At 47.3% G+C, this 57,671-nt stretch carries 31 protein-coding genes and 1 pseudogene (1 of these 32 cut by a window edge); 21 read left to right on the top strand and 11 right to left on the bottom strand.

Features of this window, described 5'->3' with window-relative positions; all coding sequences use genetic code 11:
• Positions 1–240: 240 nt before the first annotated feature.
• Together bfr (ACFI32_RS02680) and bfr (ACFI32_RS02675) are read left to right on the top strand one after the other, a co-directional pair.
• The gene (gene bfr / locus ACFI32_RS02680) at positions 241–729 is read left to right on the top strand and encodes a bacterioferritin (protein WP_462624958.1); all 489 of its coding nucleotides are present in this window, start codon (positions 241–243) and stop codon (positions 727–729) included.
• Positions 730–775: 46 nt separating this feature from the next.
• Positions 776–1,252, top strand: coding sequence for a bacterioferritin (gene bfr / locus ACFI32_RS02675; RefSeq protein ID WP_462624957.1), 477 nt, complete (start codon positions 776–778; stop codon positions 1,250–1,252).
• Between the two features lie 135 nt (positions 1,253–1,387).
• On the opposite strand, the gene ACFI32_RS02670 is transcribed toward bfr (ACFI32_RS02675), so the two are convergent.
• Positions 1,388–2,764 (bottom strand): DHA2 family efflux MFS transporter permease subunit, encoded by a 1,377-nt coding sequence (locus ACFI32_RS02670; RefSeq protein ID WP_462624956.1) that lies wholly within the window; start codon positions 2,762–2,764, stop codon positions 1,388–1,390.
• 230 nt (positions 2,765–2,994) lie between these two features.
• Between ACFI32_RS02670 and yghU the strand changes: the two genes are divergently transcribed.
• The 4 genes from yghU (at position 2,995) to ACFI32_RS02650 (ending at position 8,947) form a co-directional block, all read left to right on the top strand.
• Positions 2,995–3,825: a glutathione-dependent disulfide-bond oxidoreductase gene (gene yghU / locus ACFI32_RS02665; protein WP_462624955.1), complete on the top strand. Its 831-nt coding sequence runs from the start codon at positions 2,995–2,997 to the stop codon at positions 3,823–3,825.
• Positions 3,826–4,078: 253 nt separating this feature from the next.
• Positions 4,079–5,200 carry a DUF1176 domain-containing protein gene (locus ACFI32_RS02660; RefSeq protein ID WP_462624954.1) on the top strand — a complete coding sequence of 374 codons (1,122 nt, stop codon included), beginning with the start codon at positions 4,079–4,081 and terminating at the stop codon, positions 5,198–5,200.
• A 596-nt stretch (positions 5,201–5,796) separates the two neighbouring features.
• Positions 5,797–7,434, top strand: a complete 1,638-nt coding sequence (locus ACFI32_RS02655; protein ID WP_462624953.1) for a DEAD/DEAH box helicase — start codon at positions 5,797–5,799, stop codon at positions 7,432–7,434.
• Positions 7,435–7,702: 268 nt separating this feature from the next.
• Positions 7,703–8,947: a DUF819 family protein gene (locus ACFI32_RS02650; RefSeq protein WP_462624952.1), complete on the top strand. Its 1,245-nt coding sequence runs from the start codon at positions 7,703–7,705 to the stop codon at positions 8,945–8,947.
• On the opposite strand, the gene ACFI32_RS02645 is transcribed toward ACFI32_RS02650, so the two are convergent.
• On the bottom strand, positions 8,913–9,092 hold the full coding sequence (locus ACFI32_RS02645) for a helix-turn-helix domain-containing protein (RefSeq protein ID WP_462624951.1): 180 nt from the start codon (positions 9,090–9,092) through the stop codon (positions 8,913–8,915). The two genes, ACFI32_RS02650 and ACFI32_RS02645, sit on opposite strands and share 35 nt — an antisense overlap.
• Before the next feature lie 96 nt (positions 9,093–9,188).
• Complete coding sequence (locus ACFI32_RS02640) at positions 9,189–9,962, bottom strand: sulfite exporter TauE/SafE family protein (protein ID WP_462624950.1); 774 nt, start codon at positions 9,960–9,962, stop codon at positions 9,189–9,191.
• A 427-nt stretch (positions 9,963–10,389) separates the two neighbouring features.
• Between ACFI32_RS02640 and ACFI32_RS02635 the strand changes: the two genes are divergently transcribed.
• From ACFI32_RS02635 to ACFI32_RS02620, 4 genes are all read left to right on the top strand, one after another.
• Positions 10,390–11,760: an aminotransferase-like domain-containing protein gene (locus tag ACFI32_RS02635; RefSeq protein ID WP_462624949.1), complete on the top strand. Its 1,371-nt coding sequence runs from the start codon at positions 10,390–10,392 to the stop codon at positions 11,758–11,760.
• A 375-nt stretch (positions 11,761–12,135) separates the two neighbouring features.
• Positions 12,136–13,425, top strand: a complete 1,290-nt coding sequence (locus ACFI32_RS02630; RefSeq protein WP_462624948.1) for a CitMHS family transporter — start codon at positions 12,136–12,138, stop codon at positions 13,423–13,425.
• Positions 13,426–13,446: 21 nt separating this feature from the next.
• Positions 13,447–14,787 (top strand): acyclic terpene utilization AtuA family protein, encoded by a 1,341-nt coding sequence (locus ACFI32_RS02625; protein ID WP_462624947.1) that lies wholly within the window; start codon positions 13,447–13,449, stop codon positions 14,785–14,787.
• Positions 14,788–14,790: 3 nt separating this feature from the next.
• A complete protein-coding gene (locus ACFI32_RS02620) occupies positions 14,791–15,090 on the top strand; it encodes an AtuA-related protein (protein ID WP_462624946.1) in 300 nt (99 codons plus the stop codon).
• Positions 15,091–15,265: 175 nt separating this feature from the next.
• Here ACFI32_RS02620 and ACFI32_RS02615 read toward each other — a convergent pair whose 3' ends face one another.
• The 3 genes and pseudogenes from ACFI32_RS02615 to ACFI32_RS02605 all read right to left on the bottom strand — a co-directional run.
• Complete coding sequence (locus ACFI32_RS02615) at positions 15,266–16,006, bottom strand: peptidase (RefSeq protein ID WP_462624945.1); 741 nt, start codon at positions 16,004–16,006, stop codon at positions 15,266–15,268.
• Between the two features lie 42 nt (positions 16,007–16,048).
• Positions 16,049–16,834, bottom strand: a complete 786-nt coding sequence (locus tag ACFI32_RS02610; protein WP_462624944.1) for a transglutaminase family protein — start codon at positions 16,832–16,834, stop codon at positions 16,049–16,051.
• A gap of 845 nt (positions 16,835–17,679) precedes the next feature.
• Positions 17,680–19,212, bottom strand: a pseudogene (locus ACFI32_RS02605) (circularly permuted type 2 ATP-grasp protein); the annotation flags it as partial.
• A gap of 358 nt (positions 19,213–19,570) precedes the next feature.
• On the opposite strand from ACFI32_RS02605, the gene ACFI32_RS02600 reads away from it, so the two are divergent.
• On the top strand, positions 19,571–20,209 hold the full coding sequence (locus ACFI32_RS02600) for a GDSL-type esterase/lipase family protein (protein WP_462624943.1): 639 nt from the start codon (positions 19,571–19,573) through the stop codon (positions 20,207–20,209).
• 59 nt (positions 20,210–20,268) lie between these two features.
• Here the strand turns inward: ACFI32_RS02600 and ACFI32_RS02595 are convergent, their stop codons facing one another.
• From ACFI32_RS02595 to ACFI32_RS02580, 4 genes are all read right to left on the bottom strand, one after another.
• A complete protein-coding gene (locus ACFI32_RS02595; protein WP_462624942.1) occupies positions 20,269–21,693 on the bottom strand; it encodes a reverse transcriptase family protein in 1,425 nt (474 codons plus the stop codon).
• A gap of 3 nt (positions 21,694–21,696) precedes the next feature.
• The gene (locus ACFI32_RS02590) at positions 21,697–23,907 is read right to left on the bottom strand and encodes a hypothetical protein (protein WP_462624941.1); all 2,211 of its coding nucleotides are present in this window, start codon (positions 23,905–23,907) and stop codon (positions 21,697–21,699) included.
• A gap of 4 nt (positions 23,908–23,911) precedes the next feature.
• Complete coding sequence (locus ACFI32_RS02585; RefSeq protein ID WP_462624940.1) at positions 23,912–31,639, bottom strand: HEAT repeat domain-containing protein; 7,728 nt, start codon at positions 31,637–31,639, stop codon at positions 23,912–23,914.
• A 127-nt stretch (positions 31,640–31,766) separates the two neighbouring features.
• Positions 31,767–35,159: a BRCT domain-containing protein gene (locus ACFI32_RS02580; protein WP_462624939.1), complete on the bottom strand. Its 3,393-nt coding sequence runs from the start codon at positions 35,157–35,159 to the stop codon at positions 31,767–31,769.
• A 793-nt stretch (positions 35,160–35,952) separates the two neighbouring features.
• Here ACFI32_RS02580 and ACFI32_RS02575 point away from each other — a divergent pair.
• Positions 35,953–36,705 (top strand): M90 family metallopeptidase, encoded by a 753-nt coding sequence (locus tag ACFI32_RS02575; protein WP_462624938.1) that lies wholly within the window; start codon positions 35,953–35,955, stop codon positions 36,703–36,705.
• A 113-nt stretch (positions 36,706–36,818) separates the two neighbouring features.
• Here ACFI32_RS02575 and ACFI32_RS02570 read toward each other — a convergent pair whose 3' ends face one another.
• On the bottom strand, positions 36,819–37,481 hold the full coding sequence (locus ACFI32_RS02570; protein WP_462624937.1) for a hypothetical protein: 663 nt from the start codon (positions 37,479–37,481) through the stop codon (positions 36,819–36,821).
• A gap of 167 nt (positions 37,482–37,648) precedes the next feature.
• Between ACFI32_RS02570 and ACFI32_RS02565 the strand changes: the two genes are divergently transcribed.
• The 9 genes from ACFI32_RS02565 to ACFI32_RS02525 all read left to right on the top strand — a co-directional run.
• Positions 37,649–38,137 carry a hypothetical protein gene (locus ACFI32_RS02565; protein WP_462624935.1) on the top strand — a complete coding sequence of 163 codons (489 nt, stop codon included), beginning with the start codon at positions 37,649–37,651 and terminating at the stop codon, positions 38,135–38,137.
• 403 nt (positions 38,138–38,540) lie between these two features.
• A complete protein-coding gene (locus tag ACFI32_RS02560; RefSeq protein WP_462624934.1) occupies positions 38,541–41,561 on the top strand; it encodes a DUF4132 domain-containing protein in 3,021 nt (1,006 codons plus the stop codon).
• 59 nt (positions 41,562–41,620) lie between these two features.
• Complete coding sequence (locus ACFI32_RS02555; protein WP_462624933.1) at positions 41,621–44,323, top strand: DUF4132 domain-containing protein; 2,703 nt, start codon at positions 41,621–41,623, stop codon at positions 44,321–44,323.
• A gap of 54 nt (positions 44,324–44,377) precedes the next feature.
• Entirely contained in the window at positions 44,378–47,080 is a 2,703-nt protein-coding gene (locus ACFI32_RS02550) for a DUF4132 domain-containing protein (protein ID WP_462624932.1), read from the top strand.
• A 66-nt stretch (positions 47,081–47,146) separates the two neighbouring features.
• Entirely contained in the window at positions 47,147–49,888 is a 2,742-nt protein-coding gene (locus tag ACFI32_RS02545) for a DUF4132 domain-containing protein (RefSeq protein WP_462624931.1), read from the top strand.
• Positions 49,889–49,936: 48 nt separating this feature from the next.
• Positions 49,937–51,103 (top strand): ATP-binding protein, encoded by a 1,167-nt coding sequence (locus tag ACFI32_RS02540; protein ID WP_462624930.1) that lies wholly within the window; start codon positions 49,937–49,939, stop codon positions 51,101–51,103.
• 84 nt (positions 51,104–51,187) lie between these two features.
• On the top strand, positions 51,188–54,274 hold the full coding sequence (locus ACFI32_RS02535; protein WP_462624929.1) for a DUF5682 family protein: 3,087 nt from the start codon (positions 51,188–51,190) through the stop codon (positions 54,272–54,274).
• 32 nt (positions 54,275–54,306) lie between these two features.
• Positions 54,307–55,506, top strand: a complete 1,200-nt coding sequence (locus tag ACFI32_RS02530) for a VWA domain-containing protein (RefSeq protein WP_462624928.1) — start codon at positions 54,307–54,309, stop codon at positions 55,504–55,506.
• Positions 55,503–57,671 carry the 5' portion of a hypothetical protein gene (locus ACFI32_RS02525; RefSeq protein WP_462624927.1) on the top strand. 309 nt of this gene lie beyond the right edge of the window, so only the first 2,169 of its 2,478 coding nucleotides appear in the window; it begins with the start codon at positions 55,503–55,505; its stop codon lies off the right edge, out of view. Before ACFI32_RS02530 ends, ACFI32_RS02525 begins: the two co-directional genes overlap by 4 nt.

Raw genomic sequence — 57,671 nt, 5'->3', positions numbered from 1 at the left:
CTATTGGTCTATCTAACGACTTTAGAATAACGCGACTGACTTTGGCCAGTATCTGATGATACCGTAACAATGTCGAGTTAATTATAGTTCTCAATTTGCATCTTATTCTTAGTTCACAACATTACATGCCTTTTCGCCTGTATGTGTTATCCTATATACCTTACATTATAAACAAACGTTTTTATTTTAGTCATAGTTGATGCAGATGCGCACTATGATGTGAGCTTAGGAGTATACATTATGATAGGCAACCAAAAGGTTATTGATTACCTAAACTTTTTACTCGGCGGTGAGCTTGCTGCTCGTGACCAGTATTTTATTCATTCTGAGATGTATGCAGAGTGGCATTATGGTAAATTATACGATCGTATTCACCACGAAATGCAAGACGAGACGATGCATGCGCAGGCCATCATTCGTCGTATATTAATGCTTGGTGGTACGCCTAAAATGAGTGTTGATGCGCTTAACATCGGTACTGCCGTACCAGAGATGTTACAGCTTGATTTGGATTTGGAATACCAAGTACAGCAGCACCTAAAAGACGGTATTGCGCTGTGTGAAGAGGTTCATGACTATGTCACACGCGATATGCTGGTTGAACAGCTTAAAGATACTGAAGAAGATCATGCTCATTGGCTTGAGCAGCAGCTTCGCTTGATCGATATGATTGGTTTGCCCAATTACTTACAAAGCCAAATGGCGGAAGTATCGCCCAATTTGGTGTGATATCAAGTAAATATGGATCAGACAAACAATCATAAGGAGAGAGCAGATGAAAGGTGATAAAGACGTTATCCGTGCATTAAACAAGGTACTTGGACAGTCGCTAATAGCCATTAACCAGTATTTTTTACATGCCCGTGTGGCCCGTCATTGGGGTCTTGAAGCCCTTAATGAAGGCTTCTACAAGCAGTCTATTGCTGAAATGAAGTGGTCAGATGAGCTGATTGCCCGTATTTTGTTACTTGGCGGCCTGCCAAACCTACAAGAGCTGGGCAAATTATATATTGGTGAAGACGTTCCTGAGATCATCGACTGTAACTTGCGTTTGGAAAAGCAAAAGTTCGACATCATCACTGACGCCATTACGCTGTGTGAAGAGCGTCGCGACTACGTGTCTCGCGCGTTATTGACCAGTCTAAAAGATGGCAACGAAGAGTATGATGATTGGCTGGATACTCAGAATGACTTGATCAAAGCGCTTGGCGTGGAGAACTATATTCAGTCGCAAATGGATGATGACCAGTAAGCGATTGCAATCACATCTTGACCTATCCATACTTGCCAGCCGCGATTTATCATAAGTCGCGGCTGGTTTTTTTAGGTTTGGCTAATTGATGATACGCCCTAAATGAGTGCGGCTATATGCGCTATGATCAGCAGATCAGTATAAACCGCGACCATCTTCAGGCTTGAGGCGTAAAAACCCTAGACCTGACAAGATAGTCAAGCCGCCCAGCACCCAATAAGTCATTTGAAAGGCCAGCAGTGTATCGACTTGAAAGCGGTCGCGCAGCACGTTGAGCAATGCCGCCCCAAACGCAATACCCAGTCCAATTGCCATTTGCTGATTAACTGCCATTAAGCTATTGCCACTACTGGTCTGCGCCCCTTGTAAGTCACCAATGGTAATGGTATTCATAGCACTAAACTGGATCGAGTTACAAATGCCAATAAATATCAACACAGGGATAAACCACAACCACTGCGTGGCCGCCGAGTATTGACCCAACACAATAATCATCAGTCCCAAAAACAAGGTGTTATATACCAGCACCGTACGATAACTATAGCGCTGAATAATCTTGCTGACAAAGGGTTTTATCCCAAGTGCGCCAACTGCAATAGGCGCGAGCAGCCAGCCTGCCTGCGAAGGCGAGTACTCAAACACCACCTGCAACAACAAGGGCAGCAAAAAAGGCACTGCACTGATACCAATGCGAGTAAACAGGTTGCCTGTGATACCAATGCGAAAGGTCGGCACTTTAAACAACGATAACGAAAATAGTGGCGCGATATGGCGTTTGGCATGCCAAACATAAGCGGCTAAGAACCCAAAAGAAGCCGCGACCAGTAGCAGCGCCATTTGACCATGCTCAGCTTTTGAACCCATCTCAACCGCCAGCGTCAAAGCACAGGCGCCTAGGGCAAACAATAAAAAGCCAAGCCAATCTAGTGACTGCTTATCGCCAAAGAGCGAAGGGATCAGCTTTTTGCCCAATACAAAGCCCGCTATACCCATGGGAATATTGATCAAAAAGATCCAGTGCCAACTGGCATACTCAACCAAATAACCACCGAGCAGTGGGCCAACCAGCGGCGCGATCAATGCTGGAATGACGGCAAAATTCATCACAGTCAGCAGTTGATTGCGCGGGTAAGACTTAACCAAAATCAAACGACCCACGGGTGTCATCATCGCCCCGCCAATACCTTGTATCACGCGTGCGCCTACCAAAAAGTTCAACGTAGATGCCAGCGCACAAAGCAGCGAGCCAATACAAAAAACAATGACAGCGGTCAAAAACACCCGGCGCGTGCCATATTTGTCCGCTAAAAAGCCGCTAATCGGGATAAAAATGGCTAGCGTCAGCGCATAGCTAATCACAGCCCATTGCATTTTTAGGGGCGATTCACCCAGTGCCAACGCCATCTGTGGTAAAGCGGTATTTAAGATAGTGGCATCCAAAATCTGCATAAATAGCGCCACAGCTAAAATATAAGGCAAATATTTTCGTTGTGCTTCAGTTAATGTCACCATACTCAGCTTACTCTAGCCATAAAACATCGCTTTATGATAAAGAGCCTGCCTTGAAAAGGATAGCGCGGTTATGAATGAACAACACGAAGCGTATAAAAATCGATACATTAATTACAGGTTAGGGCTATATAGCAGAGAGACAATTTGGTTATAGTGAAAGGAATCGTATTAAAAATACACTTTTTTGATGGACGCTATTCATCCACAGGACGTTACCTATAGGATTTTTTATGAGCAATACCAGCGATCATGACCATTACACACCGCCTAAAGTGTGGACTCAAGATAAAGAAAATGGTGGCAAATTTGCCAGTACCAACCGTCCAACGGCTGGCGCACGACATGAACAAACGTTGCCTGTTGGTGATGCGCCTCTGCAGCTGTACTCGCTTAACACGCCTAACGGTATCAAAGTCAATATGATACTAGAAGAGCTGGCTGAGCTTGGGATCGAAAAAGCGGCTTATGACGCGTACAAGATTGATATCGGTAAAGGCGATCAGTTTGGCAGCGATTTTGTCGCCATCAATCCCAACTCCAAAATCCCTGCTTTGGTCGATCACGACGCGGTCGATGAAGATGGCGATCCCATCAATGTCTTTGAGTCTGGGGCCATACTGCTGTATTTGGCAGAAAAATTTGGCAAATTTGTACCTATGCAGCAAGGTGCAGCGCGTACTGAATGCTTATCTTGGTTGATGTGGCAGATGGGTAGCGCGCCTTATCTGGGCGGCGGGTTTGGTCATTTTTATGCTTATGCACCAAAACCTATGGAATACCCAATCAATCGCTACACCATGGAAACCAAACGTCAGCTTGATGTACTCGATACTCATCTAAAAAATAGCGAATATATGTGCGGCAATAACGAATTGGACTATAGTATTGCTGATATCATCATTTGGCCATGGTATGGACAGCTGGTACTGGGTAAGCTCTATGATGCGGCAGAATTTTTAAAGGTAGACGATTATCCACACCTAATGCGCTGGGCCAAAAAAATCGCAGAACGCCCTGCAACCAAGCGCGCAGTCGACCTCACACTCAAGCCTATCGGTTGATGCTTTTGGGCAGCAGATAAGTAGGGGGTTGTGCACTTGTCTGCTGCTGTCTTAATATGTCATTCCTGAAAAATATAACTTTTGTTGACTTTAATGGCTGAATTATATTATTTTATAGCCTATGAGTGGCTCGCGGCTATTATTACATAATGATACATTGGTACAACAGATAGAAACACTGTTCGGTTACCATAGCGACAGGCTTACCATCATATGGCTGGCATTTACTTTCTCTTGCTAACGAGTGACAATCATGACGAAGACTATAATAAGATGTACGGCGCAGCATATCAGCAACCCATCAAGACTTAAACGCCATGTTTTGCTGCCACTACTGGTCATCACAGGTATGGTAGCAACGGCGCTGCCTGCCTCTGCGCATGCTGAGGTTGATTTTACTCACAATGATTGGCAAGTAGCTTGTGACAATACGTTGACCTGCCGCTTGGCTGGTTACCAATCAGAGGATAATACCGACATGCCAGTATCAGTATTGCTGACGCGGCGTGCGGGCAGCAGTGCAAAAGTCACGGGTAAGGTGAAGATTGGCGGGGCAAAAGAAAGCTCCACAAAAGCATTGATGCAGCTGGGTAACCGCCACCGCATCTCTTTATTTATCAACGGCAAAGATTTGGGCGAGACCAAACCTTATGCCAATGCTTCAGGCGATAGCGAACTGACATCGGCTCAAGTGGAGGCGCTGGTCAATGCACTCAGCACCTCAAGCAACATTGAGCTGGTATTTCGCAACACCCGATTTCAACTCTCAGACAAAGGCTCAACGGCCGTAATGCTCAAGGCCGATGAAGCCCAAGGCCGAGTGGGAACCCCCAGCGCCTTTGTCAAAACTGGTAGCGCCAGCCGGCCAAACAGCAGTGTACTGCCTGCCAAACCTGCACCACAACTGCGCTTGGTAAAGCCTGATGGCAAAAGTAATAATAAAAAGTTTACGATGAAATCCTCACAGCTTTTAGAATTGGCCAAAAGTACTATAGATGATGCTGAATACTGTCCCAATTTATCTAACGATAGCGGCTGGCGCGTGTATCGCCTTAACCAGACGCAGCTGCTGGCACAGCACAGTTGCTGGCTGGGTGCTTACAATGCAGGCAGTGGAATGTGGGTCATCAATGATAGCAAACCCTATAACCCTGTACTGGTAACCACCCGCGCAACCGATTATGCCAAAGGTCGCATCTCATCAGCACAAAAAGGCCGTGGCCTCGGTGATTGTATGTCGCAAGCCGACTGGATCTGGACGGGGAACCGCTTTGTCAAGAGTCATGAATCAACCACAGGCTTGTGCCGCTTGATAGAGGCGGGGGGTGCTTGGCAATTGCCTACTTATGTCTCTAATGTCAAAATTGCCCAGTAGTTAACCCTGAGCCAGTAGCGCTAAAATGGTACTGCTGGCGTTATATTTTTCTGCAGGACACTCCCAACGCCTTATTACTTAACGATTTTTTTAAAATGTAATAATAAAATCGAAAATAAATATGGATTATGGGTTTGCTGTGCTATACTGCGTCGCCACGTTAGCTCATAGCCATCTTTTATAAAAAAAGAGGCTCGAGCATGGCGTGAATTATGAGATTGATAACATCGCCTGCGATTTTGGGTCTAGGATGACCATGAGTAATTGTTGCCGATGATTTTGTGTACTTAAATAATCCTATTATTTTTGACTCATATCTTATCTACTGGCCTGCGCCAGATTGGTTGTTGTTCGTATTTGTCTGCTTTGGATACAAGCATTGATGAATAAGGAAGAGCAGGCAAGGATAAGACACTCGGCACTACCACCAAAATACGTCAGACAGCACATAACATCCCAGATGAGCAAAAGCCCTACGGCTTGACGCTTTTAATTGTCATTGATGACAGTTTATATTGGATGAGGTGATGAACGGTTATCAGTGGTAGGCATCAGGTTGCTGAATGTACAGCAGCTTATACTACCAAGGATTATTCATGACTGACATCTTATCTACTATCGCTGCTGAAAACGGCATCATCGAAAGCAACGACACCACGACAAATACTCAAGCGGCTGATACTAACGCTACTGAAGACAATAAAGTTACCTTTACTGATCTTGGCATTGCCAAACCAATCTTGACGGCACTTGATCGCAGTGGCTATACCAACCCAACCCCTATTCAAGAACAAGCCATTCCGTTTGCCCTAGAAGGCCGTGACCTTTTATTGTCAGCACAAACGGGTAGTGGTAAAACTGCCGCATTCGTGATCCCTGTACTTGATCGCCTAAGCCGTGCGACCAGCTTTGACAAACTGACCAAAGCCTTGATCCTAACGCCAACACGCGAACTGGCTCAGCAAGTCCATGACAGCGTCCGTACCTATTCTAAAGATATGCGTGGCTTGTTCTGCGTGCCACTCGTTGGCGGCGCACCTTATAACGGTCAGATTACGGCGCTCAGAAAGGGTGTACAGGTTATCGTTGCCACCCCAGGTCGTTTGCTTGACCATATCAATGCAGGCCGCGTTGATCTATCAAACCTTGAGGTATTGGTACTTGATGAAGCCGATCGCATGCTCGACATGGGTTTTGCTGACGATATCAGCGACATCCTAAAAGCGGCACCAACGGATCGTCAAACCATCATGTGTTCTGCCACGTGGGATGGCCCTGTTGGCAAAATCGCTGCCAGTTTCACTAGAAACCCTGAGCGCGTGTCTATCAAAGTTGAGTCAGCGCATATTGACGAAACCGCTTACTATTGTGACGACTTCGATCATAAAAACAAAATTTTAGACAAGATCGTTTGTGCTCCTGACGTTGACCAAGTCATTATCTTTGCCGCCACTAAGCGCAGCACGGAAAAATTGGCTAAGTCACTTGCGGACGACGGTCACAAAGCCAGCTTCTTGCATGGCGACTTGCCACAAAGCAAGCGTAACCGCATCGTGCAAGACTTGCGTAACGGCAAATGCAAAATCTTGGTCGCAACCGACGTTGCCGCCCGTGGTCTTGACGTGCCTGCCTTGTCACACGTTATCAACTACGATCTACCGCGCCAAACTGAAGATTATGTTCACCGTATCGGTCGTTGTGGCCGTGCTGGTCGTAGCGGCGTAGCGGTCAACCTATGTAGCATGGATGATCGTCCACAATTGGCGGCAATCAATCGCTATCTTGATCGCAAAATGGAAATCTCAGTGATCGAAGGTCTAGAGCCGAAAAAGACATATGTGCCCAGTGACAATAAAGGCAAAGGTCGCGGTCGTGGCCGTGGTCGCTCAAACGGTGGTGGCCAAGGCCGTGGCCGTTCAGGCGGCGGTTATCAAGGCAAAGCGAGTGGCGGTGCTCAGGGTCGTGGTCGCTCAAGTGATAGCGCACCAGCCGGTCAACGTGCCAGCAATGACAGCGGTTATCAAGGCAAGCCACGTGACAACTCTGGCAAGCCAAACGATCGCTTTGGTGGTAAGCCTTATCAAGGCAAACGCGGTAGCCGTGACGGTGCCAGCGCCCCACGTGGTGATCGCGCAGCAACAGGTCGCGGTCGTCCAAGTGGTAGCCAGGGTCGTCCAGCCAGCCGCTCAGGTGGTCAAGGCCGCGCTGCAGGCAATCGCGGTAAAAACTCATAATATCGCTATCATTGATGACTAATTCTATTTGTTAATCGTCTAAAATAGTAAAAAGGCCAGATACTTGTTATCTGGCCTTTTTTGTGCGTGATGTCTGACAATAGACGCTATCATTGGTGCTCTGAATCTTCCCATATGCGAAATGCACAGAAAAAACCGCACCCACCAAACGCACTGGAGATCAAGCCAAAAAATGGCTGCTTGCTTGCGTTTTTCGCCTTGTCTATACTGACTCACTTTTGCCCGATGTCAGCCTTGGAGCACCTCGATGCCTAGCACTTCCTCTTTAGCAATTGATAACTTGCCACTGGCGTTTGGCATTATTATGGCCATTATTGGCATGGTTTTTTATACGCAAGGGCTACCGGGTAAGTTTTGGCGACGGTTTTATGCGGTATTACCGGGCATTGTGCTGTGCTGCTTTATTCCCGCCACGCTCAATAGCTTAGGGGTGTTCGCTGACGGAGTAGGGTCACAGATTTACGGTTTTACCGCCACCTATTTGCTGCCAGCCAGTTTGCTGTTGATGACTTTATCCATGGATGTGCCCAAAATATTAGGCTTAGGCTGGAAGGCGATTGCGATGTTCCTTGCCGCCAGTATCGCCATTATCATCAGTGGGCCGATTAGCTTAGGAATTGCCAAATGGGTGTCACCCAGTATGTTTACTGATGATACGCTATGGCGCGGGTTCTCTGCTGTGGCGGGCAGCTGGATCGGCGGTGCGGCCAATCAAGCGGCCATGAAGGAGCTGTTTGGGGTCAGTGATGATCTCTTTGGTATGATGATATTGGTCGATGCCACCAACGCGTCATTGTGGTTACTTGCAATCTTGGTAATGGCAAAGCACAGTGCAAAAATTGATCGATTGTTAAAAGCGGATACTGGTAGTATTGATAACGTGATCAAGGCAGTTGAAAGCTATGAGCGTGATCATGCCCGCCCAGCAACCATCAATGACTTGATGGTGATGTTTGGCTTGTGCTTTGCCATGGTGGGGGTCGCGCACTTTGTTGGTGGACAAATTGCCGCCTTTTTTGCGCCTTATCAATGGGCAGTACAATATAGCTTTGCCAGCTCATTTTTTTGGATGGTGGTCATTATTACCTTGATAGGCGTCGTTTTTTCGTTCACCAAAGTACGCCGCCTTGATCATGTGGGTGCGTCCAAAATCGGAACGGTATTTATCTTTGTGTTAATCGCCGCGATCGGTATGCAGATTAACTTGGCAGGTATTGTCTCGCAGTGGCGGCTCTTACTGATTGGCCTGCTGTGGATGAGTATCCACGTGATGATCATTTTTGCGGTTGCCCGATTGATCCGTGCGCCGTTTTTCTTTTTGGCGGTGGGCTCTAATGCCAACACAGGCGGTGCATCTTCTGCACCTATCGTCGCTACTGCTTTTCATCCGTCGCTTGCGCCTGTAGGGGTGTTTTTGGGTATCATGGGCTACGCGGTGGGGACGTTTGGCGGCTATATCAGCACCCAACTAATGCGTCTAGTAGTGGGGTAAATTGACGTCTTTTGCGCTCAGGAAATGTTTTCCAACGCTGAATAGTGTTGGTGCTAATTTGACACTCCTCTGCAAGTTGTCGAATACTATAGCTTTCTTGAAGCTTATTGAGTATCAGTTGTCGGTAGTCTTTTGAGTATGCCATATTATATACTGTAGCGGATTTATGTTTCTTTTACTATAGCTATCGTTTAAGTTAAGGACGCGCCCTAGTTTTGACATCAAATATATTAAAAATTTGCTAAAAAAGTATATTGATGTTTCTTACAATCATTATTACCCCGCTCACCACCATGATGATAAGCAGCATAACCCTAAACTGTTTGAGGCTCATGCTTGCCAAAAAATATTTGCCGATAACATTACCAATGATTGCACCTGCGCCCAGTACCAGACCATAAACCCAAATTTGAGGCGAGAGCAAACCAAAAAATGCGTAGCTACCGATTTGTACAATACCCATAAAAAAAGAGTTGGCAGTTTTGGTGGCAATAAGACGCTCTTTTTCTAATCCAGCATTCATATAAAACGGGTTGAGTATCGGACCAAGACCACCCACCAATGTGCTCGCAAATGCAATTAAAAAACCCAAAGGAATAAAGCCTACTTTTGGCATGTTGAACGTTTTACTTACTTTACCAAATTTATATTGGAAAATAGTAGAGACTAAAAACACACCAACCACGAGCTGAATCCAATTTGCATCGATACGGCTAAATATCAATGCAGCCAGCCATGCTCCCAAGAGTGCACTGGGCACATAGTATTTGGTCAGTGACCAATCAATATCATGCCAAAACAAAAAAATCCGTGAGCCATTACTGATAAAGGTCGACAGATTAATCACAGGCGGCGCAGCGGCTGCTCCAATCATCCAAGAGGTAATGGGTATCAATAATATGGCGCCGCCACCACCCGATATCACAGAGATGATAAAAGCGACGATACCCGCGATAAAGAAACCTGCCAAATGCCAATTCGGGATAGTTTGTAATACGTCTACTGTGATGGACAATGTACAATCCTCTACCATGAGTTATATTGAGCAACGACTGTACGCGATCTACAAAGATCATAGGTCAGCGAGTAGGCTGATGTGTCCAATAGAATACTTAGGTTTGTCTATTTAAAGCGGCAAAAGTAAGAAGGGTCTAGCAGTAAGGCGTGTAGAATACAAAAGGTATTGCAAGTTTTCATTTTTCAATGGCGCTAACACTTATCATCAGTCGATTTTTTGACTTTGTTGCTACACATTATCGGATGCAGATGATAAATGCTAGGATCATTTATTTTGATATTAGTTTGTCGAATGTGTGCACCTACTGCTATACATGATTTATGAAAGCCATGTGATAAATATGGTATGACTCTATTTCAGCCTAATATTTCTAAAAAATTAAGACAACGGTAAGCATGATTTTTGCTCAAAATGGAGTTTGACGGTGAAAAAGTTTGAAGAAATTTGTTTGCTTGTGATTGATGATATCAAAGCTGGTCGAAAAAAAGTCGGGGACAAAATCCCTTCCATTCGCGCGATGGCAGAAAAGTATAAAGTATCTAAAAATACCGTGGTCACGGCCTATAACATTTTACTGGAGCAGCAGTGGATCAAAGCGCTTCCCAAATCAGGGTTTTATGTCAGCGAGGATTTATCCAATACCTCGCCGCTCAACTCAGCGCCGTTTTATACAGGTATTGACCTATTAGAACAACAAATGGTCAACCAGTCGCATCACAAACCCGGTGCGGGCCGCTATCCCAAAGAATATATGGACAAGCTAAACCTTGAGCGCTACTTGGGGCAGATAGGTGACGGTTTTGGAGGTGAAAGCGCTGAGGTAGCACACTTCGACCGTGGTAATGGTGACCCAGCTGGCAATGTGTTATTGCGACGCTTAATGGTTGATATCTTAAGCAAACGGGCGCTAACAGTCGATTCGCAAAACGTCTTATTGACTTACGGCACCAATCACAGTTTGGATTTGATCATTAGGCAGTTTTTGACCAGTGGCGATCAGGTCGTCGTCGAGTCTCCTGGATACTATCCGCTATTTAGTAAGCTTGAGCTACAGCATATTGGTATCAACGCCATTAAGCGAAGCAGGTTTGGCTTGGATATCAATCATTTAGAAGCAATCATTATCAAATCTCAGCCTAAGATTTTATTTTTGCAGCCTTTTGCCCAAAATCCGATAGGGACAGATTTGACATCTCAAAACATGGCAGAGATTCAGGCATTATGCAGCCAATACAATGTGCTTATTGTGGAAAATGACCCGTTTTTATTGGCAAGAGACGGCGCTGCCAGTCATTTTTTCCATACAGAATGCCCTGTTATTTATGTCAGTAGTTTCTCAAAAACGGTATCAGCGTCAATCAGATGTGGCTTTATCGTCGCCTCTCAGTCTATGATCAAATCCCTTACGCGGCTCAAGATGATCACCGTCATCAATACTTCATCCATCATGGAAAACATACTCAACCATCTGATCACCAGCGGCGCGCTAACCAATCACTTACAAGCGCTAAAACAGCTGTCTGCTGAGAGATCAGACGCTGCCATCACTGCACTAAACAAAATCGAAGGTCTCACGCTGTATCCGCACAATCCCAGCGGTAATTTTTTGTGGTTTCGTATTCCTATGGATGACAAAAAAGCGGTCAATGCTGCCAAAGACAACAATATTTTTATCGCCCCAGGCAATCTTTTCTTTCCCTCCGATCCTGCTTATTTTGCATTACGGGTCAATAAATTTTATATAGACAAAGCCACGGTTAAGTTTATTAAAACGGTCATATTTAACAATCGTTGAATAATAATTTTGCGTATAAACGAAAGCCGCTCCTTTTCATTTTAATGGTGTTATCATCAATTTTCATCCAATAGCATCAAATGTCGCTTAAAAAAACCTCTCGTATTTCTTTAAAAGTTGCTGCTATTGACCAGTATTTTTGCCGTGCTATGTCATCAGCTATCTCTCATACCTTCCCAGTACTCACCTGTCTTGACACCAAAAAACGCCTCAAAAATGGGTACAGTTTTCTGTTAAAAAGCCATTCTGTACCCTTGGAAGCAAGCTGTACCCGTGATATTTCTATTGTAGTTGATGCCAGTGATACCCCCTATGGAAAGGCGGACTGGTAGACATATCACAAGGAAGAAAGTAAGGCTTACAAGGAGAAGGACTGTGTTGGCACTATTGGGATTTTTGACGATTTTCGTGTTTTTGGCGTTGATACTGACTAAAAAAGTATCCGTCATTGTGGCGCTGATTCTTGTGCCTGTCGTTTTTGCTTTAATCGGCGGCTTTGGCGCGGAGCTTGGCGGCTTTATGCTCGATGGTATTGTGGGCGTCGCGCCAACGGGTATCATGCTGGGCTTTGCTATTTTGTTTTTTGGGGTGATGAACAATGCTGGCTTGTTTGATCCGCTTATCTCGCGGGTATTAAAACTGGTCAAAGGCGATCCTGTCAAAATCTGTATCGGCACGGTCGTGATCGCCATGGTGGCGCATTTGGATGGCTCTGGTGCATCGACGTTTTTGATCACCATTCCAGCCCTACTGCCGCTATACAACAAACTGGGCATGAACCGCATCATACTGGCGGGGGTGGTGGCGCTTGGCGCAGGTACGATGAACATGACGCCTTGGGGCGGACCAACCGCGCGCGCGTCAGCGGCTTTAGAGGTCAGTACCGCACAGCTATTTAATCCACTCATTCCTGCGTTTTTGGCAGGCGTGGTTTGGATTTTGTTTGTGGCCTACCTTGTGGGCAAAAAAGAGCGCAAACGCTTGGGTGTTCAGGATATGGAGCACAGCCTGCATGACGAGCTGAGTGCAGAAGAGCGCAGTATGCGTAGGCCTAAGCTGTTTTGGTTTAATTTAATCTTGACGGTATTAACCATTGTCGCGCTGGTGCAAGTCTGGCTACCATTACCAATCGTCTTCATGCTGGCGTTTGCTATTGCCGTGCTGATCAACTATCCCAAACCAAATGATCAAATGGATCAAATCAAATCGCAATCGGTTGGCATGATTACCGTGGTGTCTATCATTTTTGCAGCGGGTATCTTTACTGGCATTTTATCAGGCACTGAGATGATTTCTGCGATGGCGACCGCACTGGTACAGGTCATTCCAGACGCAGTGGGCGGCTCTATGGGCGTCATTGTCGCGGTACTGAGTATGCCGCTAAGCTTGGTGTTCACGCCTGATGCCTATTATTTTGGGGTCATGCCTATTTTGGCACAGACCGCCAGTGCATACGGGCTTGACCCAGTACAGATTGGCCAAGCGTCTATGCTGGGACAAATGACCACAGGATTCCCACTCAGCCCGCTAACCGCCTCGACGTTCTTGTTGATTGGTCTTGCGGGTGTAGAGTTGGGCGACCATCAAAAGTTTGTCTTTAAATGGGCGTTTGGCACCACACTGGTCATGACTGTCGTAGCCGTGATTACAGGCGTGATTATCTAAGTCAATCATAGGGAGTAAGGTATGAAAACCATCAAAATTGGGTCTGGCGCAGGTTATGCTGACGACAGGCTAGAACCCGCCCTTGATGTCATGACATATGGAGACGTGGATTATATCGTGTTTGAATGTCTGGCTGAGCGTACGATTGCCATTGCCCAGCAGCGCAAAATGAAGTATCCCGATGAAGGGTATGACAGCTTGCTTGAGTACCGCATGGCAAAAGTATTGCCGCTTTGTGTCGATAAAAAAATAAAAATAATCAGCAATATGGGCGCCGCCAATCCTAAAGCCGCTGCCGAAAAGATTAAACAGATCGCCGAGCAACAAGGTTTGCAGGGTTTAAAAATCGCTGCTGTCACAGGCGACGATGTGTTTGCAGACATGGCGCGTTATCAGGATGAGACACTGCTAGAAAATGATCGAACCATCACAGATTTGGGTGACTCTATCGTATCTGCTAATGCCTATATTGGGGCCCAAGGTATCGTGCAAGCACTGAGCGCAGGCGCAGATATCGTGATCACTGGCCGCGCCGCTGATCCGTCGCTGTTTCTGGCACCGATGGTGTATGAGTTTGGCTGGTCTTTTGATGATGCGGACTTGATGGGCAAGGGCACTATCGGCGGTCATCTGATGGAGTGCGGCGCTCAGGTGACAGGGGGTTATTTTGCAGATCCCGATTATAAGGATGTGCCCGAGCTTTGGAATGTTGGTTTTCCTATCTTGGAGGTGACAGCAGACGGAGAATATACCGTCACCAAACTGCCAACTGCTGGTGGGCTGGTCTCTGAGGCCACGGTAAAAGAACAGCTGCTTTATGAAATCCACGACCCCTCAAGCTACCTGACCCCAGATGTGATTGCTGACTTTTCTCACGTGACAGTTACAGCCATTGATAACGATCTGGTTCAAGTATCTGGCGGAACGGGTAAACCCAAAACAGGGTTACTTAAAACTAGCATCGGCTATAAAGACGGCTATATTGCAGAAGCGGAGATCAGCTACGGCGGCTCAGGTGCGGTCAAAAGAGCCGCACTTGCAAAGACGGTTATCGAAAACAGGCTTGCTGTCCAGCATATTGAGCCGATTGAGATACGCTATGATTTTATTGGCCTGAACTCATTATATGGCAATCAGCTTGCCAGCACGGCAGAGGCCGCTGAAGTGCGATTGCGCGTGGCGGCGCGTACTGCTGATAATGTCATGGCACAAGCCATCACCCAAGAGGTCGAGTCGCTGTATACCAATGGCCCTGCAGGGGGCGGCGGTATTCGCTCAAACATCCAAGCCGTCGTGTCCATCGGCTCTATCTTGATTCCAGAAACTGACACGGACATCACCGTTTCATATTGGGAGGTTTAATAAATGAAATTACGTGAAATCGCGCATTCTCGCACTGGCGACAAAGGTAATATTTCCAACATTTCTTTGATCGCGTTTAAGGACACAGACTACGAATTGCTTAAAGATAAGGTAACGGCTGCTGTGGTCAAAGACTGGTTTCAAGACATCGTAGAAGGGGAAGTTATCCGTTATGAGCTGCCAAACCTAAATGCTTTTAACTTTGTGCTGCACGGGGCGTTAGGCGGCGGGGTGACCAAATCATTGGCGCAGGACAAGCATGGTAAGGGCTTAAGTTCAAAGCTGCTGGATTTGGAGATATAAGGTTTGAATTAAATAATCATTAGACCGTAATGGCTCTAGTATTTAACAAGCGTAAACAAAGAAAACACCAGATCCCATCGCGCAGTAAGCACAGGCCGCATGCCAGCCTTCAACCAACGACCTCTAAGCGGTTGGAACAATGGCAACGGCACATGATGCTTGGTGTATTATCTGACTATTCCCAATAACCATCAGGGCATTGTGGTAGCTCAACTAACGTGCGACGCAATGCTTCTGACCATTGATGGCGAATGGTATTGAAGTATTCATCATGCTCATCAATACGGCGACCTTGTGGCAGGGTTAAGCTGTCATTGTTATACAGCACAAAATCTATCGGCATACCGACTGATAGATTTGAGTGAATCGTAGAATCAAATGACAGCATCAACGCGCGTGCCGCATGTCGCACATCCGTATCATAGCCGACAGAACGATCCAAAATAGGTTTGCCATATTTGCTCTCACCCAACTGAAAAAAGGGCGTATCTTCTGTGGCTTTGATACAGTTTCCTTCAGGATAAATCAGGTATAGCTCAGCTGGCTGCCCTTTGATTTGACCGCCCAGCATAAACGAGCTGGTAAAGGCGCCATCGCGATTGGCATTAGCGACGGATTTTGCATGGTTCATCTTCTCACGCATACATTCACCAACCATTTGCGCCGCATCAAACAACGTCGTCACTGTATTCAGATTGCTCTCAAGACGCTGATCAATATCGTTTTGCAGTTTGTTAAACACCGCTTGCGATGTCGCTAAGCTACCAGCCGTTTGCAGCACCATAAAGCGCTCGCCCTCAATGCCATATTGATACAGTTTTCTAAATGTCGATATGTGATCGACACCAGCATTGGTGCGCGTGTCACTGGCAAAAACCATACCGTCTTTTAGACGGATAGCGGCACAATAAGTCATAAGATACCCTTGATAAAGAAAAATAGTAGAAAATAGCAAACGCTATGATAGCTTTTTGACCAATACCAAACTGTAAAGATTTTCGTAGCCGCCGCCCATCCGTACGCCGCGTACAGGCGCGGTATCTAGATAATCTCGACCAATGGCGACATACACATGTGAGTTTGGGGTAAAAGCCTGATTTGAGATATCAAAGGTATACCAGTAGCCATCCAGCCACACCTCAGCCCACGCATGACTGGCCATGTGGTTTTCGGTATCGTCGTATAGGTAGCCTGATACATAACGGGCTGGAATCTGCTGATCGCGTAGGACACTTAAAAACACATGCGTGTGGTCTTGGCACACGCCGCCACCTGTCGCAAAAGCCTCAGCCGCCGTCGTACCCACATGTGTGACGTTTTTGACAAACGGCATTTTCATGATTAGAGCATTCGCCATGGACTTTAAGCTATCATGAGTGGGGGTCTTTAGATACGGCGCGGCAAATTCGCGCATCGCTTGTGAGCATTTGGTTAGTGGGGTCTGTACAGTAAAGAGCAGGTAGGGGACATGATCCATATCCTCTAAGCGCTCGGTTTCGGTATTGATCTCAACGACACCAGACGCCTGCATTTGTAAGTTGTTGTGCGCCTCATTACGACTGAGCGTCAGCCAGTCATTACCAAAGCCATCCTTTTGGTTGGTCGCCACTTTAGGGAGCATAACATCCCATCTATGAATGGTTTGATGCGGCATTTTCATGGGGGTCATACGTATATACTGTACACTGCGCTGCGCCAGCTCATCGTAATAATAGTTGGTTTGGTGACTGATTTGAAGTTTCATAATGTCTTCTCCTTTTTCGGTTTATTCTATATGCCTTGATAAGCCATTATTATTAGTTTTTGGCTAGACACCTTCTATACACCTTGACGCAGTATGAGATTGAACTCTTTACTAATCAGCGCAAAATCACTAAATTTCTTCGATCTGATCATCTGATTGGTCAAGCGGATAAGCTCACGCCAGCGCGTATTCTCTGGCAACTCATTGATCCAGTGCTTGAATTCAAGACTGACCTCTGTTGAATCCTCACCCAACAAGACCACACGCTCAAGCTGCTCAAAACGGCGCCCTAACTGCCAAAAACAGGTTACGGTCGGATTTTCTTGTTTCATCGCGGCGTTACACGCGTGTAGCTGCAAGGTTGCCGCTCGATACGTGCCAGCACTGGATAAACGCTTGATCAAGTTATACAGCTCAGCGGTATCTTTACCAATGACGCCTTTGGCCTCTTGCACATTGTCCTCAATCGATTGCACGATATTGGGTATGATGTTTTGTTCCAAGTCAGACATCATTTGTGCGGTCATGGTGGTAAGTGATGCTTCACTATCGGCACCAAACCCTAAGTGAGTGATTAAGTGTTTGATCTGTGATTTATCAAGATCGCCTTTGATAAGTTGTTTCATGACATCGTCATAGTAATATAAACGCTCGCTATATCGGCCGAGCCATATCAAATGACTGGCGGTAGAGAGCAGCAGTATCATGGGCGCATCATCTAAACTCTCGTAGCCAGTCTCTAAGGGCTGGACGCGATCATAGTAGTTCGCATGCCCTGAAGCGTTGTTTGATGCATTGATATCGGCTGATGATAAAGACGCGCACTTACCGTTTTGCGGGCTGTCTGAATCACTGTCATCCACGATCCAAGTGTCTTTGATACCGCCGCCTTGTGATGAGTTGACAACCAAAGAGTCCTCAACCATGGCCACTCGTGTCAGACCACCAGGGACAATATCGACTGTGCCATCACCATGACTGAGAATAAAGGGGCGTAAGTCAATATGACGCGGCGCGATGCCGTCGCTCACTGCCGTGGGGTTGGTCGATAGCGAAATGGTTGGCTGAGCAATAAAGCCCGCTGGGTTTTCAAGCAAGCGTAAACGATAATCTTCGATCTCTTGTTTGGTTGACGTCGGACCGATCAGCATCCCGTAGCCACCTGAGCCTTGCGTTTCTTTGACGACCAAGTTATCTAAATTATCGAGCACATATTTAAGATCATCAGGCTTGCGGCACTGATAGGTTTCAATGTTCGGTAAAATCGGTTCTTCATCCAAATAAAACTTGATCATATCTGGGACAAAAGGATATAAGCTTTTGTCATCCGCCACGCCCGTGCCAGGCGCGTTCACAATAACGACATTACCAGCGCGATATGCGCTCATAAGCCCCGATACACCCAATATAGAGTCTGAGCGAAAGGCTAAAGGATCAATATACGGATCATCAATACGGCGGTAGATCACATCTACTTGTACCTTACCGCGTATGCCTTGCATATAGACTTTACTGTCCTCAACGATCAAGTCGTAGCCATGGACGAGGGGTACATTCATCTCATGCGCTAAAAAGGCATGCTCATAATAGGCACTGTTAAAACGCCCTGGGGTTAAGATGATGATCTGGGGGTCATATTTGGAGGTTGAGCTGGCAAGACAGGCCTTAAGACGGCTCGGATAATCGCTAATCTCCATGATAGAGGTTTCAGCAAAGATATCAGATAACAGTGTCTCTGATATCGTGCGGCTCTCCAGCATATATGAGACGCCTGAAGGGGTACGCAAGTTGTCTTCTAAGACACAAAATTTACCTGACTCATCCCGAATCAAGTCAATACCGCTGATGTGCGAATAAATCGGTTTGTCGAGCTCAATACCCATCATCCACGGCTCATAGCAGCCACTGGCATACACATAAGTATCAGGGACGATACCTGCTTTCATAATAGCTTGCTCATGATAGATGTCATGCAAAAAAGCATTAAGCGCGGTGATACGTTGTTTACAGCCTGCTTCTATTTGTTTCCATTCGCTTGCGGCAATAATACGTGGAATGATGTCAAACGGGATCATACGCTCGATGTTTTTGGCATCGCTATAGACGGTAAAGGTCACGCCTTTGCGGTAAAAAATGTTTTCTGCTTGTTCGTTGAGATAATTGAGGGCATCCATATTGATATTATCAAGCCAGTTACCAACGGCTTGTGCAACGGGACGATACTGACCTTGACTTGTTTGGAGTTCATCAAAGCTGGGTGCTCGTGATGGCGGGGTGTCTACTGAAGGGGTGGCTGCTGTCTGATTTTGTGATTGGTTTTGTGACTGCGTTTGCGATTGGCTTTGTGATTGTGCTGGGGCGTTATTATTGTCTTTCACACTTGTGTCAGAGGTGGCTGTATCCTTATTTGTCTTTTGAGTTTGACCTTTTGATAAGTCTTCTTGAGATTGGCTCTGACCCTGATTCTGGCTTTGGGATTGAGATGATTTTTTATTCATAAGTACCTCACGTATCCTTGGTAAAGTTATACTTTATGATGACTACGCGGTCTATGCTAAGCTGAGTAGCAGTTGTGTGTCGCCCAACAGGTAGTCAATCTCCTGTATGAACTATACAACGGTTACCCAGCAATATACAACAAGCGTTAAATAATAGGTTTTAAGAAATATTAATTTGATTTCAATAAATAAAACTAAACTATTGTACAAATCAGATGGTCTAGAGCAGGAGGGTGATATGGTGCAACGTGGTCGGTTTTTGGCGCTGGCAAGTGTTGGAATAGCAGCGGCTATCGGCATGACAGGCTGCGGTAATGAGCCACAGCAAGATACCGTGCCAGCTGGTAGCACGGTCATTGCGTTGGGGGATTCGCTGACCTATGGCTATGGCGCCAGCACAGAGACGGCTTATCCGACGATACTGGCTGATTTGAGTGGTTGGCGGGTCATCAATGCAGGGATGAATGGCGACACCTCTGCCGATGTGCTGGCGCGTGTCAGCGATATCACTGCGCAAAATCCTGATTTGGTACTGCTCGGTGTGGGCGGTAATGATGTGCTACAGCGCATCAATCCTGAGACCACACGTACCAATCTGGTTGCCATCATTCGCGCCTTAAAGGCGGCGGATATTCGGGTGGTGCTGATCGCAGAGCCTTACTTTAGCGTCAGTGCGTTGTTTGGGCGCGTCAGTGACAATCCAGTATATGAAGAAGTGGCGGAGGCTGAAGAAGTGCTTTTATATTCAGGTGGCTGGTCAGAGATACTGTCAGATGACACGCTTAAATCGGATAAAATCCATGCCAACGCGGCAGGTTATCGTCAGTTTGCCGAAGGGTTGTATGATTATCTACAAGAAGAGGGCGTGGCGCGCTGAGACGCGCCACGTTACACTACATTCAAACCAAACGTTATTCAACCATTGCGGCTCATACCTTAAGCAGAGGCAGGCTGCGCCAATTCAGCAATTTGCGCTAGGTAGCGCTGACCCAGCTCAGGCTCAGCAGACGCAATCCACGCCGCATAACCTGATAAGGTATCCAAGCTCTCGCCGTCTCGTAGCGCGCGGCCTACTTTCAGGTTATGAATGGCGGCGCGCAGTTGACGCTTGATGCGGCGCGGTACTCGGGGTACGCCATCACCATTGACCACCATGCCCGTCACGCTTTGCTGATTGCCGGTGCGAATGACGCGAGTCTTATCGTCATTTAAGGCAAACCCTTCCTCACGCAAGATTTTATGTACCGAGCCAAGCAGTTGTCCGATCAGCTGATTATGCCTATCAGTGGCTTTATCCGTATTTTTTGCACCTTTCGCATCATTGGCGACGTTATTGGTGACGTTGTTGTCTGGGCTGTTAGGCAAACTAAAGGTCAAGTCATCAGCGTAGCGGCTATAACGCAGACCGATTTTGTCCGCCAGTCCCGTCAAGCGGCGATCAAGATTGACGCAGACAAGGTTAGACAGCGCAGGGCTGGTGGGCGCGCCTTGCGGCAGGGCACGCTCGCCAAGTGCCACATAGTAGGTAACACCGTGCTGCTGTACCAGCTGGCGCGGCGCTTCGGTACAAAGTAGCGACAGCAAAGTGGCAATCTGTTCTGGATAACCAGCATGACGAAACACGCCTTTGATACGTCGCCAGTTGACGGTCGGGAAAAAGTTTTTGATGTCCAATTTAATCAGTATGTCGCTGTCACAATGTACCGCTGCGTTACTGACGATAGAGCGCCCACGGACAAAACCATGCGCCGCACCGTGCGTGGGCAGTTGATTTAAAATCTGCGTCAGTACCCAATGCTGTACGTATTTCAACCGCGGAATCGGTGCCCAGATATCACGCGGAGTGCCGTTGCGTTTGGCAATGGTAAAATGAGTATAAGGTAAGTTGGTCGCCACATCGCGCTGATAACACAGTCCCTTGAGCTGCGGCACGCTCAGGTTAAGCGTTTCGGCAAGCTGGGTATGCTTGGTGATCAGCGGCAGTTGGTTTTCAAGCAAGCGTTTGCTGCCATCTTTGGTGTCCCATTTGTCGGCGCTGGTGTCATCTGACCAGTAGACATGACGCCCCAAGTAGACGATGTGCTGCGACTTATAAGCCTGCCATGCTTGCTGCTTGAGCTTTTTTTCTTCAGCGGCTTCTTTTTTCAGCGCTTTTTTATAACGCTCGCGCTCTTTTGGGCTCATGTTGTCGGCAAGCGTGCGCTCAACCAAAAAGCCATTTTTGATCAGCTGCTGCTGTACATAAGCGTAGCGTCCACCTGCGGCTTCAATATCTTGCCACAGCTGCTGCCATTCGCGCTCGATGGGGGTGAGCCGCGGCTCGGGGTGGATATAGTTGGTGTGTTGCTGGGTGCTGGTCATGGGTCATACCCCTTTATTTTCGATAAAGCCTTTGGCTTCAAATCTGGCAATGTGTTGTAAAAATGCGTCGTACGCGCGCTCAGGCTGGTTAAAGACAAACTGCTGGCGGCGGCTGGTCTCATCGGCGGTGATCTCGATCAGTACCTTTTTACCCTGACAAGTGATCTGCACGTAGGTCATATCGGCGGCGCTGTTGGACGGTGCCACGGCAGTCGCGTGTGCTTTTTTGGGCGCTGAGCCGTGCGCAAGGGCAGATAAATCAAGCACATTTGCAGCGGTGCTGGTTTGGCTGATTTGACTGACTGAGTCAGCTGTCTTATGTACCGCTTTTGGACGCTTGGTGCTGCGTTTGCTCAAAGTGCGCGTGTCATGCCAGCCCATATCACCAGCTTGCGCGCTGTCATAATCTTGATAGCTGAGACGCAGGGCAATCAGATGGGCGCAGACGCCTTGGCTCAGCCGATGCTGCAAATATTGCGGACAGCTACAAGCGGCGCGGCTGACCATCCCATCAACGCCCAGCTCTAGCTGACTGTGATAGGTGCGGCGATCGGCTTTGACATGTATATCGGCGCTGATGGCCACGCCTTTGGTGGGCAGATGTTGCATGCTTAGGTTGCGCACGCTGTCATCACGGCTGACCAAGTCAAAGGCTTGTTTTTCCGCCTCGTTATGATGGGCAAACTGCGCCATCGCAAGCGGCGTTTGGGTCAGCGGGCGATAATAATAAGACTGCTTGGCGATATCGTAGCGCACCAGTCCTTGCTGCGCGCCTGACAGTAGCCACTCGCGTACTTGACTGGTTGAGATCGCAGCATCTGATTGTGTAGATAATTGCGCGGACAGACGCTCGCTAAGGGCCTCAGCGGTGCTTGGCTCATCGGCAAGGGTTTGCAATAGCGGCAATACAGGGTTGTCTGCTTGCGGCTGGTCTGTATTTAAAGCGCCATTTAAGACATCATTTAAGACATTGTGCTGCGGGCGCTTGGGCAGCAATAAATCAAAGTTCAGCGACTGTGACCAGTTTGCTTGGCTAAAGCCGGTCATGGCAAAGGTAAAATGAAACCCTTTACCCGTCAGTGTCCAATAGCTGGGCATGCCTTGACCCAGCAGTGACACACTGACGCTATCGGTATGCGGCAATAAACGCTTTAACAAACTCAAGCGGCGGCGTCCCCACAAGCGTACCAGCTTGGCTTTTGCGCCTTGATAAGGGGTTTGCTGGCGGCTGACCTGGCTGGTCACGGTGATGTCAAAGGGTTCCAAAATCATCACAGGCAGCTGCTGCGGCACCAGCTCAATCAATAAGCCGCGGCGTTTGCCTTTCACATCGGCATGCATGCGCAGCTCAAAGAGCACGTTGTATAGCGCTATCGGGTCAAGCTCAATACGGTCGTGTGCCAGCTGTCCTGCAGACTGTACTTGCAGCAGCGCGCGTATCCAGCTTTTGGGTACATTGATGCGTTTTTCGATGACTTCTTTGATGGCCGCTGTTATGTCCTGATCCGCGCTAGCGTCGGTGTCATTGCTATCATTACTGTCGTCTTGACGCTCGGACAATTGCAAACGTACCGCTTCTTGACCAATAGTGAGCGTGGTTTGTTGCTGGTCACGGATCTGCTCGATACCATCAAACAGCGCACTACTATAGTCGATACTGGTGGTTCCCAGTACGGTGCTTTGCGCTTGGTCAAACAACGCCTGATCCAAAGTAAGCTGTGCATAGCAGCCCTCATCACGGCTAAACACCTCAAAACTGACGCCCTGCTGATGTACCTGAATGATGGGATCTAAGATACAAAAGGCGAGGGGGTCGTTGTTAAACAGCCACGTAAAGTAGTCACGCTGGGCGGCAAAGAGATTTTTGTTGCTGCTGGCGCGGCGCATTTGCATAAACACAGTATAGGCGGCGCGGTCTTTTGGCACGTAGCGGTAGTCACTGCTGACCACGTCAAACAGTGCGAGCAGACTGTCTCGGAACACCAGCGGATTGTTGACGGTCGCCTGAAAGCTGACGGCATCACGATCCAGCTCGGTTGCCAGTGCCACATGCTGGGCATGCGCGCTTTGCTGCGCTGAGGTGAGGCTGACGTGACTGGGCGCGGCATACTGCATGTGCATCATCACGCCATCTTGATGATCGGCTACAGCGGTGCTATTTTGCCCCTCGCTGCTCTGTGCCTCAAGTGTCTGTTGGTTGTTATCATTGGTCATGGTGTTATCCCTCGCCCTGAGATGATTGCTGGGCTTTTGATGGCGCATTGCGGTTGGTGGTGATGCCCTGCGGTGCGGCTGGGCGTTTTTGCTGGGCGCGGCTCATGGCGCGCTGCCAGCGGCGCAGTACCTTGTAGGCCAGTTTTTGCAGATCGGCATCGGTGCGTTTGTCAGTCATCAATGACTCAAGCCATGTGCCAATGTGCGAATCATGTAGCCAGCCCAGTGCTTCAATGGCGCGCTCTCGTATGGAGGTGTCGACATCATGATCCTGTGCGCAGTGATACAGCGCGGCGGCATCCTTTGCTTTGATCCAATGCACCAGCTGCTGCTGGGTGATAGCAGGCGTGTCATTTGTGTCATTATTGGTGGTGTTGGTCGTATCATTACCTGCCAAGCGTGTCAGTAAGGTGGTCAGTAGCGCCTGATTGTCTAAGGTCATCTGACTGCTTTGCACTGCTGTGCTTAGGGTTGATATCAGATCCTCCTCAGCATTTGGACGTGCCAGCAGGGCCAGTAGCGCTTGTTGCCACCACTGGTTCACAGCCGCTGCGAGGGTGGCAATATGACTGTTGTCAGAGGCCGTCAGTTGCTCGGTTAGCCACGTAAACACCGCCGCGTTTGGCGTAGTATAGCGGCAGATGAGCCATAATAGCTGCGTCATCGTGGTGGTCACTTGCGCGGCTGCCGTGAGCCATGTTTGCTGGTGCATCATGCTTGGCTGCGTCCGCACAGTGTTTATCACGGTTTGCCACGCTTGCTGTGCGGTGCTCAGATGCGCATATAAGGTATGCTGCATCGATTCATTGAGGTATTGATCAGGGTACTGGGTCAAATAACGCAGTCCCAACTGCTGGGTTTGCGCGTCAGGATGCTCAAGTAATGCCGCCAGCTGCGTGTCCGTCATATCTGAGCTGGCAAGCAGGGCATTTTGTAGCTCGGCCAACGTCGGGGCGGACAACTGCGGGCCATAGTTGGTGATAAATGGCGCCAGCGTCTCTATGGTACTGCCGCTGATGATACGCTTGAGGCTGGCCTGTGCGGCACTTTTGATAAATACCTCATTGCTATTTTGTATCACCGCCCAGTCGTAGTCATACACCTGATCCTCACGGCAACCCCACAACTTCTGAGCGGCGCTATAGGCTGTTTTTAGCGCGTCATCATAGCGGTTATAATGCGTTAAGAGATTCAGCAACAACGCTTTGTTGTCTGGGCTGTCACGATGCGCCAGTAGCGAGATGGCATAATACTGCGGCTCAAATAATCTGCCAGCTTGTCGTTGACGCTCAATATGCTGACGGATTTGCTCCCATGCCGCGGCGGTATCGAGCCAGCGCAGACCGTTTAACCAGCGCTTGATCGCATCATTGTAAGGCAGCAGTTCAGGATTGGCGAGATTGGCTTTGAGCAATGCAAAAATCTGCGCACTGTACTCAAACTCGCCGCCCTGAGCAATGTGCCCCAAGGCCTCACAAGCCACATCTTGTAAGTAATGCTCGTCGTCTTCTGCCAGTTTGATCAGTTTGTCATAGGCTTTGTATAGCGCTTGACTGCTTTGACTGATAGCTTGGCTGCTTGTTTGATTGGCGTCCTCGCTATCAGTACCAGCATCAGCAGGCGTACGGCGCATCATCTCTCCGATCGCCAGCACGCTACGGCGGCGGATATCGCCATTATCATGATAATCAGCGGTGGCCATAAGGATGCTCAGACCCTCACTACTACCGCAATGAGCCAGTCCTTCTGCTGCCAAAAACTGCACTTGCGTTTCTTTATTCATCAGCGCTTTTTTGAGAATGTCTATCAACAGGCTTGCATCAACAGCTTGCTCATGTCGTCTTTTGGCACGGTAAGCAACCGCTTGGATCAGATTGGGCAAATATTTGGCGGGCAACTGCTCGTATGACAACAGCAGCGCGGTATCAACGCGGGCCGCTAAAACCGTAGCCGTATCGGCTTCATTGGTCTGATTGGCTTCAGGTGTTACCGCTTCTTCTTGGGGCTGGGCGTGAGTTAACGCCGCAGGTACCCATGCTAAGGCGTTCACCAGCATGCCAGCATGGTTGTAATCGCCATAGCGCATCAAAAGGTTAAACAATGACAATAAAGCATTTAGATCACGTGGATGTTGGCGGGTCTGCCAGCTTTGATCGGCCTGTTTACCAAAGTAGTCCTTAATCGGTTGATCGTAACCACTCAGGGTAATCAGCGCATCAAACAGTTGCTGGCGTGCTTGTTTGGCGTCAGGCTCAGGACTAGCAAACAGCTGCTGTAAGCGCGTTTGCAAGTGCGGTATAAGCTGCGGATCACGCAACTCGGCCATTTGCTGGTAAATACTATCGGCTGACAGTTTTAACGCCGCATTATCGAGTAAGGCAAACATCTTCGTATAAGCGGTTTGGGTGCTGCTTATCAGGTTGGCTTTATCAAAATGCGCCCATGGCGTATCCGTCGTTTGCAGCAAGCGCTGGTAGGCAGTCATCACGGTGGTAATGAGACCAAAGGCTTGGTTTTGTTCACGGCGATCTGCCCCGTCGGTGAGCAAGGCAAACAGATCAGGCAGCAGCGAGGTATCCATCAGCAGGATGTCGTCAAAATCGACCAACTGCGTGAACACCTGATAACGCGCTTGCCAATCATGACAATAACGCGCTTGTGATAAAAAGCTCAGCTTGTCACTGCGCTGCGTTTGTTCAGGCGTGGCAGGGGTGTTCATATCCATGGCAATAGGATGGTCAATCCGCACAGGCACTCGTTGCCATGCACCGATCACTTGGCGCAATAAGGGTAGGCTGTCCGTTTTGAGCGCTGCCACACTGGCTGGCAGGTGACCGACGCGCGTGTATAGCAGCTCATAGGCGGCTTCTGCCAGCACATGATGCGTGGTGCCGAGTAGCGCGACCAGTTGCTGATTGCTATCGGCGTTGATGTCGGTGCTGACGGTGTTATTGGCATTCTCAAGATTATGTGCGACCAGCCACTGTAGGCCACGGTCAATCATGTCACGATAAGTGGTGCTCATGGCATAGTCGGCTACTCTGGCTGGTGCTATGGGAAGCTGCAATAGGCTGTCCCATGCCAGCTCGCGTATCTCACTATGACCGTGGTGCAGTAGTGGCAATAGTACTCGGCTGACGCTATCGGCCCAGTCGTTATGATGCTCCTTTGCCCCCATGGTGGTAGATGGCGGCTGCGCGGCAAGCCACATCAGACCACGTATCGCCTGCGCACTGCTGCTGTGGCTGCTGTCATTGTCACGAATCACACCCAGCCATGCCCCAAAGGCCAAGGTTTGATAGGAGGTGTGGTTATTGGCGCTGGTGGAGTGCGCTGTACTGTTTTTTAAGTTGGCTTTTGGATTGTCTGTCGACTTTTGACGCTTGAACAGTGTACTTAGGCCCTGCTGCCATGTTTTTGATGGGGTCGATTGGGCATTTTGATACAGGCTCAGTCCTTCTGACTGATGCAGCCACGTTTGTATGGCCTCAAACACTTGTGTTGCGTCGTCGTAACGGTCATGCGCGAGCAGCTCTGACAAATGGCACAGCGCGCGTACGGCTTGCGTCCGCATCAGCGGGTGTTCATGCTGAGTAAAAAAGGCAAGCTGCTGCACATGTGCCACATCGACTGTCCGCAGTACAGCGAGGCGGGTGTGTTCGGTATCGCCGCTATGCGCCAGTCTTTTGAGCACGCCCGAGTGCGCGGACAACAGGTGGCTGATTTTTTGGCTTAAATGCTCGCTTAGATACGCCCATGTGGCATTGATCGGTAGGCTGGCGCGCGCCAATACATGGGCATAGACGTTGGCAGTATCATTGTCCGAAAAACTGAGCGCCTCTGTCAGCATCTCTGGTGAGGCCGTCTCGGCAGTTAAGGTGTTAAAAATCAATAACAATCTGGCTGCTGGCGCATAAGCGGCGGTTTCAAAAAGCTCACGCAATGATTTTGCATTGCTGATGCCGATACCTGCACGTGCTTGTAGCCAGTCAATCGGTCCCATCGGCTCGACCATATGGCGCAGACTGTCGGTGTTATTGCTGCCTGTCTTGCTGCTCTTGTTCGCTGCGCGGCTAAAGAAATATTGTCCGCGCGCATCCCCCCAAACGGCCAGCGCCAAGCTTGCCGACTGGCGCACGATCGGACGCTCGTCTTTTTGCCAAGTGGCCAGCAGATCGGCATCAGCGGCCGTGACGATATACATCAGATTTGGTGCCAGCGCCTTAAAATCAGCATCAGGATGGTGTAGGTATTTTGCATACCAGTCGAAGGCTTGGTATTTTTGCGGTTCAGAGAGCAGCGCGACACCCGACAATGACTCTGAAATCTGCTTGTGCCACTGCTTGTATGCGTCGTTAAATTCATCTTTTTGCGTATACACGGGCATGTCTGTTTCAAGGTATTGCTTAAATACCTCGTAAGCTTTTGCTTCGTAATGGCCCGTTTGGCTGGCAAGCAACTGGGCCACGGTCAACTGAATGTCAGGATAAGGGCTAGCAAGTGCCGCCGTGATCAACTGATCGTATTCAGCAAGCGCAACCTCGTTGCTACTGACCAAGGTTAATGCCACATTCAAAGCTTGCTGGCGCAGCGCTGTGCTCTTATCAGCAAGTAAGTGCATCAATGCAGGTAGTATAGTGCGCAGCTGCGCGGTACCCGACACTTGCTGCACGGTTTCCATAGCCACGCGCTTGATATCATCATAAGGGCTGGTGAGGGCACTTAGCATCAATGGACTAAAGCCAAAACGCTTGCTGTGTTTGCTCGCCGTTTCAAACGCTTGTTTGCGAATGGGAGCAAAGTTATCCGCAAACAATAAATCAAGCGCGGCTTGATAACGCTGCTGCTGCACAGTTGTGGCCGCTTTGGCCTTGGCCGTACTTTGTAGCAAAACGCGCTGCCATTCTTCTAGTGCCGCTTGGTGTACATCTTCAAATAGGCTCTCTTGTAGCAGCGCAATCACGCTGGTAATGGGCGCTTTTTGGCGGGTCAGTTCACGATTGATAATGACCTTGACGGCCTCTAGGCGAATACTGGTAAAGGGGTTGTTCAATGTTTGCTTGAGTATGGCGCTCAGATCTGCGGCGTCAACTGCTTTTTGATCGTTAAGCACTTGGGTTAACAAAATAGCAAGCGCCCGCTCATGAATATCCTGATGCTTTGAGGCAAAACCCACTGTCACCCATGATAAAGGGTCGTCGGTTAGTTTACCCAGCGCGGTCATCGCCACTTTTCTTACGCTGGCATCGCTGTCATCCAGTAAGGTTGGCAAGATGGTCTGACCGCCCGCCATGCGTAGATGCCCGAGTGCCGTGGCAACCCCAGCGCGAATCATGGTGTCATTATCATGATGCATAAAACGAATCAAAGTGCCAAACGCCCGTGTGTCTTGCAAGCAGGCAAGCGCATAGGCCGCGCGAAAGCTGATGTCTTCGTAGTGGTTACTGAGGTTCTGTAATAATGGCTCAAGGCTATCATTACTGAGGGTTGCAGGCGTTACGGTTTGCGCCGCATGGTGTGCGTTGTTGCCTTTTTTCTGAGGGGTGTTCTCATTGGTTGTCGCTGCTGCCTGCTCTGCTTGGGTCACAAAACCTTGAGTATCGAGAGACAGACTGAGCGATTGCCCATTATCACTGGCAGTTTTAGCAGTATTTGACGCCTCTTCTTTAAACTGTGCGCCAATGACCGTATTGAGGATCTCATTACCGTCCGTGCTGCTTTTGTCATCACGGTCACGTCCTGCATCAAAGATCGTGCCACGCAATAAGCGAAAATCATCAAAATCAGTCAACGTACGTAGCAGCTGCGCGTCACCCAGTGCTTCGGCTTGCTGCTTTAATGCCTCAATCAGCTCAGGCTGGGACAACAACGTCACGTAAAAGGCGGTTTGGCGAATGTCAGCCCGACGATGGCTTTGCAGCAGCATCAGCTGACGTGATACTTCTGGATGTCCCAGCAGGCCGCGCTGATAAAGACGAATGAGACCCGCTTGGATAACATCGGCCTGCTGACTGTCCAGTGCCATTAAGTCGGCTCTGGGGCTATTGTCTGCAATCAAGCGCTCAAGTGACGCCAGTGCCTGCCTGCGAATCGGTAACAGCTGGTGCGACAAGGCGTCTTGCAAAATAGCCAATACGCGCGGCTGGTCATCCACATTATGCAAAGCCGCTTTGAGATAGCCTTGTAATGCGGCAGCAACCACGTCTTCATAACGGCTCTCAAGGGCGCGCTCAAGATAAGCGGGCAAGCCTTGATGACCAATGTTAGTCCTTGTCTTATCGGCTGCTTCGGCCAAGGCATTAAAGGCAGTCAGGCGGATGCTACTGGCACGCGCTGAGCTGAGCTGCGCCTCAAGTAGCGGCAGGCGAGCCTCTAGCGTCGTGCTTGCCAGCCACTGTGTCAGCTGCAAGGCGCGGCTGGTGGTCAATCCTTGTTTGTTGTTTTGCTTATTGGTTTGACTGTCAAGCAGACGGCTGACCAGTCCTAGCGTTTGTCCATCCGCTTGGCTATCAAGCAGCGTCATTGCTTCGTTAAAGGCCGCTTCACTGTTATGACTGTTGTCCGTAAGCAGCTGCTGGATGCGCTGGTAGCCATCCTCGATGACATGAGCAACTGCTGACAGCTTGCTATTTTGCGCCGCCTCAATAGGCACAAAGCGTATACTTTGATCCGTGCCAATGGCTAACAGGGCGGGCTTTTCTGCATAACGGCTATAGGTGAGCAGCTGCGTTTTATTGAGATTTTCTTTGCAGGTGCTGGGCTGGCCTTTATCAAAGGCCCATGACTTGATACTGCGATCATCGGCTGCGGTAAATAGACGGGTGTCAGAAACATTAAGCGCGGTGATCATCTGACTGTGACCACTGGACTTGGCCCGATCAATGGCGTGCAGCTCACCTTGTACATGCGTGCGGTAGAGCTGCTTGTCGGTGCCTGCTGAAAAGAAATACTGACTGACCGGCTCAAAGCACAGCGCGTTGACGCGCCCTTGGTGTAGCGGCTTACTGCTGCTGTGTATCAGCTGCTGAGTGTCACTGAGCCACTGATAGCTGCTGATCATGCCCGCGTCATCACCGACGACCAGCCATTCGCCATCACTGGCGCTGGCCATGGCGGTTGCTGACTGACGTGATTCACTATGGACATCAGGGTAAGACTGGACAATGGGCGCTACTGCCGTTTGGTTGTTATCTTGAGTATCGTCGCTCAGATCGCTCGGGTCGCCCAGATTGTTTAGCGGGTAGATGACAATGTGTTTGGGATAGAGTACGGCGATGGCTTGCTGTAGCAGTTGTATACCAACAGCTTGCGGCTTGTCAGCAGTCAATGCAGCGTCATTATCGGTACTATCGGCGGAACTTGGCAGTACTGTGAGCAAAGACTTGCTGCTGATCTGGGTTATTTTCTCTGCTTGCCAATCCGTTTGGTACAGATGACCGTCCACGCCCAACAGGATAATGCGATCATCGGCTGTCTGAGTAATGGCGTCCATGGCGCAGGGTAGTGCGGCGGTCGATAAGCTGACTTGCTCGCCTACATTGTCGAGTCGATATAAAACGAGGCGACTGGTATCGACGTGCTCAGTTTGTTCAGTGTGGGTTACCGTAGGCATGCGGGTGATAAAAAGGCTACGGTCAACCGATGTTTTTTCTTTTTTGGTTGCTGTGTCTGCTGGCTGTCTGCTGACCAAGCCAATAATATGGCCCCAATAGGGCAGTGTGATGGTTTTCATGGCATATTCTCAATTAAAAAAGCGTCGTATGGAGATAATCCGTTGGCTGCCTCGTTATCGCTTGAACGCTTATTGAGCACTTGCTTCAAACAGCATGGTTCAAGCCAATAACGAATATACTGGGAGATCAGCTGACCGCCTCTGACTGCAAATGCGCAGACAGCTCAGGATAGCGATGCAGCAAGCGCGTCACCGCTACCAAACACGCATGACGCTCCATCTTGCCTGCAGAATGCGTGAAGGTGAACAATAGCGGCATGATAAGCGCGGCAAATGACGCGTCTGCCAAGCCCACATCGCGGAACGTCTCAATCAATGCCAGTTTGGCGTGGCTGGCGGAGATCGGCTTGATGGCGTTCAGCTGTGTTTGTTCCTCATCCGCTGCTTTCGAGCGGTGCGCGTCATGTGCAGCCTGATGCTCAGTTTTATGTTCATTGTTTTGAGCATTGCCCAATCTGCCAGGTGGTAACTCAAACAAACCGCGGCGCAGTAGCATCAGCAGCTGATTGATATCGGCGGGTGGGTTTGCGATCCAGTCGCTTGGTTGTGCGCCTTTGCGCTGATAGGTAGCGTGCTCATCAGAGGCGCTGGTCAATGCCGCGTCTTGGTCTTGATAGTCTCGCGTTGGTTGCCAGCTGTCAGAGATATGACGGGCCTTATAATGCTGCCAGAGCATGGTCACCGCCGCGTAACGTACTTCGCGGTCAGCGCTTTGGCTCAGCAGATACAGCGACTGGGGCTCTTGAAACTGCGGATGTCGCTGTAATACGTTCATACCAAGTTTGCGCGCCAATCGTTTTTTGCTGCCGATTAACGCATCTAGCATCGCCGTGTCCAATTGTTCAGCACGGATATGATAAGCATGGTTACTGGCTGAGGGTCTGCCAAGCAGGGCTTCTTGTAGCAGCTGTGTCACCTCGCTATAAGGCGATTCGGCCATTGTCAGCCACAGCTGCGCGCTGATAGACCAACTGGCCAGCTCATATTTGGTTAACAGTAGGCCAAAGTCTCGTAATGCCTGATCGCTGCTTTGTAACAAGGGAATGACCCGATCAGCACTAAAGAACGCGGCGGGGATAATGGCATTGGGATCCACAGGGCGATCGGTCAATGCCATACAAATCTGCTCATGGTGGTGGCTTAAATAGCTGATGGCAAACTCGCTGATGGGCGCGGCAGGGTCATCGGTGGCCATATTCCACAATGCTTGTGCGCCTGCTGCTGTATCATCCTCGGATGCGCTGCGCGTCTGACCACTGAGCATTTGCAAAAATGCGGTTTCAGAAATGATGGTTAATGTCGCCCCATCCGCGATCAGTCCTTCAGCCTTGAGCTGTTTGCTGCCTTTTCGCCCTGCACCATAGAACGGCGAGCCTTCATCACCAATCACCAGATAGTCCAGTTTACCATTGACCGCGCTGCTGATAGCGCCGCCAGCTGCTTTTACCAGTTTTTCGGCTTCACTGCGGCTCATGCTTTGCATTTTGCCCGTGAATAGATAGCGCTGACCAGACAAATCCACCGTGCTGCTGTCTGCACTTGGACTGTCCTCTGACTGAGCCGCGTCTGCTGCTGGTGCATCTATGGCAAAATCGGCTGGCAAGAACCCTTTATTCAGACAGTTAATGGCAAATGCCCGATCAGACGACTGCTCACTATGCGCCAATGTCATCAGCCAATCAAAGCCCAGCTGCGGCGTGGCAAAACGTCGCACATCGGACAGCCAGCCATGAACGGTATCTGCTAAGTACTCATCAAAGGTTAAATGCTGCTGCCACTGTTTTGTCGTATGAATGACAGACTCTTGATTATTGTTGTCACTGTATTCACTGAGATAGCTGGTGGTTTTTAGCTGGTTAATATCGGTGCTGGCATCCCAGTCAGGCTCATAAGCCAAGGCATGCCAATAAGACATCTCAAGTTGCTTGGCAGGTAAGACATCATCATCAATCCAATCAATGATGGTTTCTTGTGCGAGCGGGTGTAGCAGTAGATAATGCCAAACGTTGTGGTTAACTTGAGTCAAATCGATACGAGACAACGAGTGCAACACAAAGTCCATACAGCGCGTCGCCGTACGCTCATCACCGTTTGCTGTATCTAGCTGCACTGCTATGCGAATAAAGTAATCACTCCCCAGCTCTTGGGCGCTGTACAACTCAGGCAAGCGTTCGATGGCAAACTGTGTACTGTAGCGCTGATTGCTGGTTAAACGCTCAAAAAACCACTCAGGGGTCAGATCGCGGCGCGTAAAGTGTTTGCTTAACTGCTTGGCGGCGATGCTGTGATGGTATTGCGTCTCTAACAGCTGTCCCCAACCAGATACCCCAACGTCAGTAACGGGGTTGCGACTGATAATGATATCGATTGCAAACTGGCGCACAGGCGCTTGCTCTGAGAGTGCAAGACGCATCAGCTCGGCTAGTGGCAAGTCGGCGGCGTAGGTTTTGGCATAAGCGATGGCATACTGATACGCGGCGGGATACTCTGAATACAATAGCTTAAGTACCACGTCATGCAAGCCAAGCGCAGCAAATTTGGACTTCTCAAAATGCGGCGCCCCTTCGAGCAGCCAAACGATCAACTCATCACGCGCGCTACTGTGTGCGTAGCCTGCGGACAGATATTGAATGGTCGCGCAACTGACATCACGCAGTTGTATTTTAAAATCATGCTTGAGGCTATCGGTGGCAAACTGACGTACCGCTTCGTTTTTAGCGGTTGCCAATAATTGGATCAACGGTGTGCTGTCACGTTGCCACGCGTCCTTAAACGCACGGCCTTTTGCATCGAACAGCTTGCGCGGTGCTCGACCGTGAAAACGCGTGACCCCGTAGCTTAAGGTATTGTGAAAACAAATATGATTGAGCACCCAGCTGTTCATCTGTGCGATCTGACCGACGCTCATCTCTGTATCGACGCTGGCAAGTACTGCCGTTGCCGCTTCAATATAGCCGATAGGCATCTGCTGACCAAGCTTACGCAAATAACGCCAAGCGCGAACACTCATATAGGTCTTGGTGGCAAGACTGACGGGTGTGCGAGCCTTTTGATCAAAACGATGCAAATCAATTTTGGCAGTAATACAGGCAAACATCTCATAATCTTGCTCGTATTCTGCTGCCTTATAGATATACTTTATGCCTTTCCACATCCCGTAGCTTAGCGGTAGGGCATTGATCGCCTGTATGAGTATGGTTCTTGAGTAGGTACTGTTGTCTTGCCAAAGCGCGGTCAAAATCAGATGGATCTTATAGCGATCGGGTAATGGATAGACGCCTTCTTCGGCCTCTAACTTAGCAATCATCGCGACTCGCTGCGCGAACTGAACCTCATCAGGCTGTGTGCGAAATGAATAACTAAGAATCTTATGCAAAAATCGCTCAAAGGTCAGCTCATCATCGGGTATCGGCGACTTGGGTGGTGGATCAGGCTGCTGGGCCAATAAGCAAAGCTTGTCAACTAAGCTTGGATCTTGTACTTGCCAAGCATGCTGAATTTGTGCGAACGACAGACTCATAGGGGTACACCTTAATAGTAATACAGTCATCTAATCATATTTTTCACCTATAAAAACGCATCTAAATAAAAATATCAAGAACTTTTGTCAAGCCAAGATGTATTAAACGACATTTTGTGTCGCACAAAAAACATTATGTATTGATGCGTCAACAGATGTCGCATTGATGATGAAAATAAGCATTATTTGATAAATATGATTTGACAGTGCTGATAGCGCTGAGGCACAATAACCGTGTTGTGAGATTTAGCGTTTCGCCGTTATCGGTGAAGGACGATGCAGCGTCGTCCACGAGTGAAGCCAATACATTTTACACAAGGAAGACTGTTTCAGTCCTGCTAATACCTAGGTAGTGCCCCTAGTGTCATTAGCTCGCTGGCGCAACCACGCAATCGTGGTTGAGCTAATGCACTAGGGGCACTACCTAGGTGCAGTCCAGTGAGTCTTCCATGTACCCGGTTATGAGGTAGATAACACAACATCATGCTTGCTGCTATATTTGTTAAATATCAAGTATATATCTAGTTAGTAGGCACACAGCAATACCCAATCGGAGTCGATCTGTTTACGCAGGTCGGCTCCGATTTTTTATGGGTGATGGTTTTATCATCAGCTTGTAGTTATGATATTTTTAATAACTAAAGTTTATTATTAAGTGTACATTAATATTTATGAGTAGATGATCATGTTTAAGGTGAGTAGGGCGGCGAATACGTCAGATACGTTTATCCAGCAGATTTTGATATTAAATATGATGTAATGGTCTGAGTGAGACTAATAAGGAATAAAGGTCATGTTTGACATCATCAAAGACTGGCGCGAGCAGCGTATATTGGACAATAGTGAATTTACCCATGAGGACTGGTCGCGAGCAGCTGAGCGTATCGTCATTCTCGATAGGCTAAACGAGGAGGAGAGACAGCGTTTATTTGATTTGGCGACCTTGTTTTTGGATGATAAGTCTTTTACAGGGGCGCAAGGGTTTGAGATCACTGATGTGGTCAGGCAGTCTATCGCACTACAGGCATGCTTGCCTATCTTAAATCTAAGCCTTGAGTGGTATAGCGGCTGGTCATCTATCATCATTTACCGCGGCTCATATAAAAGCAATCAAACCACCATGGATGAGTTTGGTATCGTCCACGAGGGCAGTCAGCACCGTAGCGGTGAAGCATGGCAACGCGGCCCTGTGATACTGTCATGGAAAGATGCCAAACACTCAGGTGAGCGTGATGGTCATAATGTGGTGATTCATGAGTTTGTCCATAAGCTCGATATGATGAATGGCCGCGCCAATGGCTTTCCGCCCATGCAGCCCGATATGGATCCTACGCGTTGGACTGATATTATGACCCGTGATTTTGAAGATTTTCAAACCCACCGTAAATCAGGGCTAGATCGCTATGGCGCGACCAATCCAGCGGAGTTTTTTGCAGTGCTGAGCGAGGTTTTTTTTGAAACGCCGCAAAAGCTGGTTGATGCCTATCCAGATATTTATGAGATTATGGTGAAGTTCTTTAAGCAACGTCCACTTCAGTCAAAATAATGAGTTTGATAGTATTCCCTAAAATGAATATATGGCTATAAAAAATAAAAAGGGCAGTGCTTTATAGAGGGCACTGCCTTCTTGTTGAATCAATCAGGGGTTGGAATAAATACCTACACCGTCCATTGGTCGTTAATAACCGCGACCAAATACTGCGTGCCTTGATACTCATCAAATACCAAGCGTAGCACCCGCCAGTCCATACCAGCGTATTGCTCAGTGCCTTTATGATAAAACTCTACCACCTCTGAGTGTGGGTATATGTCTTTTAAGTTATTAATAGAATTGCCATTATTGGTGGTTTTGTTGACACTGATAGCGGCATCATTATACGTTTTGCCATCGACCCAAGTCTCTAAATATGTCGGTAGCGGCGTGACAAGCAAGTCACCAGTACCGTCTTGTGCGCCCCATGTAAAGCGTATATTGGATTGCTGTAGATACTGTGCATATTGGGCGCGGCTAAAGACTTTATCAGACTCAGGACGAATATAGCCATACATGGAAAAACCTACGCCACGTGTGGGATGAATGTCATTAGCGATACTCGCAAAATCCTTGTTAGACAAGGCTTGCTGTATACGTAACGCTTGTTGTCTGAGGGTTTTTTGGCTGCTCTGAGTCGTAGCCTGGCTTGTAGGATTACTGGTTGATTGAGACATCGTATCGCTAATACTCGTGGTCGCTTGACAACCAGTCATCGTAACAGCGAGCAGCAAAAGGCCAGTAGACATCGATGGTGTAGGGTTTCTCTCAAAAAAAACAGGTAATCTCATAACAGCATCCTTATCATAAATGGCAATAACCATCAGCGCACCATATCAGCGAAATGTAAGCATCATTTTGGCAACTCAACCTGAATGATACGATAAGACAGCAGAGTCTTAATAGGGCTATGATGTAATAGATTTAATATTAATAATATCAATCTTGTAGAGTAAAAATGCCAACTAAATCGCTAGCTTATTTATTGATCACAGGACTGTTAACCATAAGTCTAACGACGGTCAGTAACGCCCATGCAGAGATAAAAAAATTGTCTCAGCCATATGCCGCGATGAAAACCGCAACCATCAATAAGATGTACCAACAAGATATTGATAATGAGGGTATGAATAACCCTGTAATTTTGCAGCAGTATGCCAATGATGATTTACTAGCAGCCATGCAGCTTGAGCAAGATTATTTTGATAAACATCAAATGTCCTGCCATGTCGGCTATGATGTGCTGTGGGATTCTCAAGATCCTGATTATACGCAAGATAAAAAATTTTCGGTGACTGATAAAGGCTTGGTTCAAGTCAGCTTGGCGCAAGGCAGCGATATTTATTATAAGCTGTCGTGTACTGATGACAATTGCCAAGTTGCAGATGTGCTCTTAGACGAAGATGGCAACACTTTGCGCAATCATTTGCTTGAAGCGTGTCGTTAGTAAAACATTGACCAGTTATTAAAAGTTTTGCAGCTAAGTGTCAGATATAGATTATATATATAAAATCTATGGTATGAATGGTTATTGAACTCAGAAGTAAAAGCGTTCGTATGTTTTCGCATAATGTATATTATGTTAAATAAATAGTGTTAGATGATATGCTCATGAGTCTGTGCTTACATCACACACAAATGTCTTTTTAGAAAATCCAGCTTAGCCATTCTCTACCTTTGTTTTAATTGACTAGCCTGCCCTTGCTGTACCGTCTTTGATTCTAACTTTGAATGTGAGCGACACATAGTGTCGTCTTATATCTTTTTAATGACCATTGCTCAACTAAAATAGTTTATTATCATTTCTAAAGATCGTGACAACGACGATAATAATTATTTAGGAGCATGAAATGACTGAGCTGACCACCGCGGCAAGTGAAGCGATGAAATCAACAAAAAATACTATCAGTGACGTCGCGATACCAAGCAATCAATTCAACTGGTCAGCCAAAAATAAAAAATTACTGGCCAACTACACGGCCAACCCTTTTCAGCACGCATTGGCGCTTAAGCCAGATGAGAATGCAAACTCTAGCCTGCCCATACTCGCAACAGATATAACCGACAAGCCTTTAACTTCAACACAAGAAAAATGGCTTGTGATGGCGAATAACTGGATGACGGAGACAGATGATAATTTTACTGATTATCAGGCTTATGCTAATGAATGGAATAGTTTATATGAGCATTGCGCGCAAGATGAAGATGTCTATAAAAATGAAAGCGGTCTTTTCAAATATTTATCGACTGATTTATTTGAAGATATATTGGCACAACGACTATTTCCTAGATTGTCAACATCTAAAAAAATCAGCTTTATCGCGCTGCGAGAAGACTCCAAAAAACTAGCTTCAGAGCAACTTGTAGCGCTCTATCGTAAGACATTACGTTATATACAAGCTTTGATTCATCAGTTGAAGATAGATAATCCTTGCGCCTATCAGGACTTATACCAACGCCACAATCAATTGCAGCCTGAAGTAAAGGCTCTGTTATTCTGTGCGGATATCGCCTACCCTCATCAGTCATTCTCCAGCAGTAAATGTAGTCATGGCTACTACCCCCGTGCTCTTTATTTGCACCATACCGATAGTACGCAAGCGAGTATATTCTCGCAAGCCTATTATGACGCGATATCGTCTAGCGACTATAAGATGGCTGACACCTTATTACCGTTGCTAAAATTTATTGCATCGTGTGATCAAGCTGGTATGCCTCAGCTGATTGTTGATTTATTGGGTGAGATGCCACTGCTACAAAAACGAAATCGGCAACTATTTAAGGTGTTAGAGGATTTTGATCATGAACTGTATTTAGAGTGGCTTATTGAAAATAGTATTTATCCAGCAGTTGCCAAACCGTTATCGCTATGGATGAAGCGCCACCCTATTTTAACCATTAGCAAATTGTCTGGTGTGCTCAATGACAATCACCATCTTTTATCAGGTTATCCTGACTTCTCTAGCATGACCAAGTTATTTATCCAACAAAACCATTATTTTGATAAGCCAAAATTCGATAAATTAAGCCGTGACAAAGCATATCTTATCCAGTTATTCACTCATATGTGTGCTGACTTGCGAGCCGCGCACCCAGAGCAATTCACAGCGTTAAAAACCGTGGTTGCAGCTCAAAATTTGACCTATTATTCTAGCGTTATTGCGCCTATATTTTCTGAAGTAAGCCGTGTTGAAATTGGTGATAGCAATACCGCTATTGAGGACCAGCTTACGGATGAAAACTTAGCACAAATCTCAAAATGGCTAATCACGCCGCCGTGGCTGCATAAAGCGTATCGCTTGCAAGCACCTAAATATGCCAACCATATTACTTTAGCCTTATTACCTAAGCCTGTTTTTAAATCAGACGGTAGTAAACTACCGCAAGCTCTATTAGATAATCTGATAGGGATTTTGCATAAATCCGACCTGAAATCATGGATCAATCCTTTAACGGATGACGATATTTTGCAGATATTAGCACCCTTTACGCGCGACTCACTAAACGTGCTGGGGCTGGCGCTATGGGGTATGGGGATACGTGAGCCGTTAGCATGGCTAATGAATGAGGATGCCATTCCCTTTATTCATAAGTATATCTTTGATAACAAAGGCGCTAGAAATGATACAGACGGATGTCGATTATTGATTCGTATGCTGACAGCCAGTATCAAGCTGTGGTACGACCCCAACACCAATCTTGCCGCTGAACGCATTGCTTTTGATGCTCATATCAGCGCCGTACTAGAGGAAATGGTTTATCAGTTATATAAAGGTAAGCCACGCTTTCGTGTCTTAGTTGGACAAATGTTCGATGAAATAAGTGCCCTCACAGGTTTTAGTATGCGTGAGCTTGTCGATTTGGCTGTTCCTACGTTTGGCTTTAATGAGCATGGTGAACGGATATTTCATTTAGATGCGGCAGGAGACAATGTGCTGATTGTACGTCTGGATGCGCATTTGTCTCCACTACTATATGACCGTGAGGGTAATATACTTAGCCGCTTTCCTAGTGCAAAAAAAGGTGATGACAAAGCCCGCTTTAAGCAAGTCAGTACCGATATCAAAGCACTAAAAAGACAGCTCACTGCACTATATAAAACCCTCAACGCTGAATTTACCATAGACTTGCACCAAGGGGTTCACCGTTCGATGCGCTTTATGCTGACTGGGTTTTTAAAGCACCCTATCCTAAGATGCTACGGGCAGACGTTGTTTTGGTCATTGAATAACCATGCTGGGCATCATTCTCGTTGGCGAAACTGGCATATCGCGGATACCTTTATCGTGACCGATGACAACGCATTGATGACTATTCATTATAAAGAATATAGCGATAAGCAACTCAAGCAGTGGCAAAAGGCTGGTAAAACGGTCGTCCTCACCCACCCCGCTTATTTGTCTGAATCTGACCATCTTGCTGCCAATCATATGCTATCAGATTACGCCATCGCCCAACCGATTGGGCAAATGGGCTTATCTTGCTTGCGTCCGAATGCTGACGAGATAAGTTCAAATAAAATTACCCGTTTTAATGGACAAAGCTTTGCTATAAACGCTTTAAAACAAAATCTTAATAAAATGGAACATAACTTCTCATCCATCACGGAGGTCAGCGACACTGTTATAAATAAGGCCGGATTGGTCTATGGGTTATCAAATGAAACCAGTCAAAGGCTTACGGATCCTGAGCGCTTTAAAATAGAATTTTGTCACGCAGTGCCTGAATATAGCTATTGTGCAGAGACGAACGAAAGAACCTACTTTGGTTATCTAGACACTCCTGTACAAATACAGCCTATCGACATTACGGATAAAAATCCCATCAAGCTCAGTCGCTTGTTGCACGCTATCACTGTGTCAGCTCAATAAAAACCGTAAGCCAATAGTTAGTACTGCTCATCTCAAATAAATATCATAGGACAGCCATTGTGACTCGTAGATCAGTTTTTTCTAAACTAGACTCAAAAACGCCTACCAATCAGTTTAATTGGTCCGCTCGTCATAAAGAAATACTAGCAGAATATAAAGCCAATCCTTTTCAGCATGCATTGGCACTTAAGCCAGATGAGAATGCAAACGCTAGCCTGCCCATACTCGCAACAGACATAACCGACAAGTCTTTGACTTCAACACAAGAAAAATGGCTTACACGAATAAATGAGCTTTGCGTTAAGACGGATGATGATTTTGCTGAGACTATTCAAAGCTGTGTTGAAGGCTGGTATGATTTAGATAAGCAGTGTAAAGAGGAGGAAGATACATGTTATCGTGATGCTGGTTTAGCATATTTATCGACTTATCATTTCAGTAAAATAATTCCACATCAGCTCTTTCCTAGATTGTCTTTATCTAAAAAAATCAGCTTGTTTGCTGTTCAAAGACTTTATGGAAGCTTGCTTAGCATTCCAATAGATTATCAATGTACCTTACGTTATATCCAAGCTTTTATCCATCAGTTAAAAACAGATGATCCTCACGCCTATCAAGACTTATATCAGCGCCATCACACATTTCACCCTGAAATATTGCCTATATTCTTTTTTGCAGATACTCCCTACCTACAAGAGTCTCTACATTGTTCTCCCCTAATTCATGGCTGCTCCAGTGATGATAGTGATCGTGCTGTAAGAGCATTGTTTTTGCATCATACAGACAGCAGCCACGCTCAGGTATTTACGCAAGCTTATCACGCTGCTATAGACTCTCCTGACTATAAAGTTGACGATATCTTACTGCCTTTATTGCACTTTATTGCCTCTTGTGAGCAGGCGAGCGCGCCCGAACGAATTGTTAATTTGTTAGAAAAATACCAACTAAAGCAAAAAAATAACACCCACTTATTTGAGGTATTAGAAGATTTTGATCATTCTTTATATCTGGAGTGGTTGATTGAGCATAAAGACTATTTGGAAGTGTCTAACCCGCTACGCTCATGGGTCAATCGCTACCCTACTCTCACCATCAATAAGCTGATAGCGGAGCTAGATGCCAATCATCAAAAGCTCATGAGCTTTCCTGATTTTTCAGTCATGACTAAGCGTGAAATTGATGATGACCATTCTATTCGTATTCAGAAAAAAGATTTTGATAAGTTAAGCATAGAATATAACTACTTAATCCAACTGTTAACGCATCTATGCGCAGATCTAAAGAGAACAAAACCTGAGCAGGTTGCGCAATTACAGAGCGCGATTGCAACGCAAAATTACATCTATTATGACGCTGTGATTGCGCCTATTTTATTCAAGGCCGATCAAGTTGAAATCGCGGATCATAGCATACCTATAGAGCAGCAGCTTACAGATGAGTATTTAGCACAAGTTTCAAAATGGTTAATAACACCGCCGTGGGCGCATCAAGAACACTGTTTGCACACTCCTAGGTCGACTGAACATATCGTTGTCGATTGGTTGACCCGAAAGCACCGATTGCAAATATTTAGGTTACCTGAGCACATCGTTATAGATTTATTACCCAAGCCTATTTTTAAATCAGATGGTAGCGAGCTGCCACTACCGTTATTTGAAAACCTAATCGGTATTTTGTATGAGTCAGATTTTAATGGGTGGCCAAAGCCTTTGACTGACGATGACATGTTATCGCTATTAACGCCTTTTACGCGTGACTCGTTAAATGCTCTGGGTCATGCACTGTGGAATCTTAAGATTGGTCATCCATGGGGATGGCTGATGAACGAGGATGCCGTGCCCTTTATTCATGCATATATTTATGAACATAAAAGCATATATGAATATAAAGCAGAAGAAATTCATGGAGACAGCTGTGCGCTACTTATTCTTATGTTAGTAGCTAATGTCAAGCTGTGGTATAGCGTGAATGATTCGTCAAAAGGCCTTGAGTTTAGCACTCACGTTTGTAGTGCCTTAGCAGAACTGTTTTATCAAATAGATAGAAGCAAAGCATTCTTTCGCGATATCGCAAAAGCTGGCTGTGTCGAGATCAGTGATATGACAGGATATGCGCTTTATGAGTTACGTCATTTGATAATCCCTACATTAGGTTTTAATGATATTAGCGAGCAGATATTTTATTTGGATGCAGCAGCAGAGAAATGGCTTATTGTCCGTCTTGATAGCCATTTGTCACCGCTACTTTATGACCAAACAGGGACGCCGCTTAAGAGTTTCCCTCGAGCAAAAAAAGGTGATGACAAAACCCGTTTTAAACAAGTCAATAAAGACATTAAAGCATTACAAAGACCCTTAGCGACACTATACAAGCGCTTAAATACTGAATTTACTAAGGATTTGGCGCATGGTTTCAAGCGCTCAGTGCGCTTTATGTTGAACGGGTTGTTACAGCACCCTATTCTACGGCTGTATGGGCAAACCCTGTTTTGGTCGTTGGTTACACCCAAGCAGTTTAATAGAAAAAAGCCAAACATCATTGACACCTTTATCATGACTGAGGATCAGGTATTGATGAATGTACATTACGAGCCGTATAGCGATAAGCAAATACAGCAGTGGCTTGATGAGGGTTATACAGTGGTACTGACCCATCCAGACTACTTGTCTGTCGCCGACTACGAGGCAGCCTGCGAGATGCTGACAGACTACGGTATTGCTCAGCCCATTAAGCAAATAAGATTGGCGCGCTGCTCACAATAATACGGATAATAAACTCAGCATTTTATAAAAACACTACTTTAAAGGACAATCATCATGAATCGTCGCCCAACCTTTCCCAAATTTGAAATGACCCGCCTGCCCGCGCCAGAGCAGGCTGTGATGCCAGAGAATGCCCAGTATAGAGGTGATACGGCATACTCCATACGACAATTTGAAGAAGACCGAGCAAGAATAAAAAATGAGCTACCACAAGAGATATTCGTCTACTATGACAATGCAGATTTTACTTATGCGATGCAAGTCTATACTGGCTGGAATGAACTACAGAAAAATTTAGCGCTATTGATGATAAGACCCAAAGCGATTGAGCGTATATATGAGGACTATCAAAAGACTCAAAACTTGGCAACCTCAAAAGTCGTAGATGTGGAGAATGAGCAGACAAGTAGCCAATTAGTCACTATAGAAAAGACAGATTTTGTTTTTGATGATTTTGATAACGAATGTGGTTATTTGTCTGACAAGATATATATTTTAAACCACTATATGCCATATGCCATTCGTTTGGCTATCTGGCAACTATTAACTACAGATTTTCTTACATTAAGTTCAGACTGGAAAGTAAGTACATTGGGAGACGGGGTATATGATTTATTAATAGACTATCCCAAGCAAGGGTTTGATGTTGCTATAAATTTTTTATCCCTATTTCACCAATATCGCGTTTATATTTTAACTATATGTCAACATTTAGACAGTTATATCTGTGTGCCATATGTCGTGGCTGGAATGAATGCTAAAACCAGCCGATATTATGAAGCGCGCGCTTTTTTATATCACTACCCTGAAACCTTTTATAACGAGATGATCTATATCTTATTTACTAAGCCTACTAATGACTGGTACAAAGAGGCGCAGAAAAACGCCAAAAAGCTCTTGCAGTATATGATTGATAATAAAGCACATAGATTCGATTACCTCACTCAATTACGTGCAGCTATCAACCGCTATGATGCCGACGATGCCAACCTTGATAGCACCGCACTCTCTGATTTTCTTGGTCAATATATTGACAATCACCAGCAAATCACACAAGAAAAACAAGCACTGGCCGATGCACAAAGCACCATAACAATGGTCATAGCAGAAGAAATAGCGACCAACGATGACGGTATCCCGCAGCCTTTACTAAACACTGACTGGCAAACGCAAACCCGCAAACGCAAGTTTGAGCTGGATGAAACCATTTGGAACAAAGAAGCAGAAATGAGCGCTAGTAAGCAAATACCGATACTAGCGGCACTGACCCCGCCTATCGTAGCCAGCAGCAACCAGCCTTTACCGATGCACGCTTTTGAGCAGTTGCTACTGATGCTCAAACTAAGTACAGAGGACAAGCCTATTGCAGCCTTAGCAGAGGTCTTGCCTGCCTTTACCAGCGAGTCGTTGGCACATTTAGCCAATGAGTTATGGGATGACTATATAGGAAATCGGGTATCAGGCGGCTATTTTGCACGCTTTTCAGAGTATGACCAACGGCTTTGCGGTATCTTTAATACCAAAAACAAGTGGTTTATAACCGCGTCAGCATGGATGGCTGATGAGACGTTAGCAGATAAAGTTTGGCACCTTATGAAAGACTATGAGTCCGACAATCATGTGCGCTCATCAATACTACACAGCTTCAAAGTGTTATCCGCACTTGCCAGCACCTATCCTGATAGTAAGCGCGGTGATACAGCGCTCAAGATGTTGATTAAAATCAGCAATAAGGCACGCTCAACGCTCAGACCGCATGCTCAAAGTGCGCTAGAGGATTATGCTAAACGCCTTGATCTGAGCCTAGAGGATTTGGCAGAGCGGCTATTACCTGACTTTGGATTGGATGTGCGCGGTACTAAAATCATTGACTACAACCCATCAGTAGCAGACTCGCGCAAGCTCGCCGTATCGCTCACGCCTGAGCTAAAATTTGCTTATCAAGATGAGACAGGCAAGTCGTATAAAAACCCACCCAAAGCGCGTGAGGCAGATGATGACAATGCGGTAAATGCGTTTTTAAGTCAACACAAAAATGAGAAAAAAGAGCTGCGCGGTATCAGCAACGACTTACCAAAATCGCTAGAAAAAATGATGATAAAACAACGTACAGTCAGCTTAGCCGACTTTATGACCTATTATGTGCATCAGCCCGTCATGACGGTATTAGCACAAAGGCTGTTGTGGCAAATACAGATCGCGGACGCAGAAAATAGTGAGGCTGGCAAGCAGCAAACGTTTCGCATCAGTGAAAGTTTAGAGCTATTAGATAGCGAAGATATGCCGCTCAGTGGTACTGAGCTTACTGATGCTCACATTTGCTTAGTGCATCCAATACATCTATCTGCAGCAGACCTCCAGCAATGGGCGCAAGTATTTAGCGATTATGAGCTGGTACAGCCGTTTAGCCAATTAGCACGTCCGCTTTATTATCTCACCGATGAAGATAAGGCAGCAGGAACCATACATCGGTTTGATAAGGTGCACTGGGCGATGGGCAGCCTAATTGGGTTGGGCACTGCCAGTAAAGGCTGGAACACGCTTTCTTATAGTGGCGGCAGATGTGATGGGTTTGCTAAAACAGTCAACGGCCATGCGCTGTCGATTGCCTTGTACGACAGCTTTCGGCTTGGCGAACCCGTATCTGCGGATGATAAAGGCTACCCTATTGACGAGATTCGCTTCCCAAAAGACATTGATGCGCTGACGGCCAGTGAGTTTATACGCGATATCGATGCGATGGCGCGCGTGTCGTGATGAGCCACAATACTGTGCAAAGATTATGACTTAAAATAATTATCATTTAACAAAGGCAATATCATTATGACCATTAAATTTAACTTTCCTAAGCTGGCCCTCACCCGCCCAAAGACACCCGAAACCATCCATTTTCCTGCGGATTTCAAGAGCAAAGCAGAGCTTGAAAAATTAAATAGCAGTGAATACGTTATAAACAGAGGCAAACAAGACATTATTCGTCTTTTGAGCGAAGTGGAAGAAAATGTATTTCCGCTATACGATACTAAAGCAGATTCTCGTGTTGGCACAGAGCGTATAGCTTATGCAAAAGCGGCACTACCGAATTGGAAGGATCTACATCGTAAGTTGGCCGTACTTTGTATCAAACCACAATCCGTTGACCGTATTGTCAGCGAATATGAACAGCTAACTACAGAAAACCGTAAGGGCGCAGGTATTCACGCTGTGAACATTGATACATCTGATTATCTAAGCGTATCTCCTTATAACGCTAAAACTTACAACCTATGGTCTATTGTAGACCAACTACCACTAGAGATTCGTTTGTCTGTTTGGGGTACTTTTCCAGACAAATGGGGGTCTGATTGGATGACTGTCGCAGATGGGATAAAAGAGGCGATTCGTGAGGCGCTCTGTGATGCAGGTGGGCGCCGTGAATTCGGTGTAGAGATTGCTCAGGTAGGGTTAGATCGACTCATTGACCAAATAAACAAAAATATAATTAACGCAAGCGCCAGACGTAAGTATATAGCCGAAAAGGATGCTACAGCCAATGTTAGAGACTATGTTTATCGTTTAAGTGACATTGTCAACAGTATAATAATGGTGCCTTATATCATTGACGGACTCAGTCTAAAAAAAGAGCAAGGACGTGCTCTCAGATTCGTAAATAGTTTTCCTGAAACCTTTTATGATGAGCTGCTTTATTTATGTTGTGCTGATCTCACTGCCGCTGATTATCCTTGTGGTAACGAAACTTCTAAAAAAGCGCACCAAGCGTATCAAGCAAAAGCGCGTAAAGTGTTCCGTTGGCTCATCGACCCAATCCGTGTTGATAAAAGCCATCTGCCAGGCTTAGCCGCGGCAGCACGTCGTTATCATGACGACAGTAATGAAGAAAATGGCACTCACCAAAATAAAGTCGCGCTGACTGAGTTTATGCAGCGTTTGGCCACGCTGTATAAAAACGAGGTGGATAAACGCCTACAGACCCAAGATAAGCTAGCCTCTGCCATGGATTTGGCTGCCTCAGCCCCCAGTCAATTGCTCAGTGATACTGATGATGAGGGCATACCTACTGTATTAAACACGACTGATTGGCAGAAAAAAACAGGCAAGCGTACGTTTCAACTTGGACGGCATACAGATGGCGAAGAGCTATTAGCCGCCTTAACAGCGCCTATTATCGAACGCACAGGACGGCCTTTACCATCCGCAGCATTCGAGCAGCTACTACTGCTACTCAAATACAGCGAAGTAGACAAGCCTATCATAGCGCTACTACAAGCGTTGCCTGCATTTACCGAGACCTCACTCGTTCTGCTGGCACGTGAGCTACGCGAGCGCTTTGCCAATGAGCAGTATTTCAGTAAGCATTACTTGTGGTACGTCACGGCCTCGATTTGGCTACCAGACCCACGCTATGCAGCCGACTGCTGGGCATGGACAAAACAACATCAAAACAATATGCAACGCCGCACAGCTATCAAACATAGTATCAATGTATTGGCTGCCATCGTGGCTCAGTCTCCTGATTCAGAACGCGTCAATAACGCCTTGGCAACCTTGGTGGCCATTAGTAACAAGATGCGCCCAGCCATACAGCGGTATACCAAAGCGCAGATAGACAAGGGTATCGCTAAGTTAGGTGTGCCGCTTGACACGTTGATCGATCGGTTGACCCCGCACTTTGATTTAGATCAGCGAGGGTGTAAGGTACTTGATTATCATCCGCAACGGACAGATTCACGTAAATTGACCCTGCAATTGACCCCAGAGCTGAAATATCATTTCAGTGATGACAAAGGAAAAGTCTTTAAAAATCTGCCCAAGCCACGTGTGCAGGAGGACAGTACATACGTCAACACCCTGATTAAAGACACTAAGAATGAGCTAAAACAACTGCGCCAATTAAGCATAGATTTGCCTAAGTTTTTACAAGAATTAATGATAAAACAGCGCACCATACCCCTAGCTGATTTTATGAAATATTACGTTGAGCATCCTGTTATGAGCCTATTTACCCAGCAGTTGCTATGGCAAATAGATATCAATGATGAGCAGCAGTTATTTAGAGTCAGTGAAAGCCATGAGCTATTGGACGTGAATGATGATCTGTTAAAACCTGATGATTTGATTAACCAAGCAGCGCAGGTAGTCCTAGTGCATCCCATCACCATAAGCCAAGACAGCCTCAAACAGTGGTCGCAAGTGTTCAATGATTATGAGTTGATATCACCTTTCCCGCAACTGAGTCGCCCTTGTTATTATCTGAATAAGTCCGAGCAGCAACACCAAGTTATCAATCGATTTAATGATAAAAATTTCGCGACGGGTAGCTTTATAGGTCTTGCCAGTAGAGGCTGGCATAAGCATCAAGCGGATGCTGGTTATTGTAATGGCTACAGCGCCGAAATAGGTGGTAGTGATTTTACTATTGAGTTCTTTGAAGGGTATTCACCGACTGGAGGCGTGCCTACAGATGATGAAGGGCAGAGCCTTGAACCGATTAAGCTAAGTGCTGATATGTCTGAGGTAGTGATTAGCGAAATCATTTACTTGTTTGATGTCATGCCGTCTGTTTAACCTTTAATAATCGCTTAATCCATAAAACCGCCTATTAGGTAGCCCCTTATGTCTAACAACCGTTCAAAAATGAGTCAAAAAACGACTCATCAATCCATACAGCGCCCACCTGCTGATATTCTCTATCAAGAGGAGCTGGCAACCATCATCGAGTCAGAACAGGCGGCTAAAGGCAAATCAGGCAATACCCCGCCTCGCCCTATGCCTGCTGGCTGGCAGATGTCTATGCTGGGGGTGCGTGATTTTATCTTAGGCAATACCCGTCTTGGTATTGAACCGAAGCTCGTCTGTCCACCAAGCTTAATCGAGCGTGCGCTGGTTACGCTAGCCAGCCAACGCGCTCTACTGCTGGTGGGTGAACCTGGTACAGCCAAATCCATGCTGTCAGAGCTGCTCGCTGCAGCGATCAGTGGCAATGCGGCCTTGACAGTCCAAGGGAGCGCAGCGACCAGTGAAGATCACATTCGCTACGGCTGGAATTATGGCTTATTGCTGAACGAAGGCCCCAGTATGAAAGCCCTTGTACCTTCACCCATGATGCGCGGCATGCTTGAGGGAAAAATCGTCCGCTTTGAGGAAATCACTCGTTGTCCGCCCGAAGTACAAGACAGCTTACTCTCTATCCTCTCAGAGCGCTTGCTGATGGTGCCAGAGCTGTCAGGGTTTGATGATGGCAGCAGTACGGTCTATGCCAATGCAGGCTTTAACGTGATTGCGACTGCCAATACGCGTGACAAAGGCGTTAACGAGATGTCTGCTGCCTTAAAGCGCCGCTTTGCTTTTGAGACGATATTTCCGATTGCGCATATCAACGACGAAATGCAGTTGGTTAAACGTCAAGTGAACCGCTTATTGGCCGAACAAAATCTCGACATCACGCCATCTGATGAGGTGGTAGATATCTTAGTCACGCTATTTCGAGAGCTGCGTTCTGGCATCAAAACCTCTGGCAATGCGGTAGAAAAACTCTCTACAACCTTAAGTACCGCAGAAGCAGTCAGTGCGGTACATGCCGTAACGTTGCATGGTTATTATTTACGCGGTGATGCTGGCACGCCTGCCGATATTCTCAACGCTATTTTAGGGTCTGCCATTAAGGATGATGCCGATGACAAACAAAAACTGCGCCGTCATATCGACCATCACATCAAAGATAGAGCTGGTAGCGGCTGGCAAGCGCTCTATAACTCGCGCTTAGCATTATTTGAAGTATAAAGACATATAAGCTACAAAATATGGTAATGGCTAAAAATATAGCTAACAGTGAGGTTGTAAACAGCAATGATGACGGATGATTATATGGATAGCGATAGTGGCAGTATTATTGATGAGGCATTAGCACAATTATCACAGTCGGCAACGCTCACTACTGTACCTGCCTGTCCACCTAACCTACATTTCATAGGCATCCGTCATCATAGCCCAAGATGTGCCACCATGGTCAAACACTGGATCAGTGAGCAACGCCCTGATGTGGTATTGATAGAAGCGCCAAGCGACATAAAACCCATGCTCGCCCAGCTATTATTACCCCATACGTTGCCCATTGCCCTGTTTAGCTATCGGCAGGAGCGACGATTTGAGCATGTAGACGGCGCTGCTTTAGATGATGGCGTGCAAGGTAGCCATGACCCATCAAACGTGACGCCTGATAGGGATTACCACGGCGATGTACAGACAGCGCAAAGCTGGTTTCCTTTGTTATCGTTTTCTCCTGAGTGGGTCGCGATGAAAAGTGCCCATGCACTGGGTGCTGCTATAGATTTTATTGATTTGCCGCATTGGCGTTATCGAGCGCAGCATAGCCATCAGCAGGCGGATGCGGATATGGATGGTGTGAATGCACCTAGGCACAAAGATCGTTATGCCCAAGTGATGAGACGCCTCTTACATATCACTGGCTGTGACAATCAGGATGCACTGTGGGAGCGGTGGTTTGAGAGTGCGCCGACTGCTATGGCAGCCAAGCGCCTCGACCACTATTTTAATCTGTTGCGTGCAGATGACAGTGGCTCGGATGAAGACCAGTGCCGTGAGGGATATATGGTAAGCTGGGTGAGCCATCACCTCGCCAATACGCCAGCTGCCAAAATATTGGTGATATGCGGTGGCTGGCACGTTAATGGTATTAAACGATTGTTAGCCGCACCCACTAAGGCATTAACAGCGCCGCTTAGCCCTGATGACTCAGCACCTAAGCCTGTAGCAGCTCAGTATCCAGTTCCCGACCTAGACGACTATCTCACCCAATATCTTGCTACCAAGCAGTCGACTGCGCCTACTCTTCAGCCAGACACCAAAACTAACGAAGAAACTACCCATATTGTTGCTCAAGGTAACTATCTTATCCCTATTGGTTTTACCGCTGTGGAGCGTCTAACAGGGTATGCTGCTGGCATGCCGTCACCGCAGTATTATCAATGGTTATTTGATGCCGATATGCAAGCCAATATTGCCTTTGAAAAAGCGATGATCGCCATCACGCAATCTATCAGAGCTGCCAAACAACCATTATCAACCGCCGATTTAATCGTGTGGTCGCAGGCGAGCCACAACTTAGCTGCGCTGCGCGGGCTGGATCATCCGTATCGGCAAGAGTTGCTGGATGGTATGCTAAATGGTCTTGTTAATGAGGCCTTAAGCTTACCGCCGCCGTGGTCGTCATCTCGATTGGCAGATCACCACTTTAATCATGAGCTTAACGCTCGCGGTGATGATTCTGGTTACGATATTGATGTACATATGAGAGCGCTTTACCACCAAGACCACCCGTTATTAAAACGGGCTCTCGCAAGTTTGACAGGCACGCAGCGGGGCGTATTGGCACGGGACAATCCTGCACCGCCGCTACTTGACTATGTTGAGCATTATCTTGCCAGCCTTGATGACTCGCGCACTATGGTGCCAACAGCAGTACCGCGCCGCCTAACGCTTAGCTACCGTCACGAGTCTGAACGTCTGTGTTTATATGCGTTGTGGCAGTTGAAAGTCTTGGGGGTGTCGAGTGTGTCACTGCTTGCCTCAAAAGCCAGTCTGGCGGCCTTTAATTCGACAGCGTCATCACCAGCGTCAAAATCACCCGCCTCCACCCTAGCAACCGCAAGCGAGCGCTGGCAATTACACCAAAACAGTCAGTGGGAAGTTGAGCTTATCGAAGCCAGCCGTTTTGGTACGACATTGCATGAAGCCAGCAAAGCAGCTCTGATGGAGCAGCTGACCCATGCCAAGTACCTAGCAGAGGCAAGCGAAAAAATAACGGTTATCAGTCGTGTGCTGACGCAAATGATTCAGTGCGGCTTTAGCGAGTCTATTGGGATATTGACCACGAAACTAAAGCTGTTGCTATGGGACATCAAAGACCGTAGCGTCGTGAGCCAACTGGGAAAAACCCTTATCCATCTGATGCGGCGCGGTTTTTATGGTCATGATATCGAGGCATTATTGGCCGCACCTTTTATCACGGTGATTGAACGCTTGCTATGGCTATTAGAAGGTACTGATACGCCAAAAACAGCCAACGAACAAGCGGCTAAGCACGCAGATATTGTCAGTATTGAGGTGTTAAAGTTTGCTATTGAGCATACTGACGTCATGAACGCTGCGGCACTCAGAGCCAAGGATCAGGATGCAAAAGATGGGAATACCATCAAAGCAAAGCCGACACGTGGCGCGCCCCCCTCTCCTATCAAGACGCTTGATGTCATCACGATGATGATGGTGTTGTATCGATTGACGCAGGCCACACAAGAGCGTCAGCAATCAGTAGTACTGAGCCACACCCTACATGGTGCTTGTATCGCCGCTTATTTTTCTTTATCCAATCAGGCCGCGCTTAGCGAGTATTTTATGATGCAACATACGCTCAAAGCGCCTTATGCAATGGCCTACTTAGCCGTGCCTGAGCTAAGGGATACTAATACCAAAGCCATAAGACGACAGCAATGGCGGCGCGTACCAGCGCAATTACCAACCCTCGATTATATTGCCCTGATAAAGGCGATACCCCTGATGGTATTGGGCGACTTTTTATTGGGCTTGTTCGCCATTGGTCGTCATGAGGTCATGCACAGCCAGCAAACCGAGCTGCTACGCTGCTTACACAGCGTGATTAGCACGAGCAATGATGAGGCCTTTTTGCAGGGCTTACCCAGTCTACGCCAAGCCTTTGGCTGGTTTCCACCGCAAGAGCGTTATCAAATCAGCAAAAATTTAGCCAGTATCATGGGATTGGATGCACAGCAAACAAACGATTGGCAAGCATTGCTGCGGCGGCGTATGCCCGACACGGCTGTGAAAGTCGCTGAGCAAATAACCAAAGCAGCATTACTGGAACAACAAACCGCTATTTGCTTGCACACTCTCACCAACTCTCATCAATCATCATAACCGTATGACTACATGATGACTAAGGGCCGATCATGAGTATAGAAAAGACATCAGATACATTGTCTCCAAAATTGTCGTCAGATTCGTTAGCATTAAGTGCAACAGACCGCTGGCGTTTACTATTAGGAGAGGTCTCAGAGACCAGTTTGGGTCGCCAGCAATCAGAGCACTCAGCCCAGATGCAACGTCACCTCGATTGGCTCTATAATCGAGCGCTGCCTTTGGATGATCAAGGCGATGTGCAAGAAGTATTCAACCGCCAAGGAAGTCAGGGAGGCAGTGGCGCATCGACGTTAACGACGCCTGAATGGATCAATAATATTGAAACCCTGTTTCCAAAGGAGACGGTCGAGCGCTTACAGCGAGATGCGCTGGAGCTGTATCAATTGGATGATTTGGTAACCAATGCAGACGTGCTTAGCCGCGCAACGCCAAACCCAACACTCCTTGCGGCAGTGCTAAGAACCAAGCATCTGATGAATCCTGATGTATTAGCGATGGCGCGTAGGCTTGTCCAGCACGTGGTGCGTGAGCTGCTTGCCATCTTAGCGCAAGAGGTGCAGCGCTGCTTTAGCGGCACGCGCAATTCAGTACGCCTAAAGCGATACGGGAGTAGCCATCAGTTGTCTTTAAAAGAGACGCTAAAACGCAATATCAAGCACTATGACCCCATACGGCGGCAGATCATTGTCTCGCAGCCTTGGTTTTATGATTTTGAGCAGCAGCGGCCACAGCCATGGCAAATGATTATTCTGGTTGACCAAAGCGGCAGTATGGTCAGCTCGGTCATTCATTCTGCTGTGACTGCGGCTTGCTTTTGGGGTATTAAAAACCTACAAACGCACCTAATAGCCTTTGATAGCGATGTGGTGGACTTAACCTCTGATATCCAAGACCCCGTAGAGTTACTGATGCAAGTCCAGCTTGGCGGCGGTACAGACATTGCCCGTGCTGTCAATTATGCAGCCACCCTTATCACAACGCCTAAGCGCGCCATTGTGGCGATCATCAGCGATTTTTATGAAGGTGGTAATGAGCATTGGCTGATATCGCAAGTCACCGAGCTGAGCGCCCAAGGCAGTCGCGTGTTGGCACTGGCAGCGCTTGATGATGAGGCAAATCCCAATTATTGCCACGCGACGGCTGAGCGCTTAGTAACAGCAGGTGCCGATGTCGCAGCGATGACCCCAAGTCATCTGGCAAAATGGCTCGCAGAGGTAATGGCAGGATGATAAATACACCCATAGATAATGACCATATCAAGAAACAACGTCCTGATATCGCCAAATTAAGTCCGCATAAACTCAGCTATATTGCCAATAAAGGGTTGGTTAAACGCGCCCAAAAAGCCATAGAACAAGGCGATACACCCACCTTCGAGATAGCAGACGACCTCACCCTATCGGCGACATTTGCAGACAGTAGCATGGTCAGATGGGCGCTCGATCATGGCATTGATGCCAGTGTTTGCAGTTGTCCTGCAGGCCTAACCGTCCTGTGCCGCCATCAAATCCAAACCGCGCTTGCCTATAGAAGCTACTACTGTCAACAGTTTAATCCTGAAGCATTACAAGACAAGCCAGCACATACGCTGACCGCTCAGCAGGTCAGTGCTGCCGCCAACCATAAAAACAGTAAGCAGGCGCTGAACCTGCTCAGCAAATCAGGTATGGATGTGGTCTTATCCTTCACCGAAAACGACCCGTGCGCCATGGCACGCTTATCGATGGCAACGGTGCATTTTTGGGGCGGCAGTGCGCTGCATGAGTGCACCTGTGACTGCAAAAAAAAGCTCGGCTGTGAGCATATTATTTTGGCCGCCGTCGCCTTTGCTAAGCAAGCAGCGTCTGTCACCACACCCATCACGATGGCCTTGAGCAAAAAAGAGCTGACTGACTGTTTAAATGGTATTGATCTCAACAACACTAAAGCTGGTAATGGTGAACATAACAGTACCGTCACAGATGATGATACGATGAGCCTGACAGATGCAGCAGGCTCATCAGTAGCCAAAACGTCAGCCACGACAAAATCAGCTGCCCTACAAAAACCACCGTTCAAGTTCACAGCCGACGCTCTACTACAAGCTTGCTCACAGAGTCCTGAAGACGTAACCAGTCCCGACTTTATGCCCAATATGCTGGCACATACCCTAGCACTGCTGACGGACAACGAAAAACTGCTGTTTACCCAGTTTTATCGCTATGGCATAAGCAGTAGTACAGACGCGACCGTAACGTTAATCGATGACATTTATCAGGACAACCAGCAGCGGCACTACCTGTGGTTAAACGACACTTTAGTAGACCTCAAAGATTGGCTGGCGGCTTATCACACGCGGCGTAGTGATTTTGATATCAGTCAAGGCAATCAGCTGATCAGTGCCTATTTGCTGCGCAGGCTAGCAGGTAGACAGCCTGCCTTAGCCAGTGTGAGCCTCGGCATTGGTATAAAAGCCCAAACTGATATGCGACCGACGCAGCTGATGAGCTTGGGGTGTCACATCAGCGTTCATGATGACCATTGTCAAGCGCACACGCTGCTACTAGATAACAAAACCCACACCCCATTGCTGCTACAGTCAACATGGCAATGGTCACCTGCAGATGCCCATACCTCAAGTCACCTTAACCCAATACTCAATCCAGCGCTTAGTCCAGTCATGCAACAGTATCAGGAGACTCGTCAGCAGCGTATTAGTGCTGGCATTACTTTGGCTGAGCTACAGCATGGACAGCTGAGTACGCAGCGAGGTCGCCGCAGTGCCAATCATAGCATTACGCTCAATAAATCGCGCCGTGCTTATAATCAGCTACTGCCTTATTGCATTAGTGCCGAGACACTTGCAGCGCTGCCTGTCCCTTTACGTTTTCAAAATACCCAGAAGCTGCGTCAGCACTATAAAACGCGGCCCTTATCATTTGCCAGACCCCGTTACCAACAACCCAATTTCATTATCTTGCCGATCGATGAGCTATTATTCATCGGTTATGATGCCGCCCAGCAGACAGTGGGTGCTTTGATTCAAACAAGCAGCGCAGCAGATGACACCCCTTATTGGATAAAACTGGGCTATCGTAGCCATACTCCGTTTGCATTGCCGTTACTGGCTGACACCTTTGATAGCATGAGAAAGTCTAATAACGCTGATACGGATAGTAACGATGCTCCGCATCATGTGAGTGGCACCCTCTCTTGGGAGCGCTTTGGAGAGCGTCTGATACCTGTGATCACACCATGGGCTATTTTTTGTGATGATCGCCGTGTGATGCTGGCGCTCGATTTACCCAAGCACTCAGACCCACAGGATAACGAGGCATCCTCTAATAACTCGCAAACCACGAGTCCCCAGCAATCCTCAGCAGCGACCAACTGGCAAGAAAACCCTGCATTATCT

It is taken from the genome of Psychrobacter sp. PSi21 (genome assembly GCF_054960615.1).
This window is presented reverse-complemented; position numbering and strand designations above follow the sequence as displayed.

Bases quoted from the DNA above. Each gene is read 5' to 3' on its own strand.
- bfr (WP_462624958.1), top strand. From the start codon at position 241: ATGATAGGCAACCAAAAGGTTATTGATTACCTAAACTTTTTACTCGGC.
- ACFI32_RS02580 (WP_462624939.1), bottom strand. From the start codon at position 35,159: ATGAGTCTGTCGTTCGCACAAATTCAGCATGCTTGGCAAGTACAAGAT.
- ACFI32_RS02590 (WP_462624941.1), bottom strand. From the start codon at position 23,907: ATGACCAATGATAACAACCAACAGACACTTGAGGCACAGAGCAGCGAG.
- ACFI32_RS02535 (WP_462624929.1), top strand. From the start codon at position 51,188: ATGGATAGCGATAGTGGCAGTATTATTGATGAGGCATTAGCACAATTA.
- ACFI32_RS02540 (WP_462624930.1), top strand. From the start codon at position 49,937: ATGTCTAACAACCGTTCAAAAATGAGTCAAAAAACGACTCATCAATCC.
- ACFI32_RS02570 (WP_462624937.1), bottom strand. From the start codon at position 37,481: ATGAGATTACCTGTTTTTTTTGAGAGAAACCCTACACCATCGATGTCT.
- ACFI32_RS02565 (WP_462624935.1), top strand. From the start codon at position 37,649: ATGCCAACTAAATCGCTAGCTTATTTATTGATCACAGGACTGTTAACC.
- ACFI32_RS02670 (WP_462624956.1), bottom strand. From the start codon at position 2,764: ATGGTGACATTAACTGAAGCACAACGAAAATATTTGCCTTATATTTTA.
- ACFI32_RS02575 (WP_462624938.1), top strand. From the start codon at position 35,953: ATGTTTGACATCATCAAAGACTGGCGCGAGCAGCGTATATTGGACAAT.
- ACFI32_RS02615 (WP_462624945.1), bottom strand. From the start codon at position 16,006: ATGACTTATTGTGCCGCTATCCGTCTAAAAGACGGTATGGTTTTTGCC.
- ACFI32_RS02550 (WP_462624932.1), top strand. From the start codon at position 44,378: ATGAATCGTCGCCCAACCTTTCCCAAATTTGAAATGACCCGCCTGCCC.
- ACFI32_RS02545 (WP_462624931.1), top strand. From the start codon at position 47,147: ATGACCATTAAATTTAACTTTCCTAAGCTGGCCCTCACCCGCCCAAAG.
- ACFI32_RS02585 (WP_462624940.1), bottom strand. From the start codon at position 31,639: ATGAAAACCATCACACTGCCCTATTGGGGCCATATTATTGGCTTGGTC.
- ACFI32_RS02595 (WP_462624942.1), bottom strand. From the start codon at position 21,693: ATGACCAGCACCCAGCAACACACCAACTATATCCACCCCGAGCCGCGG.
- bfr (WP_462624957.1), top strand. From the start codon at position 776: ATGAAAGGTGATAAAGACGTTATCCGTGCATTAAACAAGGTACTTGGA.
- ACFI32_RS02620 (WP_462624946.1), top strand. From the start codon at position 14,791: ATGAAATTACGTGAAATCGCGCATTCTCGCACTGGCGACAAAGGTAAT.
- ACFI32_RS02645 (WP_462624951.1), bottom strand. From the start codon at position 9,092: ATGGCATACTCAAAAGACTACCGACAACTGATACTCAATAAGCTTCAA.
- ACFI32_RS02625 (WP_462624947.1), top strand. From the start codon at position 13,447: ATGAAAACCATCAAAATTGGGTCTGGCGCAGGTTATGCTGACGACAGG.
- ACFI32_RS02560 (WP_462624934.1), top strand. From the start codon at position 38,541: ATGACTGAGCTGACCACCGCGGCAAGTGAAGCGATGAAATCAACAAAA.
- ACFI32_RS02660 (WP_462624954.1), top strand. From the start codon at position 4,079: ATGACGAAGACTATAATAAGATGTACGGCGCAGCATATCAGCAACCCA.
- ACFI32_RS02610 (WP_462624944.1), bottom strand. From the start codon at position 16,834: ATGAAACTTCAAATCAGTCACCAAACCAACTATTATTACGATGAGCTG.
- ACFI32_RS02530 (WP_462624928.1), top strand. From the start codon at position 54,307: ATGAGTATAGAAAAGACATCAGATACATTGTCTCCAAAATTGTCGTCA.
- ACFI32_RS02650 (WP_462624952.1), top strand. From the start codon at position 7,703: ATGCCTAGCACTTCCTCTTTAGCAATTGATAACTTGCCACTGGCGTTT.
- ACFI32_RS02600 (WP_462624943.1), top strand. From the start codon at position 19,571: ATGGTGCAACGTGGTCGGTTTTTGGCGCTGGCAAGTGTTGGAATAGCA.
- yghU (WP_462624955.1), top strand. From the start codon at position 2,995: ATGAGCAATACCAGCGATCATGACCATTACACACCGCCTAAAGTGTGG.
- ACFI32_RS02655 (WP_462624953.1), top strand. From the start codon at position 5,797: ATGACTGACATCTTATCTACTATCGCTGCTGAAAACGGCATCATCGAA.